Genomic DNA, 54,937 nt, shown 5'->3' with positions numbered 1-54,937 from the left:
GAGAAGAGGGCGAACGCCTCGCCGAGGAGGCCGTCGCTGGCGACGATGGCCGGGCCGTAGCCGAACTCCGCCCAGGCGCTGGGCGTGCCGCGTCTGACCGCCGACCGGTCGATGATGTCGTCGATGACCAGCGACGCGTTGTGGACCAGTTCGACGCCGACGGCGAAGTCGACGGCGTCGCCGGGGCTCCGCCGACGGCTTCGCACGCCAGCACCGTCACGGCCGGCCGAACCCGCTTGCCCCCGCCAGCGTGACGTGGGCGAGTTCCTCGGAGAGGGCCGCCGGCTCGACCGAACGGATGACCTCCTCGAGGCGGTCGTTGACGAGTTCGACCCGTCGGTCCAGATACTCCATCAGTCACCAGGTGGGCGGCGCGTGGCAAGTACGTGACGAAACGAACGACGCGACGGGGGACACGGCGGTTGGATCGACGTTACTCGAACGCCTCGATGAGCGCCGGGACGACGTCGAACAGGTCGTCGACGACGCCATAGTCGGCGATGTCGAAGATGGGGGCGTTCGGGTCCGTGTTGATGGCGACGATGGTCTCTGCGCCCTTCATCCCGGCGACGTGCTGGACCGCGCCGGAGATGCCGATGGCGAGATAGACGTCGGGGGTGACGACCTTGCCGGACTGGCCGACCTGTCGGTTCTTCGGCAGCCAGCCGTTGTCGACGATGGGTCGGGAGGACGACACCGTCGCGTCGAGGGCCTCGGCCAGGTCGAAGACGAGATCGAGGTTCTCCTCCTCGCCGATGCCGCGGCCGACGCTCACGAGCACGTCGGCGTCGGTGATGTCGACGTCGCCGCCGCCGACTTCCTCGAAGCCGGTCACCGTCGATCGCACGGCCGACTCGTCGATGTCGACGTCGAAGGGGACGACGTCGGCTCCGCCGTTCGCCTCCGCGGCGGGCCACTCGCCGCCGCGCACGGTCACCACGACCGGTTCGGCGTCGACTTCGATGGTCGTCTCGACTTTCGACCCGTACATCTCGCGGGTCACGTCGAGGCCGTCGTCGGTGTCGAACGCGATGGCGTCGGTGACGAGGGGAGCGACAACGAGTTGGCGACGGCCGGCGCGTAGTCGAGGCCGTTGACGCTGTTGGGCAGGAGCACCACGCCCGGTTCGAGGTCGGCGTACAGTTGCTCGACCGCCTGCAGGTAGACGTCGTGGTTGAACTCCTCGCCGTAGTCGACGGTGTGGATGGCGTCGACGCCGTCGAGGTCGAGTTTCTCGGCGAAGCGGTCGACGTCGCCGCTGACGACGGCGACGTGGAGTTCGTCGCCGCCGGCGAGTTCGCGCCCCGCCGTGACGAGTTCGTAGCTCACGTCCCGGAGCGACCCGCGTCGGTGGTCGACGACGGCGAGCACGTCGCTCATTCCGCGCCCACCCCTTCTCGCGGAGAACGGTGGCTAACTCGGCGGCCGTCGCCTCCGCGTCGCCCTCGAACAGCGTCACGTCGGACTCGCTTTCGGGTTCGTACATCTCGGTCAGGCGGAGGTCGCTCTCGACGACCGAGGCGTCCAACCCGAGGTCGCCGAGGCCCGTCGCGGCGATCTCCTTGCGTTGGGCCTGGCGAATGCCGCGCAGGCTCGCGTACCGCGGTTCGTTGATCCCCGTCTGGATGGTGAACACCGCCGGCAGTTCGACTTCGGTGAGTTCCTCGACGCCGCCTTCGAGTTCGCGGCGGACGCTCGCGGTGTCCTCGCCGAGTTCGAGGTCGTTGACGACGGCCGCCCACTCGAAGCCGAGTTCGTCGGCCAGCGAGACGCCGGTCGCGCCGAAGGAGTCGTCGGCGGCCTGCACGCCCGTCAACACGAGATCCGGGTCCTCCTCGGCGGCGACGGCCGCGAGGACGTCGGTCTTCGACTCCACGTCGAGCAGGTCGACGTCCTCGAACGCGTCGTCCCAGACGCGGACCGCGCGGTCGACGCCCTTCGCGAGGGCCATGCGGATCGTCTCTTCGCTCCGTTCCGGTCCGATGGTGACGGCGACGACCTCGACGTCGTCGCCCGCCTCGGCTATCTGTACCGCCGCTTCGACGGCGTAGTCGTCCCACTCGTTGAGGTCGTATTCGAGAGACGACTCGGAAATCGAGGTGCCATCGATCTCGAAGTCGTCCTCGACCTCCGCGACCTCCTTGACGGTCACGAGGATTTTCATCGTCCAGACGTTCAGCGGGGCTCGGATAAACCCTTTCGGAACGCCCCTCGAACCGCCAGACCGACGGCCTCACTCCTCGTCCGGGAGCGAGATGAGGTTCTCGCGGCCGAGGCGGAGTTTCTCGACGCGGTCCTCCTCGGCCATCGACGAGAGGAGCTGTGACACCTTGGCGTCCGACCACCCCGTCTCGCGGACGATCTGGGCCTGTTTCATCCGCCCCCCGTTCCGTTCGAGGAGATGTTCGACGCGTTCCTCGTCGGACAGCAGCGACACGTCGGGTTCCGCCGGTTCGGGTTCCGCCTCGGACGGGCCGGCGTCCGCGCTCGCCGTCGCGTCGCCGTCCGTCGACGGTTCGGTCACTGCCGCTCCGCCGTCGCTCGGGCGGGCCCCCGTCCCCGGCCGAGGGATACTCGCCGCCCTCGCCCGTAGCCGTCCCCCCGCCAGTCGGTCGCCGTCGCAGATAGAGAGCCGCCAGGACGACGGCGACGACCAGGACGCCCGCGCCGAGGAGCCACGGCACCGGAACCGGCCACTGGGACTGGGGCGCGGCCGTCTCGCGGTAGGTGACGGTGAGCGGTTCGTCGAGCCGTCCCGGCCCGACGATGACGACGTCGCCGTCGTCGAGGCCGTATTCCGTGTTGACGACGACGTAGCCGGGCGGCGTCTCGACGCGGAGGCGCTGTCGGTCGCCGAGCGACGTCAGCCACGTCCGGTCGTTCGGCATCATCACGGCACCGCGGAGTTCGTAGCCGTCGTCGGTCGGCGTCAGGAAGTTCGACCAGGTGAACGACACCGAGAGGACGCCGGTGCCGTTGGCGACGGTCGCCTCGTATCTCGAGTCGGTGATCCCCATCTCGCGTCCGGTGGCGTTGCTGCTCGCGGCCGCGAGGCGCTCGAAGAAGGCGACGTCGAGTCCGACGGTCGTTTCGCGGTTCTCGAACTCCGTAGCGAACGACCGGAACGCGGCCGTCTCGTTGTCGGACGAGAGGGGGTAGCGAAGCTCGATCGTCCATCGCGCGCTCCCGCCTTCGGACAGCGAGACGTTGATCGCCGTCCGCGTGGGGGCGTCGAACTGGTGGGGCGTCGAGCCACCGGCTACCGGGCCGTCGATTCGGGGGGCCGTGCTCGCAGGCGGGGCGGCACCGGCGGCGGAGGCGGCGAGGATCGGTCCGGAGAGGGCGAGGAGGGCGAAGACGAGAGCGGCACGCCGCATGCAAACGGCTTCCTCGGCGAAGTGGGAAAAGCTTTCCATCGGTTTATCACGGCGTCATACGCCGATACTGTGCGTCTCTCATGCCGACCCTTTTAGTAGTCAGCGGCTGTACCCGACGCCGATGAGAGCCCTCCCCGTTCTCGTTGCCGCCCTCCTCGCCCTCTCGTCGGTCGTCGGTGCGACGGCTGTCGCCACCCCGACGCCACGGACCGACACGCTCGGAGCGCTGGCGTCGCCCGACGAACGGCCCCAGACCGAGCGTCCCCCGACCGACACCGTTCACGTCCTCGACATCCCCGCCGAGTCGGTGACGCGGACGAGCGTCCAGTCACACCACGTCGACCTCGGTCCCTCGCTCGCGTTCGCGGCGAACCGATCGCGCAACCGCCTGCAGACCCACGCCGTCGTCGAACGCACCGAGTCGGCCGACACCGCGGCGGAACGCAGTCGTCGAATCCGCCGGGCGTTCGCCCGGGTCGAATCGAGGGTCGCGGCGCTCAGGGACGCCCAGCGCGCCGCCATCACCGCGTACGGGGCCGGCGACCTGACGCCGCGCGAACTGCTCATCCGCCTGGCGACGATCGATCGCACGGCGCGCGACCTCGACGTCCGTCGCCAGCGGATCGAGCGCCTCGCCTCGTCGTCGGACGTCGCCCTCGACTCCGGGCGACTCCGTTCGCTAGAACTCGCGTTACAGGCGTTCACCGGCCCCGTCCGCGCTCACGCCGCAGACGTCCTCCGGGGGAGCGCTCACCGACTCGGTTCTACGTCGCGTCCGGGACCGAGGACGTCGTGTTGAGCGCCGTCGTCGGAGACACGTACGTCCGTGAGGCTTTTCGGGGCGAGTTTCGGGACGGGACTGCCGGCCCCATCGGCTACGAGCAAGCCGTCCGGATCGCGGCCGACAGCTACCCCGTCATCTGGAACCTCACGCGCTCCAGCACGCAGGTCGTCGGCTCCGGACAGACCTACTACGTCCACGTCTCCCACGAACGGGGTGAACTGGCGGCGTTCATCGACCCGGCGACGCGGTCCGTGTTCCGCGAGTCCCAGTGGCGACCCCTGGAGACCATGGCTCTCCGGCCGGGAGCGACGAACGCGAAAGATGGGTTGCGACTCACCGTGAACGCCACTTATCCCGGCGGTCCCGTCCGGATCCGACTCGTCGACGCCGCCACCGGTGACCCGGCCGACGCCAACGTCACCGTCGCCCCGGCCGAGCAGGACGGCGGTCTCGTGGGGCGAACTGGCGGCGACGGCGACCTCTGGACGCTCACGCCCGGGTCCGAGTTCACCGTCACGGCCACCAGGGGCGACTCGGCCGTGCGGGTCACCGTCTCGCCCGGGGACCGACCGCGCGTCCACCCGGTGAACGCCACGGGGTGACTCGGCGTCGGCGCGCCGGAGACGCCCGAACTCACCCGGAGATTCATATACGAACCGGGAGCCACTCCCGGTCGTGTCCAGTCGCGCAGCGCGCCGGTCGGGGGTCCGCGCTGCTCGTCGTCGCCGTCGTCCTCGCGAGCGCCGTCGCCGGCGTCGCTCTCAGTGCGCTTCCTGCCGACTCCGCCGGGCCGGCACAGGCCGCCCTCTCGCTGTCCGTCGCCGGCGACCGCATCACGCTGACCCACCGCGCGGGCGACGTCCTCGACGTCCGGTCGCTCCGTCTCGTCGTCACCGTCGACGGGACGCCGCTGACCCACCAGCCGCCGGTGCCGTTTTTCGCGGCGTCCGGCTTCCGTTCGGGCCCTACCGGTCCGTTCAACGCGGCTGCCGACGCCGAGTGGTCGGCGGGCGAGGAGGCAGGGGTCCGACTCGCGGGGACGAACGACCCCTCCCGCGGCCGGGAGCGACGGTCACCGTCGAACTCTATCGGGACGCCCGGCTCCTCGTTCGCCTGTCGGCGACGGCTACTCCGAAACCGCCGCCACCGTCGTGATGGCGATGTCCGGGTTGTAGGCCGGCCCCATCGTGACGTGTCGGAACTCCTCGAAGCCGGCGTCCTCGAACATCCGATCGGCCTCGTCCTCGTCGTAAAAGAGCATGATGGCGTCCGCGAGCTTCTGCATCACCGACGACTCGGGGTAGTTCGGGCCGACGACGAGCACCTGCCCGCCCGGGCGGGTGACGCGCCGGCACTCTTCGAGGGCCGTCACGGGGTTCGGCCAGTACTCGATCGACCCCGACGACCAGACCACGTCGAAGGCGTCGTCCCGGAAGGGGAGGCGTTCCGCGTCGCCGCGGTAGAAGTTCACCGCGTCGCGCCTGCCGAACTTCTCGAACGCCTTCTGCATCTGGTGGGCGCTCTGGTCGAGGCCGTGGACGTCGTCGGTGTACTGGAGGAGGCCCTCGGTCCCGAACCCCGTGCCACACCCCACGTCGAGGACGCGGTCCCCCCGTTCGACGTCGAGGAGTTCGAGCGCCTCCGCCCGCATCTCCTCGTTCCAGATGAAGGGGTTGACCCGGTCGTAAATCTTCGAGAGGTACTTGTAGAACAGCCGCGCCCGGGACTTGTTCTCGAGGATGCCCATTTAAACTGGCGTTCGTCCCGGACTCCCATAACGATGCGGATTCCCGCCCGCGAGCGCCGCCGCTCGCCGAGTGGCACTCGCGGAGAACGGGCGGTCCTCAGGCCCCGGCGTCTTTCAGGGCGCTCTCGATGTCTTCTCGCTGAGTGACGCCGACGAACCGGTCGACGACGCCGTCGTCGTTCTCGACGATGAGCGTCGGTAGCGACCGGACCGAGTACTGGTTGGCGACGTCCTGATTCTCGTCGACGTCGATCTTCTCGAACGAGACGTGTTCGTAGTCCGCTTCGAGTTCCTCCAGAATCGGGTCCTGGGTCTTGCACGGCCCGCACCAGTCGGCGTAGAAGTCCATGAGTCGAACGGTCATTGTGCCGTTGGCAGTTGCCCAGCGCGTCGCATAAGGATTTCCCACTGATTCGCCGTGGGGTTCTCACTGACACGGCGTGTCCGACTACGGAGTCGAAACGTTTAGGCGGTCGACGCACGGAGTCGGAGGTATGAGCAGTGGCCAGAACAGCGGCGGCTTGATGTCGAGTGCGGGCCTCGTCCGCTACTTCGACGCCGAGGACCGCAACGCGATTCGCATGGACCCCCGAACCGTCGTCGCCTTCGGCGTCCTCTTCGGCGTCGGCGTGCAGGTGCTGAACGCGGTCGCCATCTGACGGCCGCCGCCAGCCGCGCCCTTTTTACTCGCTCGCGCGGACGTCCCTCTATGTTCAGAGCAGGCGTCATCGCCGTCCAGGGCGACGTCCGCGAACACGCCGCCGCCATCGAACGCGCGGCGGCGGCCCACGACCGCAAGGCGGACGTCGTCGAGATCCGCCAGTCCGGCGTCGTCCCCGACTGCGACGCCCTGATGCTCCCTGGCGGCGAGTCCACGACCATCTCCCGGCTCCTCCACACCGAAGGCATCGCCAAGGAAATCGTCTCCCACGTGGCGGCGGGCAAGCCCGTCCTCGCCACCTGTGCGGGGCTCATCGTCGCCTCCCGCGACGCCGCCGACGAACGGGTCGAGCCGCTCGACGTGCTGGACGTCGCCGTCGACCGCAACGCCTTCGGCCGGCAGAAAGACAGTTTCGAGGCCCCGCTCGACGTGGCCGGCCTCGACGAACCGTTCCACGCCGTCTTCATCCGCGCGCCCGTAGTCAGCGACCTGGGGCCGACCGTCGACATCCTCGCGACGTGGGACGACACGCCCGTCGCCGTCCGCGAGGGCCCCGTCGTCGGCACCTCGTTCCATCCGGAACTCACGCAGGACGTCCGAATCCACCGGCTCGCGTTCTTCGAACACGCGTCGGCGTAAACGAAGCTTCCTTGCCGGGGCGGCCCGTCTCGTCGCCCATGAGTCGACGCGTACTCCGGTCCGTCGCGGACGCCGTCGGGAGGGACGGCGCGTGACCGACGAACGGACGACCGACGACGTTCTCGACGAACTGTTCGACGTCATCGAGGACCGCAAGGCCACCCTGCCCGAGGATTCCTACACTGCGTCGCTGTTCACCCACGAGAAAGGCGAGAACGCCGTCCTCGAGAAACTCGGCGAGGAGGCGACCGAGATCGTGCTGGCCGCGAAAGACGACGACCCGGACGAACTCGCCCACGAGAGCGCCGACTTCGTCTATCACCTCCTCGTGTTGCTCGCGATGAACGGGATGACCGTCGACGACCTGCGCGAGGAACTGGCCGACCGGTTCGCCTGACCGATCCGTTCAGCGGAACCGCACGCCGAGGTCGTGCATCCCCTCGTTGTTGCGGCCGACGTTGACGAGCAACGGCGTGAGCGCCTCGACTTCGGGCGCGTTGGCGACGGATCCCGCGTCGAGCGCGCGCAGGCCGTCGATGTCCTCCGCGAGGAGGCGGACCGTCTCCTTCGCGTCCCGGTCGTCGCCGACGAGGAGGGTGTCGATGCCGAGTTCGGCGTCCAGGTCCGCAGGCGTCCAGCCGCGAGGTTGTGGAACGCGCCGACGACGTCGACGCCAGCGGGGGCGGCGTCGACGGCTAACTGCGTGACGCTCCCGGCGTTCGGCCGGTGGTAGTGAAAGCCCTCGTCGTCGCGTTTCATCCCCGTCGCGGGGCTGACGAGGACGTCGCCCTCGTCGAGCTTGTCCGCCACCGTCTCGATGGTGTCGCTGACGTGGTAGGCGGGGACGGCGACGACGACGACGCGCGCCCGGTCCGCGGCCATCTCGTTGGCGAAGCCGTTCACCTTGGCGTCCACGCCCCGACTCGACAGTTCGGTCTCGTACTCTTCGGCTTTGGTTCGCGCCCGCTCCGGGTCGCGCGACCCGACGACTACCTCGTGGTTAGTGTGGAACGCCCACCGGAGGGCGAGTCCCTCGCCGATGTCGCCGGTGCCACCGAGCAGTGCGATTCGCATGGTCCAACTGTGGCCGGTATCGTGGTAATACTGTCGGAGGTGGCGCTGCCTTCACGGCCGCGGCTACCGGTCGAGTCGTTCGAATCCGCCGCGGTAGACCAGCCAGTAGGCGAGGACGAAGCCGAACCCCGTCGTCGGCGCGAGAAACAGCAACTGCGTGTACGGGTCCGGCGGCAGGAGGAGGGCGTCGACGACCATGGCGATGGCGGCGAACGCGAGCAGCGTCCACGCAAAGCGGGCGCGCCGCGTCATTCGAGCGCTTCAGGCAGGTCGTTCACGCTGTCGAGAACGGCCGCCGCGCCCGCGTTCGCGTACTTTCGTCTCCTCCTCGCCGGTCAGGCCGCCGGTGAGGACGCCGACGCCGTAGTAGGCCCGCGTCTCGTCCGCCTCGTCGGCGTTGACCGCCGTCCGGACGTCGTCCAGCGTGTCGCCGACGAAGACGACCGACTCGGCGTCGAGGCGGTCGGCGAGGGTGATCAGCGCCCGCGGGTGGGGTTTGCCTTCCTCCCAGTCGTCCATCGTGAACCGATGCTCGTCGGGGACGTCGAGGCCGACCCGCGAGAGGGCGATCTCGGCCTCGTCGGCCGGACGGCCGGTCAACACGCCGACGGCGAAGCGGTCGGTGAGCGCCGCAACCGTCTCCGACGAGACGAGCGTCGGCTCGTCGTGGATGTAGCCCCGCGTCGAGAGCGGCGGCTCGCCGCCTTCCAGCTCCCGGTACAGCTCGTCGCCGAGATAGAGCGCCTGGAACACCCGGCGAAGGCGTTCGGGATCCCACCGCTCCCGAACGGCGTCGAATCGCTCGCCGAGGGCGTCTGCCAACACCGACCGGGCGGCGTCGAGGCCGCCCCCGCGTCGGCGACGTCGTCGGTGAACGCCGCGACGCTGGCGTCGTAGCCTTCCTCGCTCGCGAGGACGTACAGCGCCGCGGCGTCGGTCAGCTCCCAGTCGTTGTTGAAGCCGCCGGCGTCTTTGAACTGCTGGACGTCGGCGACGTCGATGGTGTCGCCGTAGACGTAGTCGACGGACTCGACGATGGCCCGCCGGTAGGAGTCGGCCACGTCGACGAGTACACCGTCGATGTCGAGGACGACCGCATCCGCGTTCATGCGTGGTAGATTTCGCCCGGCGTGGAAGTGTGTTCCTGTTTCGGTCACTCCCGGGCGACGAACAGCGTCTCGTCGCCGTGTGTCTCGCGGCCGACCGGTATCGCGGGCTGGTCGTAGCCGAGCGTCGTAAACAGGAAGTCCGCGTCGGCGTCGCGGGCCACCTCGAGGGTGGGCCGGTGGAGCTCCGGCGGGAGGTTCAGCGCGTAGATGGCGTCGACGCGGTAGACGTCCCTGGGGCCGCGCTCGCTTCGCTCGACCACGCCGTCGCGGACGAACCGCACGCCGTCGGGAACGGGGCGCTCGACGACGTCCGTCGCGGTGACCGACTTGCCGGCGTCGGCGAGGGCGGCGGCGACGCCCGGGCGTCGACCGACGCCGACTTCGACGAGGCGCTCGTAGCGGGCGAGTCGCGCCACGAGTGCATCACGGGAGGCCCTCACGTCGGGATATTTATGACTGCCCCGCGCTTAACGGCTTCTATGCTTGTTGACATCGTGCCCATCGGGGACGTTCCGGCACAGGTCAAGCGGGAAGCCTCCGCTGGCCTCCGTTCTGTCTACGAGTGCGATGTGTCGGTCCACGACGCTCGGGGCCTCCCCGAGGGCGCGTTCGACAGGGGTCGAAACCAGTACCGCGCCGAGGAGTTCATCGAACTCGCCAGCCGAACGGGCAACGGCGAGAAGAACATCGGGATCACGACGAAGGATCTCTACTATCGGCGACGGAACTACGTCTTCGGCCTCGCCTATCTGAACGGGAACGGATCGGTCATCTCGACGCACCGCCTCCAGACGTCCTCCGACGGCGGCCTCGCCTCGAAATCCGCGACCGAAGTGTTCGCCGACCGGGTGCGCAAGGAAGTCGTCCACGAGGTGGGCCACACGCTCGGCCTCGAACACTGCGACAACGAACGCTGCGTGATGAGCTTCTCGCCCACCGTCCGCGAGGTGGACGTCAAAGAGGAGAACCTCTGTGGGTCGTGTAGCCGGACGGTCCTCTGATCGATCGGCCGTGGCTCGCTCTCCCGCGAGGGGCGACGATCGGCGTTCGCTGCGACCCCGTGGCCCCCGGAGCGGGCCTCGAGAACCCGATCGGCGGACGAAGCAGTTCGTCGGCGGGGAACTGATATACGGCGACCACGCAGTACCACCCACTGGGGACGATTGATATGCAACTACGAGGCGAGCCGTCGATCGGGATCGGCGACGTGACGGTCGACGAGCGGGACGTCGAGGCGCTTCGGGGCATCGAAGAGTACGGCTCGATGCATCGTGCGGCGGCCGAACTCGGCCGCTCCTACTCCCGAATCCAACAGCGGATCACGGAACTCGAGGAGGCGCTCGGTTCGCTCGTCGCCCGCGAGCGGGGAGGAGAGGGCGGGGGTGGGAGCACGCTCACGGCCAACGCGTACGACCTCCTCGCTCAGTTCGATCGGCTCCGCGCCGAATTCACGGGGCTGGCGCGCGCCGAGGAGTCGGTCTTCCCGGGTGCGGTCGTCGACCGGGACGGCCTGCTCGGAACGATCGAGACGCCGGCGGGGATCGTTCGCGGAATCACGCCGACTGACGCCGACCGGGTTCAGGTCTCGATTCGCTCGGACGTGATCGCCCTGACGGCCCCCGACGAAACCCCACAGCCCGCCGGGACGAGCGTTCGCAACCAGTTCCGGGGAACGGTCGCTCGCGTCGAATCCGAGCGGGGACTCGTCCGCATCACCGTCGACATCGACGCGGACACGCCGTTGCGGGTGCTCGTGACGCAGGCGAGCCTCGACGCGCTCGATCTGACTCCGGGCGACGACGTCGTCGCCTCGTTCAAAGCCACGGCGACGCGTGCCGTCCCCGCCCCCGACGCCGAGTGAGCACCGCTCGGTCGGGACGCACACCCAAATTCAATTCCCGTGGGGTGAAACCCACCGGCGCTTATAGGTGGCTTCCGGGCGTACACTCTCGGCACGATGGATATCCAGAATATTGTTTCGACTGACTACCCACAGGTCGACACGGACACGAAGGTGTCGAAACTCGCAACCATCTTCGAGGATTCTGCGGCCCCGGCCATCGTCGTTCTCGACGACGGCGAGTACGAGGGCGTCGTGACGCGCCGGCAACTCACCGCCTCCCACAACAAGCCGGAGGCGAAAGCCCGGAAGTTCCTCTGGAACGTCCCCAAGATCTCCCGCACCGAGAACGTCCGCGAGGTCGCCCGACTGATGGTCGGGAGCGAGTCCATGCTCCTGCCGGTGATGGAAAACGAGGAGGTCGTCGGCGTCGTCACCGCCAACGACCTGCTGGCGGAGGTCCGTCCCTATCTCGACGTCCTCACCGTCGAAGACGTGGCCTCGACCGACCTCGTCACGGTCGACGCCGACTCGACGGTCGGCGAGGCCCTCCACGAGTTCCGCGAGAACAGCATCACCCACCTCCCCGTCATGGACGAGGGCAGTCTCGTCGGCATCCTCAGCCTGGTCGACGTCGTCGACTTCATCACCCGCGACATCGACGTCGAGCGGGGCGGCACCTCCGGCCGGGAGTCGACCGGCCGCGGTCACGGTGGCTACGGGCCCCGCGAGGGTGAACTCGAACGGATGCTCGACCTGCCGGTCAGCAACATGATGTCCGAACCCGTCGACACCGTCTCGCCCGACGAGGCCGTCGACGACGCCGTCGACCGGATGCTCGACCTCGGCGTCTCCTCGCTGGTCGTCACCGAGAACAGCGACACCCCGTGGGGCATCGTCACGAAACGCGACGTCCTCGAATCGCTGACGTGGTCCGGGCGCGGCCACCGCGCCGTGCAGGTCTACGGCGTCGACCTGCTGGACGACATGACCTACGAGGACGTCGCCGAACTCATCGACGAGGTGTCCCGGAAGTACAGCGCCATGACCGTCCTCGAGGCGAAAGTCCACCTCCACGAACACGAGGAACGCCTCCGCGGGACGCCGCTCATCCTCGCGCGCATCCGCCTGTTCACCGACAAGGGGATGTTCATCGCCAGCGAGGAAGGGTACGGCGCGAAACACGCCCTCAACCTCGCTCGGAACGCCGTCGAACGGCAGATTCTCGAAGGGAAGACCCACGGTCAGACCAAGAAACACCCCGACGAGGAGACCCTCCGCAAACTGTACGGCTGGTGGCTGAGCGGCAGGGGATGCTCGAGATCGACGGCTCGGCGGGCGGCGGGCAACTCCTGCGGACGGCGCTCACCCTCTCCGTCCTCGACGACCGGCCCTTCCGCATCGAGGACGTCCGCGCCGAGCGCCCGAACCCCGGCCTTCGATCCCAGCACCTCGCCTGCGTCCGCGCGGCGGCCCGCCTCGCCGACGCCGACGTCGACGGCGACGAGGTGGGTGCCGACACGCTCGCGTTCCGCCCCGACGGCCTCGCCGCGACCGACGTCGGCGTCGACGTCGGCACCGCAGGGAGCGTCACGCTCGTCTTCGACACCCTCCTCCCGGTCGCGGTCGCCCTCTCGCGACCCGTCTCCGTCACCGTCACCGGCGGGACCGACGTGAAGGGGGCCCCACCGCTCGACTACTACCGGCGGGTCAAACTCCCCTGCTCGCCCGCTTCGGCCTGGACGCCGACGTGACCTGCGCCCGCCGAGGGTTCTATCCGGCGGGCGGCGGCGAGGCGACGCTCTCGCTCGCCCCCGCGTCGCTCTCGCGGTTCGACCTCACGACCCGGGGCGACTTCGACGGCGTCACCGCCCACTCCGTGGCGAGCGAAGCACTCGAAAAACGAGAGGTGGCCGACCGGCAGGCCTCCCGGGCCGTCGCCCTCCTCGACGACGCCGGCATCGAAACCGAATCGACCGTCGACTACGTCTCCAGCGATTCGCCCGGGAGCGTCCTCGTCCTGCGAGCGACCTGTGGTCGGACGCTCGCGGGGTTCGACGCGCTCGGCGAACGCGGCCGGTCGTCGGAAGAAGTCGCGGAGGGAGCCGTCTCGGCGTTGCTCTCGTGGCGAGACGGACCGGGCGCGGTGGATTCGCACCTGGCCGACCAGCTACTCGTCCCCCTCGCCCTCGCTGGCGGCCGCGTTCGCGTCCCGTCGGTGACGCCCCACGTCGAGACCAACGCCGCGGTGATCCGGGCGTTCGGCTACGACGTCGCTATCGAGACGGACGGGGACGGCGCTCTCGTTTCGGCCTAGGGCGCGTACGTCCCTTCGAGCGTCGCCTCGTCGAGGACGTGGTCCTCCATCGCCAGTTCGAGGCGGTCCTTGTCGGCCCCCGCCGGCACGTCGAGTTCCGTATCGAGGGCGTAGAGGCGGAACCGGTAGGTGTGTTCGCCGTCCGGTGGGTTCGGGCCGCCGTACCCCGGTTCGCCGTAGTCGTTCTCCCCTCCGTCGCGCTGGCCGTCCCCGTGTTCCAGCCCTCGGGGATTCTCTTTCGTGTCGGGTCGACGTTCCAGACGAGCCAGTGGTCCCAGATCTTCCCCGCGGGTTCGACGGCGTCGGGGTCGTCCATCACGAGGACGAGCGACTCCGTCCCCGCCGGCACGCCCGAGATATCGAACGGCGGGTTGACGTTCTCCTCCGTGTAGCCGTACTCGCGGGGGATGGGATTGCCGTCGTCGAACGCGGGACTCGATAGCTGTAACGCTGCCATGGATCGTCGTTCGCTCGCCCGTCGCAAAAAGTCAGCGGCGGGCCTGTGGCGGTCGCTCGCGGATTCAGGGCGCGTAGTAGTACTCGCCTTCGCGTTTCTGCTGGCGGTCGAGTTGGCTGTCGGGTTTGTTGATGCGGGGGCGACCCGTGCGCTCGTCGCGGCGGAACGTGATTCCGAGGTCCGAGAGGAAGTCGTTCATGCCCGCGCGCATCTCCTGTGGCGTCGAGGCGTGGCCGTGTTCGGCGGGTTCGCCGTCGAACACCATCAGGCGGTCGGCCAACAGGTCGATCATGTAGATGTCGTGGTCGATGACCAGCACGGTGGCGTCGTGGTTCTCGGCGTAGCGCCGAATCGCCGTCGTCGCCTGCACGCGCTGTTCGACGTCGAGGTGGGCCGAGGGTTCGTCGAGGACGTAGAGGTCGGCCTCCTCGGAGAGCGTCGCGGCGATGGCGACTCGCTGGCGCTCGCCGCCCGAGAGGTCGGTGAGGTTCTGCTCCATGATGCGCTCCAGTTGTAGCGGCCGAGCGATTTCGGTGTTCCAGAAGGAGGTGCCGAAGTCGTCGGTGATCGACGCGAGGAACGCGTCGACGCGCATCGGCTGGTCGATCTGGACGTACTGGGGCTTGTAGGCGATGTCGAGGCGGAAATCCAGATCGCCCTCGTCGGGTTCGAGTCGGCCGGCGAACATCTTCGCGAGCGTGGACTTCCCGATGCCGTTCGGACCGACGACGCCCAGGACCTCGCTCCGGTAGATGGTGCCGCCCTCGACGTCGAGCGAGAACTCGCCCTCGCCGTAGGATTTGTGCAGGTCGGGGTAGTCGACGAGCGCTTTCCCCTTCGTGGACTCCCGCGGTGCGTGTTGCTCGAAGGTGATGGCCTCCGGTCGGATGCGCATGTTCTCGTTTTCGAGAAAGCCCTTCAGATACTCGTTGATGCCGTTTCGGACGGATTTCGGATCGGTGATGACGCCGTACGCCCCGGGTTCGCCGTAGGCGACGTGAAGCGAATCCGCGAGCAAATCGAGGATGGCCAGGTCGTGTTCGACCACCAGCATCGACCGATCGCCGTCCTCCGCGAGTTCGCGGATGAGGCGTGCGGCGGTGACCCGCTGGCCGATGTCGAGGTAGGGCGTGACCTCGTCGAGGAAGTAGAAGTCGGCGTCGCGGGCGAGCGTCGCCGCCAGCGCGACGCGCTGGAGTTCGCCCCCGAGAGCGTGTCGATCGGCTGGTCGACCACGGGGTCGATGGAGAGGCGCTCGACCAGGTCGTCCAACACCCCGCGCTCGTCGGTTCGCGCCAGCAGTTCGCGCGTCTTGCCGTCGAACTGCGCCGGGATCTCGTCGACGTACTGGGGTTTCCGCGCCACCGTCACCTCGTCGTCGACGAGGCGTTCGAGGTAGGTCTGAAGCTCCGTCCCGCGGTAGCGGTCGAGGACGTCCTCCCACTCGATCTCGGCGTCGTAGCGCCCGAGGTTGGGAACCATCTCGCCAGCGAGCGCGCGGACGGCCGTGGTCTTTCCGATGCCGTTCGGGCCGAGGATCCCCGTCACGGTGCCGCGTTCCGGAACCGGGAGACCGTAGAGGAGAAGGCGTTCTCGCCGTAGCGGTGGATCGGGTCGTCCTCCAGCTCCGACGGGAGGTTGATGATCTCGATGGCGTCGAACGGGCACTTCTCGACGCAGATACCACAGCTCTCGCCCAGACAGATCTCCTCGCTGATACGAATCTGGTCCGGGCCGCCGTCGTAGGGTTCGTCCTCGCCGTAGAACTCGCCGCGGGTGACGATGCAGTCCTTGCCGGTGCGGTTCGGGGGACAGAAGTTCGCACACTCGTAGTTACACCGATCCGGCTGACAGCGATCCAGGTCGACGACGGCGATGCTGTCTTCGGCCATGATTACAGGCTCGCGCCGGAGGTCAGCAGGATGGTGAACGTGACGAACCAGAGCGCGAAGGTCATGAACGCGACGTAGAGATAATCCTTCACGCCGAAGTCGCCCACGTCGACGCCGACGAGACGCAACAGCGGGAACTGGGCGACGATCAACGCCGCGAGGACGAACACCGACCGCACGTCGGTGGCGGCGGCGACGTCCGTCCCGACCACCACGCTCGACGCGACGGCGGCCGCGACGCCGCTCAGGCAGGCGAGCGTCGTGACCGTCACGCCACGGACGTGGCCGGTCAGACCGGTCTGCGTTTCCGTAGCCATACGCCACACTCCGGCACCCGGTGGCAAAAGGCGTTCGCTTACGATACAATACCCTGTCTCCGCCGCGAGCGACGGGGCTGGCTCGTCGTCGTCGAGGCTCGTCTCTCCGTGCATCAAGCTTTATGCTGGTGGATACGCTCCCAACTGGTAATGGCTGGACAACAGACGGAGCGTCTCGACGACCTCCCGCCGAGCGCGAAACTGGTTTTCAAAGTGCTCGAGTACAACGGGTCGCTGACCCAGAAGGGGATCGTCGAGGAGTCGATGCTCTCCGCACGCACGGTCCGATACGCCCTCGAACGCCTGGAGGACATCGGCGTCGTCGACGAGGACGTCTACTTCGCGGACGCGCGACAGAACCTCTATCAGCTGACGGAGAAGGCGGAGAACGTGCGCGACGCCGACTCCGACGAGGCGGTCTGCGCCGAGTGCGACTAAGCCGGGACGACCGTTATCCGCTGTTTTCGGTCGATCGCCTGCTCGAGTTCGTCCGCGATGGCGCTCCCCCGCGAGACCTGAATGTCCCCGCCGCGCCCGACGGTGGCCGTAAAGAGGTAGTCGCCGTCGGCCCGGACCTCGACCGTCTCGCCGACGTGGCCGTCCATCCGGATGACGACGTGTCGCGAGGTCACTTCGGGCTGGACGACGGTGCCTTCCTCGCCGGCGCTCGCGCCGCTACTCCCCCGCTCTCGCTCTCACTCCCGCTTGAGGGTTTCTCGGCGTGCGTGCGGACGTCGATGTCGATGCCCAATCGGTCCTCGACGTCCTGAATTCGCCCGCCGCCTTTGCCGATGACGTAGGAGATGTCGTCCTCGTCGACGTAGACGACGGCCTCGTTCTGGCCCTTCAGTTCGACGTCGACGTGGCCTCGGGCGATCGATCGGATTTCCCGTTCGATCTCCTGTTTGGCGATGCGACCGACGCCCGTCTCGGCTTCCTCCCCTTCGGTCAACGGGACGGTGACGACCTGGCGGTTGAAGGTGTAGATCTCGTATTCTGGCTTCCCGGTCTCGAAGTTCTGCACCTGGATGACGGGCCGCGAGAGGTCCTCGGCGGTCATGCCGGCGGGCACCTTCACCTCCGTCGTCACGTCGTAGACGGTGTCGACTTCGCCCGCCTCGATGAAGACGACGGTGTCGACCACCTGCGGAATCATGCCGAGTTCGACCCGCCCGACGAGCCGCTGGAGGGCGTCGATGGCGCGGGTGGCGTGGACGACGCCGACCATTCCGACGCCGGCCAGGCGCATGTCGGCGAACACCTCGAAGTCGTCGGTCTTTCGCACCTCGTCGTAGATGGTGTAGTCCGGGCGGACGAGCAGCAGCGAGTCGGCCGTCTTCGCCATGTCGCCGCCGAGGGCGGTGTACTGGGTGATGTCGGGGCCGACCTGCAGGTCTCGGGGTTTCTCCATCGTCTTGACCGCGTAGTCGTTCGCCGAGAGGAACTCCGCGACGGCCTGGGCGAACGTCGACTTCCCGGCTCCGGGCGCGCCCGAGATGAGGACGCCGCGCTGGCGTTCCAGCAGCCGGGACTTCAGGTCGTCTGCGAACTCGTACTCTTCGAGTTCCGTCTTGACGATGGGCCGGACGGCCGTGATCTCGAAGCCGTCCGAGAACGGCGGGCGGGCGATGGCGATGCGGTACTCGCGGAACTGGACGATGACCATCCCCGGCTCTTCGAGTTCGATGAAGCCGTCGGGGCTGGCGCGGGCGCTCTCCTCGACGTCGTGGGCGAACTCCCGGATCTCCTCCTCGGTGGTGGGTTCGTCGCCGATGACCTCGTAGTGCATGTCGCCGATCGCGCCGCGTTTGGCCTTCGGCTTCGACCCGGCGCGGAGGTGGACGCTCATCGTCTCGTCGTCGAAGAAGTCCTCGATGAGGAGATGTTCCGTGTCGCGCCCGCGCGGTTCGACGTACTCGACGTCGAGTCCCTTCGCGCGAGCCACCTCCGCCTGCACGACGTCGCTCGTCAGCAGGGTCGCGTCGCGCGCGTCGGCGACGTCGCGGATGAGGGCGTCGACGTCGCCCTCGCCGGCACCGCCTTTCTCGCCGCCGCTCGGGCGACGACCGACGTACTCGAGCGTGATCGTGCCGTCGTCCGCGAGGTTGGCGAGGCGCTGGAGCTCCTCCAGTCCCTCCCAGCCCGTGTCGTGGCCGGCGTTCGCCTGCGATTCGAGTTCGCCGACGACGGCCTCCGGAACGGCGATCGTCGCGCCCTCGTACGCGCCGGACTCGACGCGTTCGGACACGCGGCCGTCGATGACCGCGCTCGTGTCCGGGACTACGTTCATACCGGTACTCCGTGGGGAAGACGGATAAGGGTGTTCAACACGGCCGTTAGGGACGTCGATTACGTGGGTGACAGCCGTCCCCGGCAGGCCTTTGTCGCTCCCGTTCGGTGAGGGCGTATGCACGAGGTCATCGGCCTGACGCGGGAACTCGTCTCGATCCCGAGCCACGAGGACGAGACGGCCGCCGGCGACGCCGTTCAGTCGTGGCTCCGGGCGCACACCGACGCCGCCGTCGCCCGCGACGACGCCGGCAACGTCGTCGCCCGGCGCGGCACCGGGCCGTCGCTGGCGCTCGTCGGCCACCACGACGTAGTGCCGCCGGCGGACCGACAGACCGAGGGCGACGAGTACGTCGTCGAGGAGCGCGACGGCCGTCTCTACGGGCGCGGCACGGCCGACATGAAAGGAAGCCTCGCGGCGGCGATGCTCGCCTTCCGCGACGCCGACGTCTCGGGCGTCGAACTCGTCTTCGCCAGCTTCGCCGGCGAGGAGCAGGGCGGCGTCGGCGCACAGGCCGCCGTCGACGACGGCTTCGCGCCCGACTACGCCGTCGTCGGCGAGGGGTCGACCGGCTACTCCGCGCCCGGCGTCACGGACGTCGCCGTCGCGCACAAGGGCCGGCGCGGGAGCACCGTCGTCGCCCGCGGCACGGCCGCCCACGCGAGCGAACCCGACGCCGGCGAGAACGCCATCTACCGCGCCAGCGACGCCGTCGACGTGGTCCGCGGTCTCGACTTCCCCGAGACGACGGTCCTCGGCCGCGCGATGCGCGGGAGCGTCGCCGTCACCGAGATCGACGGCGGGAGCGCGTGGAACGTCGTCCCCGAGCGCTGTGAGGTGACCGTCGACGAGCGAACCGTCCCCGGCGAACGCGCATCCCTCGAACGCGTCGAGAGCGTGGCCGGCGTCGAGTGGGCCGTCGACCAGGATCTGCCGCCGATGGCCTGCGACGACGACGCCTTCGCCGAGACGGTGCTCTCGGCCGCCCGAGCGTCTCAGACGGGCGATCCGGAACTCGTGACGAAACCGCACGCGACGGACGCCGGATGGCTCTCGGCGGCGGGCACGACCTGTGTCGTCTGCGGCGCGGCGGAGCCGGGCGAGGCCCACACCGAGAGCGAGAGCGTGGACCTCGACGTTCTGGAGCGGTGTTACCGCCTCTACCGTGAGACGGCGGCGCAGTTTGCGGGGGTGGAGTGACACCCGCCGCGTTGATTACGCCGGCCCGCGTCGCTTCGCCCATGACACGCGACTCCGACGCCCCCGAGGCGTACGCCGACCTGCTCGCGCGCGTCGAGCGCATCGCCAACGTGGGCAACGCCTCCGGACTGCTCTCGTGGGACCAGCAAGTGATGATGCCCGAAGGCGGGACGCCCGCCCGGTCCCGGCAACTGTCGGCGCTCTCGGCCGTCCAACACGACCTGTTGACCGACGAGGAACTCGGCGAGTCGCTCGCCGACCTGGAGGAGTCGACCTCACGCCCGACCAGTCGGCCGTCGTCCGCGAGATTCGCCGAGAACACGAACGCGCGGTGCGGGTACCGACGGCCCTCGTGGAACGCATCTCGTCGGTCGCCTCGGAGACGCTCCCCGTCTGGCGCGAGGCCCGGAAGGACGACGATTTCGACGCCTTCGCGCCGCGACTGGAGACGCTGGTCGAGTTGAAACGGGAGTACGCCGAGCACATCGACCCGAACCGCGACCCCTACGAGGTGCTGTTCGAGGAGTACGAACCCTGTCTCCCCCTCCACCACGCCGAGGAGATACTCACACAGCTCAAAGAGACCATCTCCCCGTTGGTCGCCGAGATTCGGGCGTCAGACGCCGACCTCACGACCGACGCCTTCACCGGCACCTACGACACCGACCGCCAGGAGGAACTCGTCCGCGAGGCGCTCACGACGCTCGGCTATCCCTGGGAACACGGCCGTCTCGACGTCTCCGACCATCCCTTCTCGATGGGGACCACCTTCGACGCCCGGGTGACCACCCGTTTCGACGAGGAACACCCCGTCGACGCTCTCCTCTCGACCATTCACGAGTTCGGCCACGCGACGTATACGCTCGGCCTCCCCGAGGACGCCTACGGCACACCCCTCGGCGAGGCGCGCGACCTCTCGGTCCACGAGTCCCAGTCCCGCCTCTGGGAGAACCACGTCGGGCGGTCGGCGGCGTTCTGGGACCGGTTCCTGCCGACGGTCGTCGACCACTTCCCCCAGGCCGAGGGCGTGAGCGTCCGCGACGCCTACGAGACGGTCAATCAGGTTCACGAGGACAACCTCATCCGCGTCGAGGCGGACGAACTCACCTACCACCTGCACATCGTCCTCCGGTTCGAAATCGAACGCGACCTGGTACGGGGCGACCTGGACGTCGCGGAGGTGCCGGCCGTCTGGAACGATAAGATGGAGGAGTACCTCGGCGTCCGCCCCGACACGGACGCGGAGGGCTGTCTGCAGGACATCCACTGGTCGCACGGCAACTTCGGCTACTTCCCGACGTACTCGCTCGGGAGCGCGATGGCCGCCCAGCTGTACGCGGCGGCCGACGGGGAGATCGGGGGCCTCGACGCCCACGTCCGCGCCGGCGAGTTCGACCCGCTCCACGACTGGCTGACCGAGAACGTCCACCGCCACGGCAAGCGCTACGAGACGAACGAACTCGTCCGGCAGGCGACCGGCGAGGACTTCACCGCCGACTACTTCGTCGACTACGCGACCGAGAAGTACGGCGACCTCTACGACGCCTAGCCGGGGCGAGCACCGATCCCACGGACCGCAGTGGGGTTTCGAGATGTACACAAATTCGAGTTGTGATCGTTGGTATCCCAACACCTCCTCCTGTCCGACCGCTACTTCTAAATAGTGGTATGCAGTACCATGGCGTGTATGGCATCAGCACCCAGCGACGACGACCTGTTCGATCAGTTCCTCACTGACCGCGGTCACGAGACGGAACCGGTACGCTGGGACCGATCCTATAACAAACTACAGTGTCCGGACTGTGGGGCGCTGCACGACACGTCCGCGTCCGACTGTTCGGTCTGCGGGTGGACGCCGGACGTCTGAGCGCGATTTCCGCGCGTTCGGACGAGCCACGCTGTTTATCACGCCCCGGGCCCAGTAGATGAACCAATGAGCGACGACGTAACGGTGACCCGACTGTTCGGGGGCCGGGGAGCGGGAAGACCACCGCGCTCCTCGACCGCGTCGAGGAACTCCTCGAACGCGACGACGTGAGCATCCGCGACGTGCTGGTCGTGTCCTACACCCGTGCCGCCGCTGCCGAGGTCCGCGAGCGACTGGCCGAACGCCTCGACGTCTCCCCGCGGTCGTTGCAGGGGAGCGTCTGTACGATGCACGCGAAGGCGTACGAACTGCTCGACCTCTCGCGTGGCGACGTGGTCGGCGAGAAACAGAAAGAGGAGTTCTGCGACGACTACGGCATCGAGTTCGAGGACGAGTACGGCGGTGCCGGTCGACGCACCGCCCGGTCGACCACCCTCGGAAACAAGATCATCGCCACCAGCCAGTGGCTCCAGCGCACCCGTCGCGACGTGGCCGACTGGTACGACGTCCCCTTCCAATGGGACGTCGAGACGGTCCGTCTCCCGCCGGACATCGACCCCAACGCCCAGGAGGGCAACAAGTACACGCCGACGTGGCCCTCCGACGACGACAGGGTAGACGTCCCGCAGGTCATTCGGGCGTGGCGCACCTACAAGGGCGAGGAGGGGGTCGTCGGCTTCGCCGACATGCTCGAACGCGTCAAACAGCGGTCGCTCCTCCCGAACGTCGACTACCTCGTCATCGACGAGTTCCAGGACATCACCACCCTCCAGTACGACGTCTACGAGGAGTGGAAACCCCACATGGACGGCGTCATCATCGCCGGCGACGACGACCAGGTGGTCTACGCCTGGCAGGGCGCGGACCCGAACCTCCTCCTCGACGCCGACGTCGACGAGGACGTCGTCCTCCCCAACTCCTATCGGTTGCCGTCGCGCATCCTGCACGTCGTCAACCGGGAGATTCGCCATCTCGACAAGCGCCAGGAGAAAGACCTCAACCCCCGCAAGGAAGGCGGCGAGGTGGAAGCGGTCAGGAGTCCGTCGATGTTCGACGTCGTGCGCAACGTCCAGCACACCGTCGACACCGGCGACGGGAGCCTCATGATCCTCTTTCGGGCCCGCTATCAGATGTTCCAGTTCATCGACGAGTTCCTCCCGAAGGGGATTCCCTTCTCCATCCTGACCGACCAGCGGATGTGGACCGACCGCCTGACCCAGTACGTCCGGGCCGTCGAGAAGATCGAGGCCGGCGACCCGATCGACGGTCTGGAGGCCCGACGCCTCGCCGACATGCTCCAGGAGTCGGCGTTCGGAACGAACGAACGCGACGACTTCTACGACTACCTCGACGACCTGGAGGAGGAGGCCGACGCCGACGACATCACGCAACTCGAACTCCCCGTCGCCGACGTCGAGGAGTACGCGCCGTTCATGCCGAATCCGAGCGCCGCCTCCGACATGGTCCGCAAGGTGACGAGTTTCCAGCGCGAGGCCGTCGACGCCTACTTCGCCGGCGACTACGCGGGGATGGATCCCAACCGGGTCCGCGTCGGCACCATCCACAGCGCGAAGGGCCGCGAGGCCGACCACGTCTTCGTCGCCACCGACCTCACCGAGAAGGTGGTCGAACAGATGGCCGCGAGCGTCCCCGACCCGACCGACGTCCCGGGCGTCGAAGGCGAGTTCACCGCCCGAACCGACCCCGTGCCCGTCCTCACCGACAACGAACGCCGCGTCTTCTACGTCGGGATGAGCCGCGCCCGCGAGCGCCTCGTCCTCCTGGAGAACCTCATCAGCGGCGCGCCGACGCTCCCGCTCGACGTCCTCCTCTGTAACGAACCGCGCGAGGAGTCCGTCGAGGAGTTGCTGGAGGAGGCCACGACCGCCCCCGTCCCCGAAGCGTGAACGGTCGGTCGACCGTCGTCGCGTCGGCGCTCGCCGACGCCGACGCCACGGCGTTCGTCCACGTCGGCGACCGGCACGACGCCGCCCTGCGCTACCTCGTCGGCTTCGACGGCCCCGCCTGCGAGTTCGCGTACGTCCACGTCGACCACCCCGTGGTCTGTGTCCCGCCGGCGTACGAGGCGCGCGCCCGGCAGTCGCTCGACGGCGACGAGGTCCGCACGCTCGACGGGCCGCCCGGCCTCGCGGCGCGGGCCGTCCTCGACGACGCCCTCGACGCTCCGGGAACGGTCCTGGTCCCGCGCCACCTCCCGCACGACGCCGCCGTCCACCTCGAATCGGGGGTACGACCTCGCCTCGACACGCGCCGTCGCAGACGCCCGCGCGGTCAAGACGGACGCCGAACTCGACCGCCACCGGGCCGCCCAGCCGGGGGCCGAACGCGCGATGGCCGCCGTCGCGTCGACGCTCTCGGCGGCGGACCCGGCCGACGGCGAACTCCACGCCGACGACCGGCCGCTCACGCCCGCACGTCTCCGCCGCGTCGCGAACGTCGCCCTGGCGGAGGCGGGCGTCTCCGACGCTGGCAACACTGTCGTCAGGAGCGACGCCGCACCAATCGACGGCGTCGTCAGAAGCGACGCGGCCGACGGCGAACCCCTCGGCGTCTCCGACCTCCTCACCGTCGCCGTCGCGCCGAGGGAACCGGGCGGCTACCACGGCGTCCTCGCACGGACGTTCGTCGTCGAGAGCGACGGCGGGTGGGAACGCCGGGCGGCCGTCGCCGTCGACGCCTCGCGGCGCGTCGGCGTCGACACCGCCGCCCCCGGCGAGGACGCGCTACGTCCGCGCGGAGGCCACCGCCGAACTCGGATCGTTCGGCCTCTCGCCGGTGGCTCTCACCCCCGAACTCCCCGCCGTCGCCCGCGGCGTCGGCCTCGATCTGGACGAAGCCCCCGACTTCGCGTCGGAGACGCCGCTCGAACCCGGGCACGTCTTCGTCCTCGCGCCGGCCGTGCGGGGCGAAAAGGGACTGGTCGGGACGGCCGACCTCGCCGTCGTCACCGAGGACGGGGCGGAACTCGTAGGGTCCGTTCCCACCTCGCTCTCGCCCTAATCCTCCTCGTCGGGCGGCGCGACCGCCTTGCCGACGGTTCTCTCGGCGACGGCCGCCGGGATGTCGTCGGGCGTCGTGAGTCGACGCGGGAGGACGACCATCAACACCGCCACGAGGACGAGGAGACCGCCGAGGAGTCGGTCCCCGGCGAGAATCGTCTCGACGCCGAAGACGCCGACCGGGATGGCGAACACCAGCGTCGCCGCGAGCCCGATGGTTTCGAAGATGCCGAGGCGCATTGGACGCCCATAGCCGGCCACGGGTGAAAAGCGTCCCGTCGCGGCGCTATTCGACGACGCCCTCCGGGAGTTCCTCGACGTCGTCGGTGCTCAGCCCCGTGGTGACGAGCAGCCGGAGACCCTCGCGAACGGGCATGTCGATTTCGTACACGTCCGATTCGGGCGCGAGGACGAGCGACCCCGCCGTCGGGTTCGGACTGTGGGGAACGAAGACGTTGTACAGCGCCTCGCCCGTCGTCTCGCGGGCCGACCCCGGGCTTCGGTTCGTGACGAACGCCAGCGAGTAGAGGCCCTCGCGGGGGTACTCCACGAGGACGACGCTCTCGTAGCCCGCAGTTCGTTCGACCAGCGACTCGCTCACCTGCCGGACGCCGAAGTAGACGGTGCGGACGAACGGCACGAGTCGCACGGCGCGTTCGAACCCGCCGAACAGCCGCTGGCCGACGCTCCGCGATGCGAGGTAGCCGAGACAGACGATGCCGAGGGCGACGACGACGGCGGCGAGTAACTGCGCGACGATCTCGATGTTCGCTGTGTACGCCCTCAGCCCCGCCGCCCGCACCACCGGGTTCAACACGGCCGTCACGCGGGCGAAGACGAACTGGAGGACGAACGCCGTCACCGCGAGCGGGGTGACGAGCAGCAATCCGGTGACGAAACTGGCTCGAACGCGCGTCCTGAGGCCCATACGGGCCGTGGGAGCGGCGGCGGCAAAAGCGTACGCGTCGTCTCGGGCCGTCGCCGGGCGTGTCTCCCTCGAACGCGGCCACAGCGGAACCCCTTTTTGTAGCCGCGACCGACGCCCGGACATGTTCACGGGCATCGTCGAAGGGACCGGGACCGTCGTCGAGGCAGTCGACACCGACGACGGCCGCCGCCTCCGCATCGACCACGGGTTCGAGTCGCTGTCCCGGGGCCAGCCGATCAGCGTCAGCGGCGTCTGTCTCACCGTCGAGGCGTTCTCCGACGCCTGGTTCGAGGTGTTTCTCGCCGCGGAGACGGTCGAGAAGACCTACCTCGGCGACGCCGCGCCGGGCGACCGGGTCAACCTCGAACGCGCACTCCCCGCCGACGGCCGCCTCGACGGCCACATCGTGCAGGGACACGTCGACACGACGACGACCGTCGAGGCCGTCGAACGCGTCGGCGAGGACTGGCGCTTCACGTTCGCGCTCCCCGACGGCTACGAGCGCTACGTCGTGTCCAAGGGCTCGATCGCCCTCGACGGCGTCAGCCTCACCGTCGCCGACCTCGACGACGACGCCGGCACGTTCGCCGTGGCCGTCGTCCCGACCACCTCCGACCTGACGACGCTCTCGGCGAAGGCGGTCGGCGACCCCGTCCACGTCGAAGTGGACGTGGTGGCGAAGTACGTCGAACGGTTGGACGAGTACTAGGATTCGAACTCGGTCCGCTCGGAGGTGAGTTCGGACTCCTCGGTCGCTTCGTCCTCGCGGACCTGTCGGTGAGCCTCGCTGTAACGGCGGATCTTCCGCAGGAGGATGAGGCCGAAGAGGCCGTCGTACGCGAGGACGTAGACGAGATACGAGGGGAGACTCGGGAGGCCGGTGTAGACACCGATAAGTGCCGATCCGATGCCGACGGTGGCGTTGTACGTCGCGTGGATGAACGCCGCGATGAGCAGGCCCTTGACGACGATCGGTCCTCGATTCCGCGGATTGAACTTCGCCAGCCCGAGGTAGTAGCCCGCGAACGCCGAGTAGATGACGTGTCCCGGTCCGGCGAGGGCGCGAACGGCGGTGATGCCGCCACCGGCACCGATGAGGCCGAGACCGACGGTCGAGGTCGCGATGTCGAGGCTCCGCGTGATGTAGAGGGCGTTCTCGATGGTGGCGAACCCGAGCCCGGCCATCGCGCCGTAGACGGCCCCGTCGACGACGGCGTCGAAACTGTCGTGGCCGAAGGCGTAGAGCCGGACTGCGAGCAGTTTGACCGTCTCCTCTATCGGTCCGACGACGAGGTAGAAAAACAGGACGTTGCCCACGAAGGCGAGTGCCTGGAACCACGGCTGCAGCAGCGAGTTGACGACGGCGGCGAAGTTGGCCGTCAACACGCCCAGGAGGAACGTCGCCACCAGCAACGACAGCGGTTCGTTCGTCGTCGCGTCGCTGTACCAGACGTACGCCGCGAGACCGAGCGCCGGAATCGCCGAGAGGAGCGTCAACGCCCCGATCTGCGGGTCGGTGATCGCGCTCAACCCGCCGATGCCGACGAGGATCAACAGCGCCGTCAGCACGATAGCCGTCCGGGTGAATGCCACCAGCGCCCGGTAGATGCCGGACGCGAGACGGTCTATCGACGTGCGCTTCTCCCAAGTCGCCACGTCGTAGAGGTCCATCGACTCGTCCGCCGCTGCCTCGACGGGGTCCCGTCGCTTCGCCATACCAGACGCTATCGTGCCAGCGCCTAATCTCTTGGCCCAAGGGGAATCATCGATCGGGCCGACGAGGTAGGCTAAAACCCCCCGACCGAAGGTGGCGTATGGACAGCGACTCGCGTTCGGGCACCCGCCGTCTCCCGGCGTCGGTCCCCGCGCGTGTGCCGCCCGCCGAACGCACGACGTCGGAGAGGAGAGCATGAGAGCGCGGATCCGAGGCATCTACACGACGGCGCTCACCCGGACGTTCCTCGACGCCGGTCACGAGGTGGTGCAGGCCTCGGAGCCGATCCGCGAGCGGTTCGACGCCGACTTCGAGGTCACGGACCACGACGTCACCGTCGCGACGACCGCCGACCGACAGGGCGTCGGCGTCGAGGGGACGCCCCACGAGGTGGAGACGGCCCGTTCGATCCTCCGCGAGACGGGGCTCGACACGCTCGCCTGGGACGCCATCGCCCCGCGGGACGCCGTCTTCGACGGCCGCGTGACCGAGACGCTCTCGAACGGCGCGATCGTCGCCCTCGACGACGCGGAGGGGTTTCTCCCCTACGGCAACGTCGCCGACCGGGTCTCCACCGGGGATACGCTCCGGGTGCAGGTCTGCGATACGACCGCGCCGTGGGTGGACTCGCTCCCCGTCCTCGACACGACGATTCGCGCCCGGGGCGGCCTCGCGACGCTCGTCCGCGGGAAAGGCGGCGTCAGCGTCGATACCCGCGACGACGCCGCGGGCCGCGAACTCGCGGGCATGACCGACCTCCTCGACGTCACCCTGCCCGAGGACTGGGGCCTCGTGTGGGACCACGCCGCGACGGAGGCCGGACTCGACGCCCTCTCGACGGCGCTCCACCGGGCGAGGGCCCACGCCGACGATCTCGACGACGCGCTGGCCGGCCCCGTCGACGCGCCTCGGCGTCGCGTCGCGCCGACGGCGACGACGTGGTTCTGGTTCGGCCGCGAATCCCGGTTCGCGCTCGACGCACGGCGGCGCGAGGTGACGGAAACGATGCCGGGTCACCACCGGATCAAGGCCGCTACCCCCGCCGCGAGCACGGCCGTCGACTTCGCCGAGGGCCTCGGCACCGCCGCCGAGGACTTCCCGTTCGGCGTGGTGACGGAGACGTTCGGTCCCGTCGAGGGCGACGCCGTCAGCATCGGCCACGGCAAACCCGAAGGCAACCTCATCGTCCTCGGGAGCGGCGACGTGGTCGACCGCGACGCCGACGGCACCATCGCCGTCCGTCGCGAGATGACGCCGGGGGAACCTACGACGCCCTCGACGTCCCACGATCGACCGGCGACGTCGCCGTCACTCGCTTCAAGGAGGGCCGGTGGTGGTATCCCACCGTCTACCGCGACGACGAGGGCGACCGGAAAGGGACCTACGTCAACGTCTGTACGCCGGTGGAGTGTTTCCCCGAGACGGTCCGGTACGTCGATCTGCACGTCGACGTGGTGAAATTTCCCGACGGCACCGTCGAACGCGTCGACGACGACGAACTCGACGCCGCCGTCGACGCCGGCCACGTCCCCGAAGCGCTCGCCGACCGGGCGCGAAAAGTCGCCACGAGCATCGAGCGCGCGCTATAGACACAGGCGTTCGAGACGGCCAGCCCGCCGTCCGGAGCGACGACGCTCACGACGGAGAGCGACGGCGCGCCACAGGTGGCCTGCCCCGCGAACGCCCTCGCTCGCCACGACGTAGATCAGCGTCGGCCGCTGTGGCACCCGGTGCGAGTCCCCGACGGCGTGTTCGAGTTCCGGCGGCGGGGGCTCACGTCTCGGACGCCGAACGTCCGGATCGTCCCGTTCTCGTACACGATGCGCGCCGTCCAGCAATCCCTGCGTGACCGACGGATCCACGGCATCCACCCGGTCATCGCCGTTGTTCAGGCGGTCCTCGACGGTTCGTTCGTCGGGGTCGTCGTCCGTCGGCACCGTCGCGCCACGTCCCGCGAGAGGACGGCGACGAGAACGGGGAGCCGGGACACGTCCTCAGAAGTGACCCGCGGAATCCGTCGCGTACTGCAGGTCGCCGCCGCGCCCCCTTCGACGGTGTCGCTCCCCACGTCGCCGGTGCTCGGGACCCGGACGGTTACGTCCTCGATCTCGGGGAACGCCTTGATGAGGCCGGATTCGATGTTGTTCGCGGTGACGTTGCTGACGCCACACCCGGAACACGCGCCGCCGAGTTCGACGACCACCTCACCCGTCTCCGGGTCGCACTCGCGGACCGCGCCCGTCCCGCCGTGCATCTGGATGATGGGCATCTGTTTGACCAGCCACGTGTCGACCCGTTCTTCGAGGCTCTCGTCGCTCATCGTCCTCCCTTCGGCCCGGAGATACGGGTAGCTTGTGGTTGTCTCCCCGCTCGCTCGCGTGAGATAATCTGTATCAGGATCGACCACGACGGTTCCGGTCGCCGGTGCCGCGGATCACGGCGCTCGCCAGCGCGCCTTTCACCACCGCGTCGTCGCCGAGGGTCGTCAACTCCACCTCGGGGACGTTCGTGATGACGAGATCGGGGAGTCGCTCCCGGATCGGGTCGAGGACGAGGTCGGGGTTGTTGAGCGCGACCGCGCCGCCGACGTAGACGACCAGCGGCGCGTAGGCGTGGACCACGTTGGCGACGCCGACGGCGTTCCAGTGGCCGAGTCGCTCTACGACGTGGTCGGCGAAGGCGTCGTCGCCGGCCGCCTCGAAGACGTCGGCGGCCGAGAGGCCCGGGGCGTCTATCGGGAGGTCCGTCTCCCACTCGGCGTCGTGGAGATGACGGGCGTAGCGCGGGACGTTGGTGCCGGAGCAGTAGCCCTCCCAGTGGCCCTCGCGGCCACAGCCGCAGGTGAGTTCCCCCTCGGGATCGACGACCATGTGGCCGACTTCGCCGGCGTTACCGTCCCACCCCGAGAGGACGTGGCCGTCGACGGCGACGCCGGCACCGATGCCCGATGAGATGGTCAGATAGACCATGTCGTCGGGGGTCCGCTCCGCGAAGAATCGCTCGCCGACGACGCCCGCGGCGGTGTCGTTGTGGAGGGTGACGCGCTCGGTCCCCAGCAGTTTCGAGAGGGGACCGGTGAGCGGGACGCGGTCGATGGTGTCGGGGAGGTTCGCGGGGCGTTCGACCGCGCCCGCAGCGAGGTCCAGCGGGCCGATGGAGCCGACGCCGGCCGCGACGACGGCCTCGGGGTCCACGCCGGCGTCGGCGCAGGCCTCGCGGACGACGCGCAGAACCGCCTCGGTGACGGCGATGCCGGTCGGACCCTGCGGCGTCGCGTCGTGCGCCCGCCCGAGGACGACCCCGTCGTCGTCGCCGACGACGGCCCGGACGTTCGTCGCCCCGAGGTCCACGCCCACGTAGTAGGCCATCGCCGGAGTAGGGGCGCGCGGCACTTAATTGAGGCGCTTCGGTACTCGCTTGCGAGTTGTTCGATCCGACGCCCGCGAGACGGCCACGTCAGGGCGTCGAGACGGCGGTGATTCGCCGGAGAACGGCGGTGGTCCTCACTCCAGACCCTGTCGGACGTAGAGGACGGGACAGGGAGCGTTGAGCATGACCTCCTGTGCGACGCTGCCGAAGACGGCCTTCCCGGTCGGCGAGCGTTTCCGCCCGCCGACGATGACCTGGTCGGCGTTCGTGCGCCCGGCCAGTTCGACGATGGCCTCGCCGGGGTCGCCGACGATGCCGCGAATCTCGTAGTCGACGCCGTCCTCGGCGAGGTCGTCGGCGACGTCGCGAATCGTCGCGTTGTGGCGTGCGACGTCGTCGGGGGTGGTGGCCTCGCGTTCGAGCTGGACGTCGAGTTTGTCCAGCGTGTCGTGGTACTCCTCCTCCGTGAACACGTGGGCGAGAACGACCGTCGCGCCCGACGGCCCCGCGACGTCTTTCGCCTCCTCGGCCAGACGCGGCGCGCGTTCGACGTCTCTCGGTCCGATGGCGACGAGTACGGTTTCGATGGCCATGTGCGGTGTCTCTCCGCCGCGAGTAAAAATCCTGCAGTGGATCTCGCGGTGCGACCCGACCCCCGGCGGACGGGTCGTCGCGACGCCGGATCGGGTCCGCGCTGTCGCCGTCCACCGGACCGCCAGTGTCTACTGTGTCGGGGCCGTCCGGTCGGTATGCTCTCTCCCGACCTCTCGAATCGAGTCGCGCTCGTCACCGGGAGCGCCCGCGGCATCGGCCGTGACCTCGTGCTGGCGGCGGCGGACGCGGGCGCGGACGTGGCCGTGCACTACAACACAAGCGAGGCGGCGGCCGACGAGACGGCGGACGTCGCCCGCGAACTCGGCGCGTCGGCGACGGCGGTGGGTGCCGACGTGACCGACCCCGACGAGGTGGACGCCCTCTTTTCCGCCGTCGAAGCCGAACTCGGATCGGTGGACGTCCTCGTCAACAACGTCGGCGACTTCGCCCCGCGCCACTGGGAGGACCTGGAGTTCGAGACGTGGAACCGGGTCGTCGACACCAACTTCACGGCGACGTATCTCTGCTCGAAGCGCGCGCTCCCGGGGATGCGCGAGTCCGAGTGGGGCCGCATCGTCAACGTCGGCTACGCGGGGACGGAGAAGGCGTTGGTCTATCCGAAGAACTTCCCCTACTTCGTCGCCAAGACGGGCGTCGTCATGTTCACGCGGATGCTCGCCAACGACACGCAGGACGACGGCATCACCGTCAACTGCGTCTCGCCGTACGTCGTCGAGACCTCGGACGAGTTCCCCGACCACGCGCCGCGCGGCCGGTGGGCCACGTTCGAGGACGTCCGACAGGTCGTCTTTTTCTTCTTGGACGAGGGAAGCGACTACGTGAGCGGTGAGAACGTCGAAATCGACGGCGGATGGATCCCCGAGGCGCTCTGATACGGCGGTCGTCGGGACGTCCTAGTTCGGCAGGTCGTCGGCCTTGTCCTCGACCTGGCGCTTCATCGAATCGCGACGCGACTTCGCGTCCCGACCCGTCACTTCGAGTAGGAAGTCGTTTTTCGAGTCGACGGCGTCCTGGGCGCGGTCGGCGTGGCCCTCCGCGATGACCTGTTCGGCGTCTTTCTCTTCGAAGTGGACGGCGAGTCGGTCTTTCTTGCCGCTGTACTCCGCCGCCCCGGCGAGGATGCGGTCGAAGACGGGGTTGTCGGGGTCGCCGACGACGTACAGTTCGTGGCCGCCCAGCTCTTCGGTGCCGGTCACGTCTCCGAAGTACGATTCGATGGTCGCTTTCAGGTCTGGTGCGTTCTCGTCCAGTGTTTCCCCGCGACGCATCTTGTACTCCTTCATGGCGTGTGCTTCGCGTACCGACGGTTTACCAGTTTCGTCATCAGCCCCGCTCGACGGCGCGTCTCAAGCGTCGCGTTCGGCGATGTACCCCTTCTGACAGTCGGGGCAGATGTCGCCGGCGCGCATCGAAGAGTCGCCGGCGAGACGAGAGAGACCGCAGTTCGGACAGTAGAACTCGGTCCGCGTGCCGGGGGCGCTCCGTTCGACGTCGACGTCGGCGGCGCGGACGAACTCCTTGTCCGGGTCCGTGGGCGCGTCGTCAGCGTCGGCGTCGTCGACGAACGTCGCTTCGCCGTTCGCCGCCGTCGACGACTCCGGCGTGAGGCCCTCGAAGGAGACGTCGGTCCCGCCGCTACTCCCGCGTTCGGCGTCGAATCCCCCGTCGTCGCCCTCGTGGTCGGGCCAGTCGTCGCCGCCGAGCACGACCGCGTCGTCCGAGGCGGACTGACCGTCTACGGATCCGCGCTCCGCGGCGTCGTCCGGGGCGGACTGACCGTCCGCGGATCCGCGCTCCGTGGCGTCGTCCGGGGCGGACTGACCGTCCGCGGATCCGCGCTCGACGACCGCGTCGTCCGTCGTCGGCGGGGCCGCCGTGGACGCCTCGACGGCCGACTCGCTTCGCTCGTTCACGTTCGCATCGGGCCACTGACCGCGTTCGCGGCCGGCGTCGTCGCCGTCGTCGGTGAGGATGACGCCGTCGTCCTCCGCGGCGGTCGGTCCGCCGTCGCCGGCCTCGGCCGCGTCCGCTTCCGCGACCTCGATGGCGTCGGCGGGGTCGGCCGCCGTCTCGTCGGCCGCCGGTTCGCCCGTCGCCTCGTCGGCCGTCGCTTCGTCTGCCGTGTCGGCCGTGACGTCGACACCGCCACCCAGCCCGGTCTGTATCTCCTCGCCACCCCGGATGGGTCTGACCTCCTTGTTCTCGCTGACGACGCGTCGGTCGCCACATCGCTGGCACGTCTCGACCGTCCGGTACGTGACGACGACTTCGTTGCCGTCTTCCTGCCGCTCACGCTCCACCTCCCGGTTGCCGAAATCGTGTCCGAGCAGGCACCTGAGTCCCATTACCGTTCGTTCCGGGCTACAGGATTAAAAGCGTCCGTCAGACGCCCGGCAGACGCCCGCGGTCGACGCCCGACAGTATAAACGGGATGCGAACGATACCCCGGATATGAGAGCCAAGCGGGAGTTCCGGGACCGGAGCGACGTCGAGGTGGCGGTCCTCGACGCCCTCGTCGACCGCGGCGAGGAGGGGATGACCGTCTTCGAGGTGCGCGCCGCCGTCGACGTCGACATCGACTCCTCGAGGACGCCCTCGCGGAACTGAAGTCGGACTCTCTCATCCGCGTCGAATCCGAGGGCGGCGAGGTCACCCTGTACGCCGCCGATCGGGTCGTCCCCGACCCGGAGGCGAACGCCGAGAACGACCGGAGCCTCCTCGACGCGGTGCGCGATCGCCTCGGCTTCTGATGCCTTTTTACCTCCGCCGCGCCTACGCCGTCCGATGACAGCGCTGCGCGAGTTCCACGCCGACCACGGTGCCGAGTTCGAGACGCGAGGCGGGCGCGAGCTGGTCGCTCACTACGGCCGCCCCGCTCGCACTCACGAGGCCGTCCGTAACGGCGTGGGCGTCGTCGAGATGCACTACGGCGTCGTCGTCGTCGAGGGCGACGACCGGCGCGAATACGTCGACAACGCCGTCTCGAACGCCGTCCCCGCTTCCGACGGCGAGGGTCGGTACGCACTCCTGCTCGACCCGCAGGGGAAAGTCCGCACCGACATGTACGTCTACGACGCCGGCGAACGCCTCCTCGTTTTCGTGCCGCCGTCGCAGGCCGAACCGCTCGTCGCGGAGTGGCGCGAGAAGGTGTTCATCCAGGACGTCGAGATCCGCGACGCCTCCGACGAGTTCGCCGTCTTCGGCGTCCACGGCCCGCAGTCGACGGAGAAAGTAGCGAGCGTCCTCACGGGCGCTGGTTCGCCCGAACCGCAGCTCTCGTTCGTCCGCGGGTCCATCGGCGACGCCGGCGTCACCGCCATCGCCGCCGACGCCCCCACCGGCGAGGAGGGGTACGAAATCGTCTGTGCCGCCGCCGACGCCCGCGACGTCTTCGACGCGTTGCTCTTCTACGGCAACCCCTCCGTCCCCTTCGGCCACCGGACGTGGGAGACGCTCACGACCGAGGCCGGGACCCCGCTGTTCGAGACGGAACTCGAAGGCCGTATCCCGAACGTCCTCGGGATTCGCAACGCGATCGACTTCGAGAAGGGCTGTTTCGTCGGCCAGGAAGTCGTCTCACGGGTGGAGAACCGCGGCCGGCCGAGTCGCCGCCTCGTCGGCCTGCGCCCCGATCGTCTCCCCGCGGCGGGCGCGGCGGTGTTCGACGGCGACGAGAGCGTCGGCGACGTCACTCGCGCCGTCGACAGCCCGTCGCTCGGCGCGCCGATCGCCCTCGCTCTCGTCGACTTCGACGCGCCCTCCGAACTCACGGTGCGCGTCGACGGCGAGGCGGTGCCCGCGCCGGTGACGGACCTGCCGTTCGTCGAGGGGAGCGACCGGTCGGCGCGCCTGCCGCAGTACGGCGCGGCCGAGTGACGGCCAGCGCCGCGAGAGCAGCGCCCGTACCTGATCGGTCGAGAACAGCGACGACGGTCGGTCCATGTGGACGCCGATTTCCCCCGAGAGGGCGCGCAGACCGAGCCGCTGTACCGGTTCGGGGAGCGAGTAGGCGCGGCGCACCCACCGACCGAGACGGATCTCGCGCGCCAGGTCCCGCGCCACGCGCGTTCGTAGTCGGCGAGGGTGGTCGGCCGCTGTGGCTCTATCGCCCGGGCGGCGTGGTCGGCGGCGGTCATGCCGTAGAGGATGCCCCCGCCGGTGAAGGGTTTGGTCTGTCCGGCGGCGTCGCCCAGCAGGAACACTCGGTCCGTGGTCACCGTCGCCGGCGGGCCAACGGGAATCGCACCGGAACAGAAGCGGTCCGTCTCGACGCCGTAAGCGCCGGTGAGGCGGTCGAACATGTCGTTCACCTCGGCCCCCGGCGGGGCCGCGAGGCCGTACTCGACGCCCGCCTCGCCGCGGGGGATGCGCCACGCGAAAAACCGCGGAACGGTGAGGTGGACGTCCACGAAGTCGCCGTCGTCGGGCGACTCGTCGAACGCGAGGACGCCGTGGAGCGTCTCGTCGGGGTCGGGGAGACCCACCTCTCGTCGCACCCGCGAGACGGGGCCGTCGCATCCGGCGACCATCCGCGCCTCGACCGTCCGTTCGTCGCCGTCGACGCTCGCCGTCACGGCGACCGAGTTCTCCCCTCGTCGACGGCGGTGACGGTGTGTCCCTCGCGAACGTCGGCCCCGGCGTCGCGCGCGGCGTCCGCCAGCGTCCGGTCGAGTTCGACCCGGTCGATCACGTTCGACACCGCCTCGGTCTTGTAGAACGGGTAGGCCCGCGACTCCGGACCGCCGACGTGGAAGTTCGCGCCGTACACCCGGTTCTGGCGGAGGCGATCGCGGTCGCCCTCGGGGACGTACGACCAGATGTCGGTGCTGACGTGGCCGGAACAGGCCAGCGGCGTCCCCACGTCGCCTTTCTCCAGGGCGAGGACATCGTATCCGGCCTCGGCGGCCCGTCGGGCGAAGCGCGCGCCGGCCGGGCCGACGCCGACCACGACGAAGTCGTACATGCGTGTGCCTCCGTGCTTCGGCGAGCAAATACTTTCGTTTCGCCGACGCGCCCTCAGTCGTCGGCGGTGATGGGTCCGCTCCGGCCCTGCGACCCGGTGTCACCGGTCGCCGTCTGCCACGTCATGAGGAGCATGGCGACCACGAGCGCGCCGCCCCAGACGAACATCGTCGGCATCAGCATCAGCATCCCCGCGCCTTCGCCGAGCCAGATGGTCGCCGGCAGGAGCCACTGGCCGACGAGAAAGAGGCCGGTGACCGCCGTGCGCACGTTGCCCGTCACGCCCAGCGCCTCGACGGCGAAGCCGGTGACGATGCCGATGATGGAGAGCACGCCCAGGTGAGCGTGGGCACCGATCATCCACCCCGGCGGGCCGCCGCCGCCCGCCAGCAGGGCCGTCTGGTGGAGACCGACGCTCATCATCACTGCCAGTCCAAGAAAGCCGGATGTCTTGAGTATCCGCGTCATCAGGGATTTCCATCGCCGTCGATTCACATAAGCGATGTGTTCGTGGGTGTGGATAACACACTTCACTCCCCGTCTCCAATCGCTTCGTCATGTCTCCGTTCGACGCCGACGGCCCGGAACGCGTTCGACAGGTGTTCGAGTCGCATCTCGACGCGGGGTTGCACCACGGCGCGCAACTCGCCGTCTACGACGGGGCGGAACTCGTTCTCGACCTCGCGGGCGGCGTCACCGGCCCCGAGGGCGACCCGACGACGCCCGACCGGCGACACGTCCTCTTTTCGTGTACGAAACCCTACGCGGGCGTCTGTCTCCACCAGCTGGTCGAGCGCGGGAAACTCGGCTACGACGACCCGGTGCGCGACCACTGGCCGGCGTTCGCCGCCGAGGGAACGGAAAAAGGCGAGATCACGGTCCGACACGTGCTGAGCCACCAGGCAGGCCTCCCGTCCGGCCCGTTCGACGAGCGCCCGGACCAGTGGCCGAACTGGGGGCGGCCGTCGAGGCGATGGAGACGCTCGACACGTCGTTCACGCCGGGGGCGACGGCCGCCTACCACGCCCTGAACTACGGCTTTCTCGTCGGCGAACTCGTCCGCCGGACGAGCGGGACGCCCGTCGACGCCTACGCCCGCGAGAACGTCTTCGACCCGCTCGGCATGGACGACACGAGCATCGGCCTGCCCGAGGGCGACGCGGACGACGTGGCGGCGCTGGTCGGGTTCGAGGAGTTCGACCGGTGTCGTCGGCTCGGTGCGGGACTCGGCGGAACGACGGCCGACGCGGCGTCGCTGTTCAATCAGGAGTGGATGCACCGCGCGGTGGTGCCCGCGGCCACCGGCATCGGCACCGCCCGCGACGCGGCGCGCTTTTACGCCTGTCTCGTCGCCGGCGGCGAACTCGACGGGACGCGCCTGCTCGACCCCGGGACCGTCGCGGAGGCGACGAGCGTGCAGATCGAGGTGGAGCGCGACGGCACCCTCGACGTGCCGCGCCGGTACGCCCTCGGCTTCGAGCGCGCGGGGACGGCGTGGGACAAGTACGGCACCCTCGCGCCGCGGTCGACGTTCGGCCACGGCGGCCTCGGGAGCGTCGTCGGATGGGGCGACCCCGAGTCGGGGCTGGCGATGGCCTACGTCACGAACGGTATCCGCGACGAGTTCGAACACGCCCAGCGCGCGAACGCGATGGCCGACGCCGTGCGGACGGCGTTCGGCTGATCACAACACCGTCGCGGCGAGGAAGGCGACGGCGACGACGCCCACCAGTCCGGCCGCGTAGAGGACGCCCGTGGCGACGCGTCCGTCGAGCAACTCCCCGACGAGGAGGCCGTTCCCCGCGGCCTGCACGAGGGCGGCGTGGTAGAACAGCCGCCGGTAGCGCGACGGCGCGGCCGCCTGGAACTGGAGTCGCGTCGCGCCCACGGACGCCGCCCCGTTCGACGCCTGCGCGATCGCGGGCAGGAACTGCCACTCGAACAGCAACACGATGCCCGTGAACACGAGGACGCTCAGACCCACGACCACGAAATACGGCTGCATCCCGTATCGCTGCTCCCGTCGGATCTCGTTTCGCTCCTCGACGTCGTCGGCGAGGACGCCGTCGAGGCAGTCGTCGAACCGGTCGCGCCCCGCCGCCGAGCGCTCGAACGACACGCCACGGAGTTCGCTCCGCAGGGCCTCGCGGACGTCCTCGCGGACGTAGCGTTCGAACTCATCGACCGCCGGTTCGCGGACGTGGTAGCGGTGGGCGCTCGCCTCGGCGTCGAACTGGAGTTCTCCCCACGCGAACGGCGGCGAGAGCCAGTAGCGCTCAACGACTTCACCCGCCGCCGCGGGCGTCTCGAAGAACTCCCGCTCGACCGAGACGTCGGCCGCGTCGACGAACGACCAGTCCGCCGCGGCCGTCTCCAGCGTTTCCTCGACCCGTCCGGTCAGTTCGTCGGCCTCGCGTGGGGCGTCAGCGCCGCGTTCGGCCGCCGCCCCGTCGACGCCCGCGAACGTCCCCACTCGGGGTGCCATCGATTACCGTTACGTCAGCAGTCCGTTAAACGGGAGGCCAAACCGACGCCGCTCCGATTCGATCGACGACTCAGTCGTCGCCCGCGGCCCGCGGCGACGGCGTCCGGTCGGCGCGCGGTCCCTCGATGTCGACCTTCGGCAGGAGGTCGCGGAGGTAGCGCCCGGTGTGGGAGTCGTCGTCGCGGGCGACGGTTTCGGGCGTGCCCGTGGCGACGACCCGGCCGCCCGCCTCGCCGCCCTCGGGGCCGAGGTCGACGACGTGGTCCGCGTTCTTCACCAGATCGAGTTCGTGTTCGATGACGACGACGGTGTTGCCGTTGTCGGTGAGGCGATGCAGGACGTCGACGAGTTTGCGCTCGTCCTCGCTGTGGAGGCCCGTCGTGGGTTCGTCCAGCAGGTAGAGCGTGTTGCCGGTGTCTTTCTTACCCAACTCCTCGGCGAGTTTGACGCGCTGGGCCTCGCCGCCCGAGAGCGTCGTCGAGGGCTGGCCGAGGCGCATGTACCCCAACCCCACGTCCCGGAGAAGGCCGAGTCGGCGGCGGATCTGCGAGTTGGCCTCGAAGAACTCGTAGGCCTCGTCGACCTCCATCTCCAGGACGTCGGCGATGGTCTTGTCCTTGTAGGTCACGTCGAGGGTCTCGTCGTTGTAACGCGCGCCGTCGCACTCCTCGCAGGGGACGTAGACGTCCGAGAGGAAGTTCATCTCGATTTTGACCGTCCCCTGACCGCCACACTCCTCGCACCGGCCGCCCTTGACGTTGAACGAGAAGCGACCCTTCGCGTAGCCGCGCTGTTTCGACAGTTTCGTCTCGGCGAACAGTTCGCGGACGTAGTCGAAGACGCCGGTGTAGGTGGCGGGGTTCGACCGCGGCGTGCGCCCGATGGGCGACTGGTCGATGAGGCGGACCGTCTCGACGTTTTCTATCCCTTCGATGGCGTCGTGGTCGCCGGGGTCGACGCTCGTGTTGTCGTTCATCTCGCGGGCGAGGCCCTTGTAGAGGACGTCGTGCATCAGCGTCGACTTCCCGGATCCCGAGACGCCCGTGATGGCCGTGAACGCCTCCATCGGCAGGTCGACGTCGACGTCGTCGAGGTTGTGCTGGCGCGCGTCGCGGATGGTGAGCGTCTCGTCCCAGCCGCGTCGCTCGTCGGGGACGGGAATGCGCCTGCGACCCGCGAGGTAGTCGCCCGTCAGCGACTCCTCCGAGGCGGTCACGTCGTCGAAGTCGCCCTGCACGACGACGTCGCCGCCGCGCCTGCCCGGGCCGGGCCCCATGTCGATGATGTTGTCCGCGCGGCGCATCGTCTCCTCGTCGTGTTCGACGACGACGAGGGTGTTACCCAGGTCGCGCAGGCCTTCGAGCGTGTCCAGCAGTCGGTCGTTGTCCCGCTGGTGCAGGCCGATGGAGGGTTCGTCGAGGACGTAGAGGACGCCCACGAGCCCCGAACCGACCTGCGTCGCCAGTCGGATGCGCTGGGACTCGCCGCCCGAGAGGGTCGACGCCTCGCGGTCCAGCGTCAGATATTCGAGGCCGACCTCCTGCATGAAGCCGAGGCGGGCGCGGATCTCCTTGCAGATCTCCTCGGCGATCGTTCGCTCGCGTTCCGTGAGTTTCGTCTCCAGGCCCTCGAAGTGGTCGAGGGCGTCCGCGATGCTCATCCGGTTCACGTCCGTTATCGCGGTGTCGGCGACCAGCACCGACCGGGACTGGGGGTTGAGGCGCGTGCCGTCACACGCCGGACAGGTGGTGACGGCCATGTAGTCCTCGATGTGTTCGCGCGTCGAGTCGGAGTCCGTCTCGACGTGCCGGCGCTCCAGGTTCGGGACGACCCCCTCGAAGCGCTTCTCCTTGCGCCGGGTGCCGTTTTTCGTCGTCCGCTCGAACACCACCTGTCGGTCGGTGCCGTAGAGGAACTGCCGCCGGACGTCCGGTTCGAGTTCCTCGAACGGCGTCTCGACGCTCACGCCGAAGTGCTCGGCGACGGCGTCGATGCGCGTCCGGTAGTACGACCGGTTGTAGCTCCACGCCTCGAAGACGTCCTTCAGGGGTTTGGACGGCTCCTGAACGACCAAGTCTTCGTCCACCTCTTTGGTGTTGCCGATGCCTTCGCATTCGGGGCAGGCCCCGTGGGGACTGTTGAACGAAAAGGAACGGGTTTCGATCTCGGAGAAGTCGATGCCGCAGTGGGTGCAGGCGAGCGCCTCCGAGAACTCGACGACGAGACGCTCGTCGCCATCGCCGGCCAGGTCGCCGGTCGAACGCGTCTCCGTCCCCAGATCGACGCCCTCGGGCGGGTCGGGGGCGATGACCTTCAGGACGCCGTCGGCTTCCTTCAGTGCCGTCTCCACCGAGTCCGTGATCCGTGACCGGGCGTCGTCGCTCACTTTCACCCGGTCGACGATCACGTCTACCGTGTGGTCGTAGTTCTCGTCCAGTTCCGGGCGGTCCATCGTGAGGTCGTAGGCGTCGCCGTCGACTTCGACCCGGCTGTACCCCTCGCTCACGAGCTCGTCGAAGCGGTCCTCGAACGCGCCCTTCTGGTCGCGGACCACGGGTGCCGCGAGCTTGAGGCGCGTCCCTTCCGGGAGTTCGAGGATGCGCCGGACCATCTGCTGGGCGCTCTGCTCGCCGACTTCGCGCCCGCAGTCGGGGCAGTGTGGCGTGCCGACGCGGGCGTAGAGCAGTCGGAGGTAGTCGTGGAGTTCCGTGACGGTTCCGACCGTCGAACGCGGGTTGTTGGCGGCGTTTTTCTGGTCGATGGAGATCGCGGGCGAGAGCCCCTCGACCGCCTCCACCTGCGGTTTGTCCATCTGTCCGAGGAAGTTACGCGCGTAGGCCGACAGCGACTCGATGTAGCGACGCTGCCCCTCGGCGTACACCGTCTCGAACGCGAGCGACGACTTGCCCGATCCGGAGAGCCCCGTGACGACGTTGAACTGTTCGCGGGGGATGCGGACGTCGAGGTCCTTGAGGTTGTGTTCCTCGGCCCCGCGAACCTCGATGTAGTCCTTGCTCATCTGGCACGGGGTATGGCTCGGGCGTATGTGTACCCGTCGGTTGCGGACGACGTTTCGCTTTTTACGGGCGTCTCGGTGTTCGATTCTTCGGTATGCTGTTTCTCCCCGACCTCTCGACTGCTGACTCTCCTCTTTTCGAAACCCCGCTTCGTCCACGACGTACCGGCTGCTGACTCTCCGAAAGCCCGCGACCGCTCGCCCCCTTTCAGTCCCGCCCACAGGCCTCGTCCTCCCCAGCCAGGGGTACTCGCCCGAAGGCGAGCACAGGACCCTCGCACGTTGCTGGCGCGGTACGGAGGCCGCGACAGCGCGCGCCGCTTGGCTCGTCCGGCCGAACGTCGCGCCACGTGGAGACTCCGCCGGTCCCTCGGCGGACTGAAAGCGAGAGGACGTTCGAGGCCACTGTCGCCCTACTGAGGAACGCGGAGAGTCGTCCAACCCCGAATCCAGCCTAGCCGGAACTCCCGGCACCGAGAGACGTACCCAGCCGAGCGTCTATCGACTTAGCTCAGTTTCTCGCGGCTGATGTTGACGCCCGTGGGCGTGATGATGATCTGGTCGTCGCCCTTGACGACGATGTCGCCGTCCACTTCGCGCGCGACGCGGCGCAGGTCCTCGATGATGTGCTCGACGGTGCTGTCGCTCGGGCTCAGTCGGGTGATGTCGGCGACGACGAAGTCGCCGTCGTAGACGGCGTCTTTGATCGGCATCGCGTCCCGTTTCTGCTGGATTTCGGCGATGTGAACCGTCATGCCCGCCTCCCCGCGTGCGGTGTCGATGTCGTCGAGACTCAGTTCAACGTAATCCTCAGTGCTCCGGGAACCCCCGCTGCCGAGGATCTTGCTCATGATGCCCATGCACAGTACACGAACCACCGTGTCATTAGTTCTTACGTCAGACGACGCGCCCACGAAGGGCCTTTTAGCCGGGCCGTCGTCTCCTCGCCTATGACCTACAGCATCTGCGTCCACGAGGCCGACGGGAGCGAGCGCGCGGGTCGCCACCGGTTCGGCGTCGCCGTCACGACGCGCTACCCCTCCGTCGGGAGTCTCTGCCCGCACGTGGGCGACCACGCCGCGGTCGCGACCCAGAGTGTCACCGACGCGTCTCTCGGTCGCCGCGGCGTCGACTACGTGGCCGACGGACTCGCCGTCGACGACGCGCTGGAGGCTCTGCTGAACGCGGACGACGACGCCGAACTCCGGCAGGTCCACGGCGTCGATCGAGACGGGGATTTCGCCTTCACCGGGACGGAGTGTCCCGACTGGAGCGGGCACGAGCGCGGGACGCATCCCTCGCGGGACGCCCGGTACACCGTCGCCGGCAACTCGATCACCGGCGCGGACGTGCTGGCGGCCGTCGCCGCCGCCTACGAGGCGGCCGACTGGGACGACCCGCTGTCGAAGCGACTGGTGGACGCGCTCGGCGCGGGCGCGGCGGCGGGGGTGACCGACGGACGGATCTCCCCGTCGGGAGCGCCGCGGTGCGGGTGACGTCGACGGAGTCCCGGTCGCGCCCGTACGACGACCTGCGGGTGGACGCCGCGGAGTCGCCCATCGCGGACCTGCGGGAGACCTACCGGCTGGCCAAGCGCGGCTACGAAGCGGCGATCGAGAAGTACGCCTAAACGGTGAACTCGAAGAGGTCGTCGCCGACGTGGTGGATGGACTCGACGACCTTCCCGGCGTCGCCGGTGAGGTCCGCCCCGTCCTCGAGGGCGCGGCCGACCGCCAGCGCCTTCCCGTGGGTCTCCTCGACGACGACGACGAGATCGCCCGCGTCGATGTCGGCGGTGGCGTCGACGATGCCCGGTCGCATCACGTCCGCGCCGTCGCTGACGAAGCTAACCGCCCCGGCGTCGACGGTGACGACGTGGCGTTCCGGCGGGTGGGCGTTCGCGCCGCGAACGGTCAGGAAAGGCTCGTCGTCGAGATAGAGGACATCCGGGTCGCCGTCGACGAGGACGAGATCGAACTTCGTGCCTTCGAGTTCGACGAACTCGTAGGTGTCGCCGTCGAGGTCGACCCCGAGCTGTTCCGCGAGCGTCGATTCGAGGTCGCGTATCTCGTCGCTTCGAAGGTGGTGGCGGGACTTGACCTCCATACCGGAGCCACTCGCGCCCCGCGGATAAATCGACCGTTCGGCCGCGGGGCTAAACCCCGTCACACGGGCGTCCGACGGCGCAACAAACGCTAAGTGACCGGGGTCCATGGTGGCCAGTATGTGGAGTTCCCGGTCGAACCGGGACCGGAAAACGGTCGTCTGTATCGCCTGTGGGACGTCCCTGCTCCGGTCCGAGGCCCGCGAATACGACAAGGAGGGGAACCGCTGGGACCGACACGGCAAGGAGTTCGAGTTCCTCTGCAAGGAGTGTTATCGGGGCCTCTGTCACCAGCCGCGCGACGAACTCGAATCCCTGCTCGTCGACATCGAACGCGACGGCCCGGACCGCGACGCCTTCCTCCAGCGCTACTTCGGGGCCGTCGAAGAGCGCTACGGATCGCCCGAAGAACCCGAATCCTGAGGCGGAGACGGCGGCCCGCCCCACCCCGACACGCCTAACTACCTCTCCGCTCTAGTTGGTGTTATGTCGAACGATGCGCAGGCGCAGGCCGGAACGGCCGAGGGACAGGGTCCGGTCGAGATCGACGCCGAGCTGGCCCGGCACCTCCAGAACAAACGCGAGGAGTTATTCGAGGAATTCGACATCCGCGACGAGTTCCCCCCGAGGTGGTTCGCGAAGCCGAGCGCCGCATCGAGGACGTACAGGACGAGATCCGGCAGGAGGTCGACGACCGCCGCGACCTGCGAGAGCTGACGGCGTGGACGACCGACCCCATCGACGCCCAGGACTTCGACGACGCCATCAGCGTCGAGGAGGGCGACGAGACGTACACGCTCTGGGTCCACATCGCGGACGTCTCCCACTACGTCCACCCCGACTCGTCCATGTGGGAGGAGGCGGTCAAGCGCGGCAACACGGTGTATCTCCCCGCCTACACCATCCACATGCTTCCGCCGAGTCTCGCCGAGACGGTCTGTTCGCTCGTCCCCGACGAGGACCGCCTCGCCCACACCGTCGAGATGGAACTCGACAAGGAGACGCTCTCGTTCGAGAACATCGACATCTACAAATCCGTCATCCGGAGCGACGAGCGCCTCACCTACAGCGACTGCGAGAAGCGCTTGGACGACCCCGACGCCCCTCTCCACGAGGAGAACGCGCTGGCGTTCGAACTCGCCGACCGGATGCACGAACAACGCAAGGAGGACGGATCGCTCGTTCTCAACCCCCGGCGCGATCGGGCCCACACAATCATCGAGGAGTGCATGCTGAAGGCCAACAAGGCCGTCACGCACGAACTCATGTGGAATCGCGGCGTCGAGGCGATGTACCGCGTCCACCCGCAACCGACGCCGGACCAGTGGAACGACGCCCTCCGCGAGATTCAGGAACTCGACGGCGTCTCCATCCCCTCGGACAAGTGGGACGACCCCCGGAAGGCAGTCAACGCGGCCCTGGAGGAGTCGCCCGACCGAATGTTGAACAAGATCCAGCGCGCGGTCCTGAAAGTGATGCCCCGCGCGAAGTATATGAACGACCCCTTCGGCGGCCACCACGCCCTCAACTTCGACATCTACGGCCACTTCACCTCACCCATCCGCCGCCTCTCGGACCTCATCAACCACTGGATCGTCCACGAGAACGACGTTCCCGAGGACCTCATCCAGCTCTGTGACCGCGCCTCCGACCGGCAGAAGGACGGCGAGACGGTCGAGCGCCTCTACAAGCAGTTCCTCGAAGAGGTGGGGCTGGACCCCTACGCGGTCAACAACCGCGGCGTCGTCACGGTCGACGAAGACGGCGACGTCATCGACGAGAAGGGCCTGCCGCCGGCGGATCGCTGACTCGCGGCCGCCGACCGGAGCTATTTCCTCCTGCGGGTCGTCGTACGGTCGATGTCGCTCAGAGCGTGGGCCGAACTGGCTCGTCCACGGACCCTCCGGACGGCCGCGAACGCGGTCGGCTTCGACCCGAGGAGGGGTTCGTCCCGCCCGAACCGGGCGTCGACGTCGATGACCTGATCGCCGAACCGTACGCTTCCGTCGCCGATGCGCGGGACCGCCTCGCCGCGCTCGAAGCGCGGTTTCGGAACCACGACGACCGCCGAGCCGTCTTCCTGACGGTGTACGTCGCCGTCACCGAGCGCGTTCAGGAGCGCATCGAGGCGGGCGAGTTCCGCGATCCGGCGTGGGTCGCCGACTACCTCGTCACGTTCGCGGACTACTACCGGCGAGCGCTCCTCGCGTACGAACGCGGGAACGCCGAGGCAGTCCCCGATCCGTGGGTACTGGCGTTCGACACGGCACGGCGGGGTCGCGCCCTCGTCGTCCAGGACGCCCTCCTCGGCATCAACGCCCACGTCGTCCACGACCTCGCACTCGCCGTCCACGACGTGGGCGTCGACCCGAACCGCCCCGCGAAACACGCCGATCACGTCGCCGTCAACGACGTCCTCCGACGGCTGATCGACGCCGAACAGCGACTACTCGCCGACCACTACGCACCCGGACTGACCGAACTCGACGCCTCCGCCGGGCGAATCGACGAAGCGCTCGCCTCGCTGTCCCTCGAAGAGGGCCGGGAGTTCGCGTGGCACGGCGCGGTCGCCCGCACGGACCTGCGGACGTCCGTGGCGGACCGCGCCGTGAGATGGCTGCTGGAGGCGGTGGCGACGGGGAACGGCCGGGCGATTCTCGCGCCAAACGACTCGCCGCTTCTCGCGCGACTCCGCGAACTCGAATCCGGAGCGTAGCGCGTCCGGTGCAACTCCCGAGCGGTTTCCTCCGACCCGGTGTATTTGTGGATGGCAGCCCAACATCAGACGTATGTCCGACAACGAGCGTCGATCGCGGCGTCGGTTCCTCCGGCTGACCGGTGCGTCCGCCGCCGTTGGACTGGCCGGGTGTGGCGGTGGCGACGGCGGCGGGGACGGAGATGGCAGCGGCGGCAATGGCGACGGCGATAGCAACGGCGGTGACGATAGCGGCGACGGAGCGGATCTCGGCCCCGTCCCGTCGGCGTACGAGACCGCGACGTCGCTGGACGGGACGGAGCGAAACCCCGACGCGCTGGCGACCAAATCCGGGGTGGAGTACCAGTCGTCGCCGCGGAACGGCCAGCGGTGTTCGGGCTGTCGTTACTACGTCCCCGATCAGAACGGCGACGGACTCGGCGCGTGTGCCATCGTCGAGGGGAAGATCGAACCCGACGGCTACTGCGTGAGTTACGCCGCCTACGACGGATAGGCCGCCGCGCGAACCCCGGGTTTCGCGCGTCGCGGCCGTGCTCTCGCCCCCGGCGTTGTGCAGGTTTCGCCCCCACTGCTATGTGCCTTGACGTCGTACGTCCGACATGAAACCGACCCGGTTTTCCCTGCTCGTGTTCTTCCTGACCCGTCGGTATCTCGATACGGCGTACGACTGGGACCGATTCGACATCGAGGAGTGGAGCCGGAACCGATACGAGTGGACCCAGGACCCGTGGAACGGGCTGAACGACTTCGTCCAGGAACCCGCGACGACGATCGAGACCGGTACCGGCGATTGCGACGACTACGCCCTCGTCGCGGCGTCGTGGGCGACGGCGGTCGGTCGCGACGGCGTCGGCCTCGGGTTGTGCGGTCGCGGCCCGCGCATCCGACACATGATCGCGTTCGACGCCGACCGGAGCTACTCCAGCGGTGACATCTACTCGACCGGCCCCGGAGCCTACCTCGACAGGAGCGAGTACACGTGGATTTACACCCGGCGGATCGACGGGTAGGGGGAGAACGGCCGTATTTTGCGAGCCACGTCACCGACGAGTTCCGTCGTCGCGGCCGACGACTTCGAGTCGACGCGAGGACGGCCCGGTCGCTTCAGTCGAGTGCGGTCGCCATCCCGTCGGCCCACGCCAGGAGGCGTTCGTCGTCGCCGAAGCGGGCGGTGCACTGGAGTCCGAGTGGCAGTCCCTCGGTCGATTCGCTCGCCGGGAGGGTGACCGCCGGAACGCCGGCGTGCGTCCACGGGAGGTTCATCGCCGGATCGCCCGTGGAGTCGATCCCTTCGGGTGCCGGCCCCGGTGCCGCCGGACTCACCCACGCGTCGATGGCGCGGTCGTCCATGACCGTCTCCAGTTCGGCGCGGAGGTCGGTCCGACTGTGTCGTCCCGCGGCGAGTTCCTCCGCCGTCACGCTCCGTCCGTCGCAGAGCATCTCGAGGGTGCTCTCGGCGTATCGGTCTTCGAGCGTCTCCAGCCACTCGTGGTGGACGAGCGCCGCCTCGGCGGCCATGAGATCCACGTGCCGTTCGTTGAGGGCCTCGATGTCCCCGAAGACGTCGACGCGGCGCACCTCGTAGCCGGCGGCTTCGAGCGCCTCGACGTGATCCGCGAAGTGCGCGCGCCCCGTCTCGGACGCCTGATCGAGATACGGTCCCTCGGGCACGCCGAGCGTCGGCCGCGAGACATCACCCGCGGCGTCCCACTCGTCACAGCACAGCGACGCCGCGAGTTCCATCCCCGCCAGGTCCTGGGTGAAGATGCCGACATGATCCAGCGATTCCGAGAGCGGCAGGACGCCGCCGGTGGGAATCCGACCGAAACTCGGCTTGTAGCCGACGACGCCGCAAAACGCCGCCGGACGGACGACGGAGCCGATCGTCTGCGTGCCGAGGGCTATCGGGCACATCCCGGCGGCGACGGCGGCGGCCGAGCCGCTGCTCGATCCGCCCGGCGTGTGGTCCGTGTCGTGTGGATTTCGCGTCGGTCCGGGTTCGAAGTACGCGAACTCCGTCGTCACCGTCTTGCCCATCACGAGCGCGCCCGCCTCGCGGAGCGCCGTCACCGCCTCCGACTGCGGCCCGGCCAACTTCCCCCGTGGCAGATCAGACCCGCCCCGCGTCGGTAGTCCGTCGACGTGGAAGATGTCTTTCACCCCCACCGGAACGCCGTACAGCGGGGGTCGGTCCACCGGATCGGGATACCGATCGGCCATCGCCGCCGCCTCGGCGTCGAGGCGTTCCCGCCGTTTCGGTTCCGGAACGAACGCTCGGACGTCCGGTTCGTGGGCGTCCATCCGCTCGTAACACTCGTCGAGGTACGCCGGTATTTCCCGGTCGCCGTCGCGAAGCGACGCTGCCACGTCCGCGAGCGACGTCTGTTCTACGGTCACTGGCCCGCCCTCTCTCGTCCCGTTCTCGGTTCGCGCATCGTTGCGACGGAATGCTCTCCCGTTCTCCACTAAAGTACTTCGCCCGCCGAACTTCTGAACGTATGTAACGGAAAAGCTTTATTTGGTTCTGTCTCGTGACCCTAATTACCATGGTGGAATATGAATGTCCATCCTGTGGAAACAGGCTGGAGGCGAGTCCGTTCCGGATGACCTGTCCCGAGTGTAGCGGTCGGCTCCGGCACGTCTGCCGATCCGGAACCTGATTCGCACCGTCGCCACCGGTCCTCGACGGTCGCGCCGCTACGTCCGCCGTCGCCCGAGGATTCGTCCGTCTCCGCTCTCGTTCACGCCCGTGCCGACGCGGCTGTCACCCGTCGACGGCCGTGCGCCTCGACGAACATCTGGAAAGTGAGGAGTCGTCGGACGCAGCGTACGAACGACAGCTCGACGTGCTCGAACAGGCCGGTCTCGTCGACTACGACGAGTCCCGACGAACCGTCTCGCGCGGCCCGAACTTCGAACAGGTCGCTCCGCTGGTCAGAGCGCTGTCCGAGGCCTCCGAGTGCGAGCGGGAGCGAGACAAACTCGAACTCATCAATCGGAGTCTCCGTCACGACCTCCTGAATAGCCTCAACACGGTTCGCGGACGGGTGGCGGCGCTCGAAGAGGACGGGACGGGTGACCCGTCTCACGATCACCACGACGTCATCGAACGGCGAGTCGAAGAGCTGATCACCCGGGTCAAGACGATAGGCGCGTTCACCGACGCCATCGTCAGCGACGGGACACACGAACTCGGTGATCGCCCGCTTCGCGAGACGCTCGACGAGGAGGTGTCGAGACTGGAGCGCTTACACGAACACGTCGACGTCCAGCAGAACGACGTCCCCGACGTGGACGTCCGTGCAGACGACCGCTTACCCCTCGTCTTCGAGAATCTCCTGCGAAACGCGGTCGAGCACAGCGATCGCGAATCGCCGTCCGTACGAGTGACCGGCCGGTGTGACGGGGAGGATGTGGAAGTCGTCGTCGCGGACGACGGGCCGGGCATATCGGACAGCAAGAAGGCGGAAATCTTCGAGGACGGAGTGATGGGGACAGAGAGCGACGGCAGGGGGTTCGGCCTGCATTTCGTAAAGTGGACCGTCGACGACTACGGTGGGGACGTCGCCATCGACGACCGAGAGTCCCGAGGGACTGCGGTGACGATCCGTCTCCGGCGAAGCCCGGGGTAGACGGCATCGTTCGCCCCTGAACGTCGGTGAGGTTCACGCGAACCGTTCGCGCGACTGGTGATCGAGGAAAAATCCCGCTACGGCGGCGCTCGGCGCGTTCGGGCGCTACGAGAACAACGTGTCGTAGGACGCAGGCAGTTGCGTCCGTACGCGGTCGAGTTCGGGTTCCGTGACGTCGACGCGAAGCGCCTCGAATACGGCCTGTGAGTAGGTCAACGCTCGATTCTTCGAGTCGAGGTCGGCACGCTCTGCCACCTTCGACAGGAAGTCGTCGAAGGAGAACGCGCCTTCGGACCACGACTCGGAGTCGACCGGCCACGTCTGGAGCTCGGCCGGGAGGAACTCCGCAACGTCCAGTCCCTCCTCGTGCGAGAGTCGTTCGGCGAGCGTCCGCAGCGTCGCCTCGATCACCTCCAGTGCGCGCTCTTCGGTCTCGATGTCGGTTCGATCTCTGACTCCGTCGACGATGGCGGCGGTCGTCACATCAGATCACCACACGGACCATCGAGCCGAGTACACGTCAAAGTGCGTGCAATTCCGCACCGGGGGTGGCTGTTCAGCGCATCGCCGCTGTGTCGTGAGCGCCGAACGCGCTCCGCGTTCTCGCACGGGTGTCGCGCATCCCCTCCTCGAGTTCGCCGTCGTCGAAGTCACTGAGGAGGCCACCGCGTCGGCGTTTTTCTCGCTCCGGCTGAGTCGCGGAGTTCGCTGAACGTCTCGTCGCCCCGTTTCAGCGCGTCGAGGCGCTTTTTCACATCCTCCTGAACTCGTATCGCGGGCATATGTGTACACTGTATGCGAGAATGGGTCGGGGTTTCGTCGCTACAGCCACTCAACTTCGTCGTGCGCCCGGTTCTTCACCTTCGTCGAGGCCCCGGATACGTACGAACTCACGACGTGGGGCGAGCTGTACCTCGCGGGCGACGTTGACGCGGAGTTGCGACGGCCGTTGCCGGCGGTAGGCCCGCCCGACGAGGTTCGGCCGGGTTGGTGGGCGGGGTTTGGTTAGTTGCGGTACTCTTCGACGTCGACGATCTTCTTCGTCTCTTCGTGGGTGAGGTCACCGTCGGTGGACACGACTGGCGCGTCCAACTCTCGCCCGACCGCGGCGACGAGCGCGTCGAGGCCGTCGAGATACGGGCCGCCCGGCCCGATCTCGTCCGCGATCTCCCCGGCCGTCACGGCCGTCCGCTCGTCTACTTCGTACTTCTCGCCCCACGAGAGGTCACCACGAGCGCCGGCGACGTCGCCGTTCGAGAGGTTCCCCTCTCCGACGAGCGCCTCGGTGTAGGCCGGGACTGGCATCACCCAGCGTTCGTTCTCGGCCCCGTTCGACTCGTAGAACTCCTTCGTCGCGTCGACGCCGTCCAGGTAGTCGATGAGAAACGTCGCGTCGAGGACCTTCATGTGGCGTCCTCGGCCCGCTTTCGCATCCGCTTCTTCCGCTCGTCCTTCGACTTGCGGCGCTGTTCGCGAACGCGCTCGGCTTCCTCGTCGGACCACCGGCCGAACCCGTCGTAGAAGTCGCCGGTGCGGTCCTCCTCGAGGACACGCTCCAAGACGTCGTTGTAGCTTTCACCCTCTCGACGGAGGCGGTTGAGTTCCCGTTTCACCCGTTCGCTCACTCGAATCTGTTCGTCAGCGGTTGCCATCTTGCGTTGACGTTGGCGTTGACGCGGCTTAGTCGTTGGGCACAGAGCCAGTCGACTTTCCCCCGCGTTCGGATCTTCGCTCCGTCGGATAGGTGCCGAGATACGCCTCTCGAAACGTCTCTCAGCCGCCCGGGTCCACGACGAATCCGGGCTCTAAATTCGAATCCTCGCGTTCGAACAGGCTGATTACAGTCGACGAACGCGACTCGCTGGCTCACGGCTCCGCCGTTCGCCGTCCGAGACGTTCACTTCGCTCACGTCTCGCGACGCTCGTCGGTTCGGTCGACAGAAAATCGTGGACTCGCGGGGGTCCCGTGAGCGGAGCGAACGGGACCAAGCGAGGGAACGAAGTGAGTGGACTCGCGGGGATTTGAGCCAGAGGAAGACGGTCGCCTCGCTACGCTCGGCGCTGCGACTTCCAGGGTTCGAATCCCGGCTCGACCATTCTCGCTCCCTCGAAAAACTCGGTCGCTCCGATGGACTCGCGGGGATTTGAACCCCGGGCCTCTTCCTTGCGAAGGAAGCGATCTGCCACTGATCTACGAGCCCGCACTGGAATACAGCCGGTCACGTTACTTGTAGCTTCTGTTTCGACCGAACTCCGTCACGAGATTCCGGGCGTTCGACGCCGAAAATGGAGTCGATGTACGCCTTAGCGCCGTGCAGAGGCGGCCGCCCTCGATCAGTCTTCGAGGACGATCTCGATGCTCACGTCGTTGGGGACCTGGATGCGCATGAGCTGGCGCAGCGCGCGTTCGTCGGCGTCGATGTCGATGAGACGCTTGTGAACGCGCATTTCCCAGTGTTCCCACGTCGCCGTCCCCTCTCCGTCGGGGGATTTCCGGGACGGAACTTCGAGGGTCTTCGTCGGGAGCGGGATGGGTCCGCTCAGGCTGACGCCGGTCTTGCTCGCGATGTCCCGGACATCGTCGCAGATGTCGTCGAGGTCCTCGGGACTCGTTCCGGCGAGCCGAACGCGTGCCTGCTGCATCTATCGCTCGTTGACCTCGAGCACCTTGCCGGCCGCGATGGTCTGACCCATGTCGCGGATGGCGAAGCTACCGAGTTCCGGAATTTCGGAGGACGGCTCGATGCTGAGCGGCTTCTGCGGACGGACTGTCACGACGGCGGCGTCGCCGGACTTGATGAAGTCCGGGTTCTCCTCGGCGACCTCGCCCGAGGCGGGGTCGAGCTTCTGGTCGATGGATTCGACCGTACAGGCGACCTGCGCCGTGTGGGCGTGGAAGACCGGGGTGTAGCCGGCGGTGATGACCGACGGGTGCTGCATCACGACGACCTGGGCAGTGAACGTCTCGGCGACCGTCGGCGGGTCCTCGGCCGGACCACAGACGTCACCGCGACGGATGTCGTCCTTGCCGATGCCGCGGACGTTGAACCCGACGTTGTCGCCGGGGCCGGCCTCCGGCACTTCCTCGTGGTGCATCTCGATGGTCTTGACCTCACCGGCGACGTCCGACGGCTGGAACGAGACGTTGTCGCCGATGTTCATGATCCCCGTCTCGACGCGGCCGACCGGGACCGTCCCGATGCCGGAGATGGTGTAGACGTCCTGGATGGGGAGCCGGAGCGGCGCATCCGTCGGCGGCTCGGCCTCCGGCAGGTCGTTGAGCGCCTCCAGCAGGGTCGGGCCGTCGAACCAGTCCATGTTGCCGGACTTCTCGGCGACGTTGTCGCCCTCGAACGCCGAGATCGGGATGAACGCGGCGTCGTCCGTGCTGAAGCGGACCTGCTTGAGCAGCTGTTGGACCTCGTCGACGACTTCCTTGTAGGTGTCCTCGCTGTAGTCGACGACGTCCATCTTGTTGATGCCGATGATGAGCTCGTTGATACCCAGCGTGCGGGCCAGGAAGACGTGCTCTCGGGTCTGGGGTGCGACGCCGTCGTCCGCGGCGACGACGAGCACCGCGTTGTCGGCCTGCGAGGCCCCCGTGATCATGTTCTTGACGAAGTCACGGTGGCCCGGACAGTCGACGATGGTGAAGTAGTACTCGTCGGTGTCGAACTCCTGGTGGGCGATGTCGATGGTGACCCCGCGTTCGCGCTCCTCGGCGAGGTTGTCCATCACGTAGGCGAACTCGAAGCCGCCCTTGCCCTTCTCTTCGGCTTCCTCTCGGTACTGTTCGATGACGTGCTCCGGTACGGACCCTGTCTCGAACAGGAGTCGCCCGACGAGCGTGCTCTTTCCGTGGTCGACGTGGCCGATAATGGCCAAATTCTGGTGCGGTTTGTCCTCACTCATTGTATAATCACGCGCTAAGGCGCTTCGTGGGAGGTATTTCGCTCGAACGACCTAAAACGATTTCGATACGCGGTACAGCGCATCTCCACGACGTCTTGCGGTTTATGACACCACGTATCACGGTCGCTACGCCGTCGACGGCGCGGCGTCGTCGGGGGCGACGGCGGCGCGTCGACCGGCGTTCGGGCCTATTCGAGGCGGCTGACGTCCGAGAGCACGGCCGTCGCCGTCTCCGGGCCGCCCGCGCCCCGGCCGCTGACGTTCAACTGGCCGGCGTGTTCCGTCTCCAACTGGACGATGTTTCGCGTCCCCGTCATCGCGAGCGCCCCGTGCTGGGGGACGAGTCGCGGGCCGACCCGGACCCTCTCCGGGGTCGCCTCGCCGATGAGCCGAACCGTTCGTCCGTCCTCGGCCGCGAGGTCGAGGGCGCTCCCGGGGATGTCCTTGATACCTTCGACGTCGGCGTCGTCGAGGCGGTACTCGTCGTCGCCCTGACTCAGGACGTTGGCGAGGATGACGAACTTCAGCGCCGCGTCGGTCCCTTCGACGTCGAAGGCGGGGTCCGCCTCGGCGACGCCGAGGTCCTGTGCCTCCGAGAGGACGTGTTCGTAGCCCAAGCCCTCGGCGGCCATCCGCGAGAGGATGAAGTTGGCCGTCCCGTTGAGGACGCCGCGCGCGGCGGTGATGTGGTCCGCGCCGAAGTCGGCGATGGTCGAGAGGACGGGGATCGCCCCCCGACCGTCGCCTCGAACAGGACCGACCCCTCGCTCTCGCGTTCGAGTGCCATCAGGTCGCCGTAGCGTTCCGCGACGGGCCCCTTGTTGGCGAGGACGGCGTGGCGGTCCGATTCGAGCGCCGCCCGGGCGTGCGAGAAGCCGGGCTCTGCGTCGCCG

At 68.3% G+C, this 54,937-nt stretch carries 48 protein-coding genes, 1 tRNA gene and 20 pseudogenes (2 of these 69 cut by a window edge); 31 read left to right on the top strand and 38 right to left on the bottom strand.

The window, feature by feature from the left end; all coding sequences use genetic code 11:
• The 4 genes and pseudogenes from ACFQJD_RS18125 to ACFQJD_RS18110 all read right to left on the bottom strand — a co-directional run.
• Nucleotides 1–354 (bottom strand): annotated as a pseudogene (locus ACFQJD_RS18125) (polyprenyl synthetase family protein) (it extends 486 nt beyond the left edge of the window).
• 79 nt (nt 355–433) lie between these two features.
• Nucleotides 434–1,380, bottom strand: a pseudogene (locus tag ACFQJD_RS18120) (electron transfer flavoprotein subunit alpha/FixB family protein).
• 10 nt (nt 1,381–1,390) lie between these two features.
• Nucleotides 1,391–2,164: pseudogene (locus ACFQJD_RS18115) on the bottom strand (electron transfer flavoprotein subunit beta/FixA family protein); the annotation flags it as partial.
• A 69-nt stretch (nt 2,165–2,233) separates the two neighbouring features.
• Complete coding sequence (locus ACFQJD_RS18110; RefSeq protein ID WP_379800105.1) at nt 2,234–2,524, bottom strand: helix-turn-helix transcriptional regulator; 291 nt, start codon at nt 2,522–2,524, stop codon at nt 2,234–2,236.
• 422 nt (nt 2,525–2,946) lie between these two features.
• Between ACFQJD_RS18110 and ACFQJD_RS18105 the strand changes: the two genes are divergently transcribed.
• The 3 genes from ACFQJD_RS18105 (at nt 2,947) to ACFQJD_RS18095 (ending at nt 4,763) form a co-directional block, all read left to right on the top strand.
• On the top strand, nt 2,947–3,159 hold the full coding sequence (locus ACFQJD_RS18105; RefSeq protein ID WP_379800103.1) for a hypothetical protein: 213 nt from the start codon (nt 2,947–2,949) through the stop codon (nt 3,157–3,159).
• A 339-nt stretch (nt 3,160–3,498) separates the two neighbouring features.
• Nucleotides 3,499–4,176, top strand: a complete 678-nt coding sequence (locus tag ACFQJD_RS18100) for a DUF7096 domain-containing protein (RefSeq protein ID WP_379800101.1) — start codon at nt 3,499–3,501, stop codon at nt 4,174–4,176.
• Entirely contained in the window at nt 4,173–4,763 is a 591-nt protein-coding gene (locus ACFQJD_RS18095) for a DUF7094 domain-containing protein (protein ID WP_379800099.1), read from the top strand. Before ACFQJD_RS18100 ends, ACFQJD_RS18095 begins: the two co-directional genes overlap by 4 nt.
• A gap of 43 nt (nt 4,764–4,806) precedes the next feature.
• Here the strand turns inward: ACFQJD_RS18095 and ACFQJD_RS18090 are convergent, their stop codons facing one another.
• From ACFQJD_RS18090 to trxA, 3 genes are all read right to left on the bottom strand, one after another.
• Complete coding sequence (locus tag ACFQJD_RS18090) at nt 4,807–5,142, bottom strand: hypothetical protein (RefSeq protein ID WP_379800098.1); 336 nt, start codon at nt 5,140–5,142, stop codon at nt 4,807–4,809.
• Nucleotides 5,143–5,287: 145 nt separating this feature from the next.
• Nucleotides 5,288–5,908: a methyltransferase domain-containing protein gene (locus ACFQJD_RS18085; protein WP_379800096.1), complete on the bottom strand. Its 621-nt coding sequence runs from the start codon at nt 5,906–5,908 to the stop codon at nt 5,288–5,290.
• Between the two features lie 97 nt (nt 5,909–6,005).
• The gene (gene trxA / locus ACFQJD_RS18080; RefSeq protein ID WP_379800094.1) at nt 6,006–6,272 is read right to left on the bottom strand and encodes a thioredoxin; all 267 of its coding nucleotides are present in this window, start codon (nt 6,270–6,272) and stop codon (nt 6,006–6,008) included.
• A 130-nt stretch (nt 6,273–6,402) separates the two neighbouring features.
• Here trxA and ACFQJD_RS18075 point away from each other — a divergent pair, with 130 nt between their 5' ends.
• The 3 genes from ACFQJD_RS18075 (at nt 6,403) to hisE (ending at nt 7,605) form a co-directional block, all read left to right on the top strand.
• Nucleotides 6,403–6,567 (top strand): preprotein translocase subunit Sec61beta, encoded by a 165-nt coding sequence (locus ACFQJD_RS18075; RefSeq protein ID WP_379800092.1) that lies wholly within the window; start codon nt 6,403–6,405, stop codon nt 6,565–6,567.
• A 50-nt stretch (nt 6,568–6,617) separates the two neighbouring features.
• Entirely contained in the window at nt 6,618–7,208 is a 591-nt protein-coding gene (gene pdxT / locus ACFQJD_RS18070; RefSeq protein WP_379800090.1) for a pyridoxal 5'-phosphate synthase glutaminase subunit PdxT, read from the top strand.
• 91 nt (nt 7,209–7,299) lie between these two features.
• Nucleotides 7,300–7,605 (top strand): phosphoribosyl-ATP diphosphatase, encoded by a 306-nt coding sequence (hisE, locus tag ACFQJD_RS18065; RefSeq protein WP_379800088.1) that lies wholly within the window; start codon nt 7,300–7,302, stop codon nt 7,603–7,605.
• 9 nt (nt 7,606–7,614) lie between these two features.
• Here hisE and npdG read toward each other — a convergent pair.
• The 4 genes and pseudogenes from npdG to ACFQJD_RS18045 all read right to left on the bottom strand — a co-directional run bounded on the left by npdG (nt 7,615) and on the right by ACFQJD_RS18045 (nt 9,807).
• A pseudogene (gene npdG / locus ACFQJD_RS18060) lies at nt 7,615–8,282 on the bottom strand (NADPH-dependent F420 reductase).
• A 63-nt stretch (nt 8,283–8,345) separates the two neighbouring features.
• Nucleotides 8,346–8,534: a DUF7534 family protein gene (locus tag ACFQJD_RS18055; protein ID WP_379800086.1), complete on the bottom strand. Its 189-nt coding sequence runs from the start codon at nt 8,532–8,534 to the stop codon at nt 8,346–8,348.
• Nucleotides 8,531–9,391: pseudogene (locus tag ACFQJD_RS18050) on the bottom strand (TIGR01548 family HAD-type hydrolase). Before ACFQJD_RS18050 ends, ACFQJD_RS18055 begins: the two are co-directional and overlap by 4 nt.
• 44 nt (nt 9,392–9,435) lie before the next feature.
• A complete protein-coding gene (locus ACFQJD_RS18045; RefSeq protein ID WP_379800083.1) occupies nt 9,436–9,807 on the bottom strand; it encodes a UPF0146 family protein in 372 nt (123 codons plus the stop codon).
• Between the two features lie 63 nt (nt 9,808–9,870).
• On the opposite strand from ACFQJD_RS18045, the gene ACFQJD_RS18040 reads away from it, so the two are divergent.
• The 4 genes and pseudogenes from ACFQJD_RS18040 to rtcA all read left to right on the top strand — a co-directional run bounded on the left by ACFQJD_RS18040 (nt 9,871) and on the right by rtcA (nt 13,548).
• Entirely contained in the window at nt 9,871–10,392 is a 522-nt protein-coding gene (locus tag ACFQJD_RS18040) for an archaemetzincin family Zn-dependent metalloprotease (protein WP_379800082.1), read from the top strand.
• Between the two features lie 167 nt (nt 10,393–10,559).
• Nucleotides 10,560–11,252, top strand: coding sequence for a TOBE domain-containing protein (locus tag ACFQJD_RS18035; protein ID WP_379800080.1), 693 nt, complete (start codon nt 10,560–10,562; stop codon nt 11,250–11,252).
• A 96-nt stretch (nt 11,253–11,348) separates the two neighbouring features.
• Nucleotides 11,349–12,146 (top strand): annotated as a pseudogene (locus ACFQJD_RS18030) (CBS domain-containing protein); the annotation flags it as partial.
• Between the two features lie 398 nt (nt 12,147–12,544).
• A pseudogene (gene rtcA / locus ACFQJD_RS18025) lies at nt 12,545–13,548 on the top strand (RNA 3'-terminal phosphate cyclase).
• Here rtcA and ACFQJD_RS18020 read toward each other — a convergent pair.
• From ACFQJD_RS18020 to ACFQJD_RS18010, 3 genes and pseudogenes are all read right to left on the bottom strand, one after another.
• Nucleotides 13,545–14,005 (bottom strand): annotated as a pseudogene (locus ACFQJD_RS18020) (YbhB/YbcL family Raf kinase inhibitor-like protein). The pseudogenes rtcA and ACFQJD_RS18020 sit on opposite strands and share 4 nt — an antisense overlap.
• 64 nt (nt 14,006–14,069) lie before the next feature.
• Nucleotides 14,070–15,897: pseudogene (locus ACFQJD_RS18015) on the bottom strand (ribosome biogenesis/translation initiation ATPase RLI).
• 2 nt (nt 15,898–15,899) lie between these two features.
• The gene (locus tag ACFQJD_RS18010) at nt 15,900–16,214 is read right to left on the bottom strand and encodes a hypothetical protein (protein WP_379800078.1); all 315 of its coding nucleotides are present in this window, start codon (nt 16,212–16,214) and stop codon (nt 15,900–15,902) included.
• 150 nt (nt 16,215–16,364) lie between these two features.
• On the opposite strand from ACFQJD_RS18010, the gene ACFQJD_RS18005 reads away from it, so the two are divergent.
• Nucleotides 16,365–16,652, top strand: a complete 288-nt coding sequence (locus ACFQJD_RS18005; RefSeq protein ID WP_379800076.1) for a winged helix-turn-helix transcriptional regulator — start codon at nt 16,365–16,367, stop codon at nt 16,650–16,652.
• Here the strand turns inward: ACFQJD_RS18005 and ACFQJD_RS18000 are convergent.
• Nucleotides 16,649–18,504, bottom strand: a pseudogene (locus ACFQJD_RS18000) (PINc/VapC family ATPase). The gene ACFQJD_RS18005 and the pseudogene ACFQJD_RS18000 sit on opposite strands and share 4 nt — an antisense overlap.
• Nucleotides 18,505–18,621: 117 nt before the next feature.
• Here ACFQJD_RS18000 and ACFQJD_RS17995 point away from each other — a divergent pair.
• From ACFQJD_RS17995 to ACFQJD_RS17975, 5 genes and pseudogenes are all read left to right on the top strand, one after another.
• Complete coding sequence (locus ACFQJD_RS17995) at nt 18,622–19,704, top strand: M20 family metallopeptidase (protein ID WP_379800074.1); 1,083 nt, start codon at nt 18,622–18,624, stop codon at nt 19,702–19,704.
• 41 nt (nt 19,705–19,745) lie between these two features.
• A pseudogene (locus tag ACFQJD_RS17990) lies at nt 19,746–21,253 on the top strand (carboxypeptidase M32).
• A 138-nt stretch (nt 21,254–21,391) separates the two neighbouring features.
• Nucleotides 21,392–21,571, top strand: a complete 180-nt coding sequence (locus tag ACFQJD_RS17985; protein WP_379800072.1) for an HVO_0416 family zinc finger protein — start codon at nt 21,392–21,394, stop codon at nt 21,569–21,571.
• 66 nt (nt 21,572–21,637) lie between these two features.
• A pseudogene (locus ACFQJD_RS17980) lies at nt 21,638–23,478 on the top strand (UvrD-helicase domain-containing protein).
• A gap of 889 nt (nt 23,479–24,367) precedes the next feature.
• The gene (locus tag ACFQJD_RS17975; RefSeq protein WP_379800070.1) at nt 24,368–24,592 is read left to right on the top strand and encodes a hypothetical protein; all 225 of its coding nucleotides are present in this window, start codon (nt 24,368–24,370) and stop codon (nt 24,590–24,592) included.
• Here the strand turns inward: ACFQJD_RS17975 and ACFQJD_RS17970 are convergent.
• Nucleotides 24,589–24,831: a DUF7533 family protein gene (locus ACFQJD_RS17970; RefSeq protein WP_379800068.1), complete on the bottom strand. Its 243-nt coding sequence runs from the start codon at nt 24,829–24,831 to the stop codon at nt 24,589–24,591. The two genes, ACFQJD_RS17975 and ACFQJD_RS17970, sit on opposite strands and share 4 nt — an antisense overlap.
• A 46-nt stretch (nt 24,832–24,877) precedes the next feature.
• Nucleotides 24,878–25,519 carry a DUF502 domain-containing protein gene (locus tag ACFQJD_RS17965; RefSeq protein WP_379800066.1) on the bottom strand — a complete coding sequence of 214 codons (642 nt, stop codon included), beginning with the start codon at nt 25,517–25,519 and terminating at the stop codon, nt 24,878–24,880.
• 121 nt (nt 25,520–25,640) lie between these two features.
• On the opposite strand from ACFQJD_RS17965, the gene ACFQJD_RS17960 reads away from it, so the two are divergent.
• Nucleotides 25,641–26,228: a riboflavin synthase gene (locus tag ACFQJD_RS17960; protein WP_379800063.1), complete on the top strand. Its 588-nt coding sequence runs from the start codon at nt 25,641–25,643 to the stop codon at nt 26,226–26,228.
• On the opposite strand, the gene ACFQJD_RS17955 is transcribed toward ACFQJD_RS17960, so the two are convergent.
• Nucleotides 26,225–27,235 (bottom strand): PrsW family intramembrane metalloprotease, encoded by a 1,011-nt coding sequence (locus ACFQJD_RS17955; protein ID WP_379800061.1) that lies wholly within the window; start codon nt 27,233–27,235, stop codon nt 26,225–26,227. The genes ACFQJD_RS17960 and ACFQJD_RS17955 overlap by 4 nt on opposite strands.
• A gap of 193 nt (nt 27,236–27,428) precedes the next feature.
• Between ACFQJD_RS17955 and ACFQJD_RS17950 the strand changes: the two are divergent.
• Nucleotides 27,429–28,822 (top strand): annotated as a pseudogene (locus tag ACFQJD_RS17950) (DUF402 domain-containing protein).
• Here the strand turns inward: ACFQJD_RS17950 and ACFQJD_RS17945 are convergent.
• The 4 genes and pseudogenes from ACFQJD_RS17945 to ACFQJD_RS17930 form a co-directional block, all read right to left on the bottom strand.
• The gene (locus ACFQJD_RS17945) at nt 28,817–29,170 is read right to left on the bottom strand and encodes a hypothetical protein (protein ID WP_379800059.1); all 354 of its coding nucleotides are present in this window, start codon (nt 29,168–29,170) and stop codon (nt 28,817–28,819) included. The pseudogene ACFQJD_RS17950 and the gene ACFQJD_RS17945 sit on opposite strands and share 6 nt — an antisense overlap.
• 57 nt (nt 29,171–29,227) lie before the next feature.
• Nucleotides 29,228–29,553 (bottom strand): annotated as a pseudogene (locus ACFQJD_RS17940) (NifU family protein).
• Between the two features lie 73 nt (nt 29,554–29,626).
• The gene (locus tag ACFQJD_RS17935) at nt 29,627–30,601 is read right to left on the bottom strand and encodes an ROK family protein (RefSeq protein WP_379800057.1); all 975 of its coding nucleotides are present in this window, start codon (nt 30,599–30,601) and stop codon (nt 29,627–29,629) included.
• A 135-nt stretch (nt 30,602–30,736) separates the two neighbouring features.
• Complete coding sequence (locus tag ACFQJD_RS17930) at nt 30,737–31,195, bottom strand: universal stress protein (RefSeq protein WP_379800055.1); 459 nt, start codon at nt 31,193–31,195, stop codon at nt 30,737–30,739.
• A gap of 156 nt (nt 31,196–31,351) precedes the next feature.
• Here ACFQJD_RS17930 and ACFQJD_RS17925 point away from each other — a divergent pair, with 156 nt between their 5' ends.
• Nucleotides 31,352–32,089 (top strand): SDR family NAD(P)-dependent oxidoreductase, encoded by a 738-nt coding sequence (locus tag ACFQJD_RS17925; RefSeq protein WP_379800053.1) that lies wholly within the window; start codon nt 31,352–31,354, stop codon nt 32,087–32,089.
• A 21-nt stretch (nt 32,090–32,110) separates the two neighbouring features.
• Here the strand turns inward: ACFQJD_RS17925 and ACFQJD_RS17920 are convergent, their stop codons facing one another.
• Together ACFQJD_RS17920 and ACFQJD_RS17915 are read right to left on the bottom strand one after the other, a co-directional pair.
• Nucleotides 32,111–32,500, bottom strand: coding sequence for a DUF5611 family protein (locus tag ACFQJD_RS17920; RefSeq protein ID WP_379800050.1), 390 nt, complete (start codon nt 32,498–32,500; stop codon nt 32,111–32,113).
• 63 nt (nt 32,501–32,563) lie between these two features.
• Nucleotides 32,564–33,562, bottom strand: a complete 999-nt coding sequence (locus ACFQJD_RS17915) for a DUF7093 family protein (RefSeq protein WP_379800048.1) — start codon at nt 33,560–33,562, stop codon at nt 32,564–32,566.
• A gap of 106 nt (nt 33,563–33,668) precedes the next feature.
• Here ACFQJD_RS17915 and ACFQJD_RS17910 point away from each other — a divergent pair.
• Nucleotides 33,669–33,967, top strand: a pseudogene (locus ACFQJD_RS17910) (DUF6432 family protein).
• A 34-nt stretch (nt 33,968–34,001) separates the two neighbouring features.
• Entirely contained in the window at nt 34,002–35,093 is a 1,092-nt protein-coding gene (locus ACFQJD_RS17905; protein ID WP_379800046.1) for an aminomethyltransferase family protein, read from the top strand.
• Between the two features lie 9 nt (nt 35,094–35,102).
• On the opposite strand, the pseudogene ACFQJD_RS17900 reads toward ACFQJD_RS17905, so the two are convergent.
• Together ACFQJD_RS17900 and ACFQJD_RS17895 are read right to left on the bottom strand one after the other, a co-directional pair.
• Nucleotides 35,103–36,180, bottom strand: a pseudogene (locus ACFQJD_RS17900) (geranylgeranyl reductase family protein); the annotation flags it as partial.
• Nucleotides 36,181–36,233: 53 nt separating this feature from the next.
• Entirely contained in the window at nt 36,234–36,647 is a 414-nt protein-coding gene (locus ACFQJD_RS17895) for a hypothetical protein (RefSeq protein ID WP_379800044.1), read from the bottom strand.
• A gap of 89 nt (nt 36,648–36,736) precedes the next feature.
• On the opposite strand from ACFQJD_RS17895, the pseudogene ACFQJD_RS17890 reads away from it, so the two are divergent.
• A pseudogene (locus tag ACFQJD_RS17890) lies at nt 36,737–37,863 on the top strand (serine hydrolase domain-containing protein).
• Here ACFQJD_RS17890 and ACFQJD_RS17885 read toward each other — a convergent pair.
• The 3 genes from ACFQJD_RS17885 to sepF form a co-directional block, all read right to left on the bottom strand.
• The gene (locus ACFQJD_RS17885) at nt 37,864–38,664 is read right to left on the bottom strand and encodes a hypothetical protein (protein ID WP_379800042.1); all 801 of its coding nucleotides are present in this window, start codon (nt 38,662–38,664) and stop codon (nt 37,864–37,866) included. It lies immediately after the preceding pseudogene.
• A 70-nt stretch (nt 38,665–38,734) separates the two neighbouring features.
• A complete protein-coding gene (uvrA, locus tag ACFQJD_RS17880; protein WP_379800040.1) occupies nt 38,735–41,683 on the bottom strand; it encodes an excinuclease ABC subunit UvrA in 2,949 nt (982 codons plus the stop codon).
• Between the two features lie 503 nt (nt 41,684–42,186).
• Nucleotides 42,187–42,540 (bottom strand): cell division protein SepF, encoded by a 354-nt coding sequence (gene sepF / locus ACFQJD_RS17875; RefSeq protein WP_379800038.1) that lies wholly within the window; start codon nt 42,538–42,540, stop codon nt 42,187–42,189.
• A gap of 90 nt (nt 42,541–42,630) precedes the next feature.
• Between sepF and ACFQJD_RS17870 the strand changes: the two are divergent.
• A pseudogene (locus ACFQJD_RS17870) lies at nt 42,631–43,310 on the top strand (DUF1028 domain-containing protein).
• On the opposite strand, the gene ACFQJD_RS17865 reads toward ACFQJD_RS17870, so the two are convergent.
• Nucleotides 43,307–43,786, bottom strand: a complete 480-nt coding sequence (locus ACFQJD_RS17865; RefSeq protein ID WP_379800036.1) for an RNA-binding protein — start codon at nt 43,784–43,786, stop codon at nt 43,307–43,309. The pseudogene ACFQJD_RS17870 and the gene ACFQJD_RS17865 sit on opposite strands and share 4 nt — an antisense overlap.
• 118 nt (nt 43,787–43,904) lie before the next feature.
• On the opposite strand from ACFQJD_RS17865, the gene ACFQJD_RS17860 reads away from it, so the two are divergent.
• The 5 genes and pseudogenes from ACFQJD_RS17860 to ACFQJD_RS17840 all read left to right on the top strand — a co-directional run bounded on the left by ACFQJD_RS17860 (nt 43,905) and on the right by ACFQJD_RS17840 (nt 47,510).
• The gene (locus ACFQJD_RS17860) at nt 43,905–44,207 is read left to right on the top strand and encodes a DUF7562 family protein (protein ID WP_379800034.1); all 303 of its coding nucleotides are present in this window, start codon (nt 43,905–43,907) and stop codon (nt 44,205–44,207) included.
• 63 nt (nt 44,208–44,270) lie between these two features.
• Nucleotides 44,271–45,592, top strand: a pseudogene (locus ACFQJD_RS17855) (ribonuclease catalytic domain-containing protein).
• A 65-nt stretch (nt 45,593–45,657) separates the two neighbouring features.
• Nucleotides 45,658–46,500 (top strand): DUF5995 family protein, encoded by an 843-nt coding sequence (locus tag ACFQJD_RS17850; protein ID WP_379800032.1) that lies wholly within the window; start codon nt 45,658–45,660, stop codon nt 46,498–46,500.
• Nucleotides 46,501–46,573: 73 nt separating this feature from the next.
• Nucleotides 46,574–46,993, top strand: coding sequence for a high-potential iron-sulfur protein (locus tag ACFQJD_RS17845; RefSeq protein WP_379800030.1), 420 nt, complete (start codon nt 46,574–46,576; stop codon nt 46,991–46,993).
• A 106-nt stretch (nt 46,994–47,099) separates the two neighbouring features.
• Nucleotides 47,100–47,510 carry a hypothetical protein gene (locus ACFQJD_RS17840; protein WP_379800028.1) on the top strand — a complete coding sequence of 137 codons (411 nt, stop codon included), beginning with the start codon at nt 47,100–47,102 and terminating at the stop codon, nt 47,508–47,510.
• A 94-nt stretch (nt 47,511–47,604) separates the two neighbouring features.
• Here ACFQJD_RS17840 and ACFQJD_RS17835 read toward each other — a convergent pair whose 3' ends face one another.
• On the bottom strand, nt 47,605–48,897 hold the full coding sequence (locus ACFQJD_RS17835; protein ID WP_379800026.1) for an amidase: 1,293 nt from the start codon (nt 48,895–48,897) through the stop codon (nt 47,605–47,607).
• Nucleotides 48,898–49,046: 149 nt separating this feature from the next.
• On the opposite strand from ACFQJD_RS17835, the gene ACFQJD_RS17830 reads away from it, so the two are divergent.
• Nucleotides 49,047–49,160 (top strand): rubrerythrin-like domain-containing protein, encoded by a 114-nt coding sequence (locus tag ACFQJD_RS17830; RefSeq protein WP_379800024.1) that lies wholly within the window; start codon nt 49,047–49,049, stop codon nt 49,158–49,160.
• A 120-nt stretch (nt 49,161–49,280) separates the two neighbouring features.
• Nucleotides 49,281–50,132: a sensor histidine kinase gene (locus tag ACFQJD_RS17825; protein WP_379800022.1), complete on the top strand. Its 852-nt coding sequence runs from the start codon at nt 49,281–49,283 to the stop codon at nt 50,130–50,132.
• 105 nt (nt 50,133–50,237) lie between these two features.
• Here the strand turns inward: ACFQJD_RS17825 and ACFQJD_RS17820 are convergent, their stop codons facing one another.
• Nucleotides 50,238–50,615 (bottom strand): DUF2267 domain-containing protein, encoded by a 378-nt coding sequence (locus ACFQJD_RS17820; RefSeq protein WP_379800020.1) that lies wholly within the window; start codon nt 50,613–50,615, stop codon nt 50,238–50,240.
• 46 nt (nt 50,616–50,661) lie between these two features.
• Here ACFQJD_RS17820 and ACFQJD_RS17815 point away from each other — a divergent pair, with 46 nt between their 5' ends.
• Nucleotides 50,662–50,844 (top strand): hypothetical protein, encoded by a 183-nt coding sequence (locus tag ACFQJD_RS17815; RefSeq protein ID WP_379800018.1) that lies wholly within the window; start codon nt 50,662–50,664, stop codon nt 50,842–50,844.
• A 293-nt stretch (nt 50,845–51,137) separates the two neighbouring features.
• On the opposite strand, the gene ACFQJD_RS17810 is transcribed toward ACFQJD_RS17815, so the two are convergent.
• The 6 genes and pseudogenes from ACFQJD_RS17810 to ACFQJD_RS17785 all read right to left on the bottom strand — a co-directional run.
• Entirely contained in the window at nt 51,138–51,539 is a 402-nt protein-coding gene (locus tag ACFQJD_RS17810) for a PIN domain-containing protein (protein ID WP_379800016.1), read from the bottom strand.
• Nucleotides 51,536–51,784: an antitoxin VapB family protein gene (locus ACFQJD_RS17805; protein ID WP_379800014.1), complete on the bottom strand. Its 249-nt coding sequence runs from the start codon at nt 51,782–51,784 to the stop codon at nt 51,536–51,538. Before ACFQJD_RS17805 ends, ACFQJD_RS17810 begins: the two co-directional genes overlap by 4 nt.
• Before the next feature lie 477 nt (nt 51,785–52,261).
• Nucleotides 52,262–52,333: transfer RNA gene (locus ACFQJD_RS17800), tRNA-Ala, on the bottom strand.
• 133 nt (nt 52,334–52,466) lie between these two features.
• Nucleotides 52,467–52,775, bottom strand: coding sequence for a 30S ribosomal protein S10 (gene rpsJ / locus ACFQJD_RS17795; protein ID WP_379800012.1), 309 nt, complete (start codon nt 52,773–52,775; stop codon nt 52,467–52,469).
• Nucleotides 52,776–54,044, bottom strand: coding sequence for a translation elongation factor EF-1 subunit alpha (tuf, locus tag ACFQJD_RS17790; protein ID WP_379800010.1), 1,269 nt, complete (start codon nt 54,042–54,044; stop codon nt 52,776–52,778). It lies immediately after the preceding gene.
• Nucleotides 54,045–54,232: 188 nt separating this feature from the next.
• Nucleotides 54,233–54,937 (bottom strand): annotated as a pseudogene (locus tag ACFQJD_RS17785) (homoserine dehydrogenase); it runs 242 nt beyond the window's last position.

Origin of the sequence: Haloplanus sp. GCM10025708 (assembly GCF_042663985.1) — an archaeon.
GTDB lineage: Archaea > Halobacteriota > Halobacteria > Halobacteriales > Haloferacaceae > Salinirarus > Salinirarus marinus.
Note: the sequence above shows the minus strand (reverse complement) of the source record. Positions and strands in the feature narration are given on the sequence as shown.

Bases quoted from the DNA above. Each gene is read 5' to 3' on its own strand.
- ACFQJD_RS17915 (WP_379800048.1), bottom strand. From the start codon at position 33,562: ATGGGACTCAGGTGCCTGCTCGGACACGATTTCGGCAACCGGGAGGTG.
- ACFQJD_RS18010 (WP_379800078.1), bottom strand. From the start codon at position 16,214: ATGGCTACGGAAACGCAGACCGGTCTGACCGGCCACGTCCGTGGCGTG.
- ACFQJD_RS17960 (WP_379800063.1), top strand. From the start codon at position 25,641: ATGTTCACGGGCATCGTCGAAGGGACCGGGACCGTCGTCGAGGCAGTC.
- ACFQJD_RS17930 (WP_379800055.1), bottom strand. From the start codon at position 31,195: ATGGCCATCGAAACCGTACTCGTCGCCATCGGACCGAGAGACGTCGAA.
- ACFQJD_RS17970 (WP_379800068.1), bottom strand. From the start codon at position 24,831: ATGCGCCTCGGCATCTTCGAAACCATCGGGCTCGCGGCGACGCTGGTG.
- ACFQJD_RS17895 (WP_379800044.1), bottom strand. From the start codon at position 36,647: ATGACGCGGATACTCAAGACATCCGGCTTTCTTGGACTGGCAGTGATG.
- ACFQJD_RS17995 (WP_379800074.1), top strand. From the start codon at position 18,622: ATGCACGAGGTCATCGGCCTGACGCGGGAACTCGTCTCGATCCCGAGC.
- ACFQJD_RS17810 (WP_379800016.1), bottom strand. From the start codon at position 51,539: ATGAAGGTCCTCGACGCGACGTTTCTCATCGACTACCTGGACGGCGTC.
- tuf (WP_379800010.1), bottom strand. From the start codon at position 54,044: ATGAGTGAGGACAAACCGCACCAGAATTTGGCCATTATCGGCCACGTC.
- ACFQJD_RS17905 (WP_379800046.1), top strand. From the start codon at position 34,002: ATGACAGCGCTGCGCGAGTTCCACGCCGACCACGGTGCCGAGTTCGAG.
- ACFQJD_RS17955 (WP_379800061.1), bottom strand. From the start codon at position 27,235: ATGGCGAAGCGACGGGACCCCGTCGAGGCAGCGGCGGACGAGTCGATG.
- ACFQJD_RS18085 (WP_379800096.1), bottom strand. From the start codon at position 5,908: ATGGGCATCCTCGAGAACAAGTCCCGGGCGCGGCTGTTCTACAAGTAC.
- ACFQJD_RS17885 (WP_379800042.1), bottom strand. From the start codon at position 38,664: ATGGCACCCCGAGTGGGGACGTTCGCGGGCGTCGACGGGGCGGCGGCC.
- ACFQJD_RS17805 (WP_379800014.1), bottom strand. From the start codon at position 51,784: ATGGCAACCGCTGACGAACAGATTCGAGTGAGCGAACGGGTGAAACGG.
- ACFQJD_RS17860 (WP_379800034.1), top strand. From the start codon at position 43,905: ATGTGGAGTTCCCGGTCGAACCGGGACCGGAAAACGGTCGTCTGTATC.
- ACFQJD_RS18040 (WP_379800082.1), top strand. From the start codon at position 9,871: ATGCTTGTTGACATCGTGCCCATCGGGGACGTTCCGGCACAGGTCAAG.
- trxA (WP_379800094.1), bottom strand. From the start codon at position 6,272: ATGACCGTTCGACTCATGGACTTCTACGCCGACTGGTGCGGGCCGTGC.
- ACFQJD_RS17845 (WP_379800030.1), top strand. From the start codon at position 46,574: ATGTCCGACAACGAGCGTCGATCGCGGCGTCGGTTCCTCCGGCTGACC.
- ACFQJD_RS17965 (WP_379800066.1), bottom strand. From the start codon at position 25,519: ATGGGCCTCAGGACGCGCGTTCGAGCCAGTTTCGTCACCGGATTGCTG.
- ACFQJD_RS17920 (WP_379800050.1), bottom strand. From the start codon at position 32,500: ATGAAGGAGTACAAGATGCGTCGCGGGGAAACACTGGACGAGAACGCA.
- ACFQJD_RS17925 (WP_379800053.1), top strand. From the start codon at position 31,352: ATGCTCTCTCCCGACCTCTCGAATCGAGTCGCGCTCGTCACCGGGAGC.
- ACFQJD_RS18055 (WP_379800086.1), bottom strand. From the start codon at position 8,534: ATGACGCGGCGCGCCCGCTTTGCGTGGACGCTGCTCGCGTTCGCCGCC.
- ACFQJD_RS18035 (WP_379800080.1), top strand. From the start codon at position 10,560: ATGCAACTACGAGGCGAGCCGTCGATCGGGATCGGCGACGTGACGGTC.
- ACFQJD_RS17840 (WP_379800028.1), top strand. From the start codon at position 47,100: ATGAAACCGACCCGGTTTTCCCTGCTCGTGTTCTTCCTGACCCGTCGG.
- ACFQJD_RS17935 (WP_379800057.1), bottom strand. From the start codon at position 30,601: ATGGCCTACTACGTGGGCGTGGACCTCGGGGCGACGAACGTCCGGGCC.
- ACFQJD_RS18100 (WP_379800101.1), top strand. From the start codon at position 3,499: ATGAGAGCCCTCCCCGTTCTCGTTGCCGCCCTCCTCGCCCTCTCGTCG.
- sepF (WP_379800038.1), bottom strand. From the start codon at position 42,540: ATGGGCATCATGAGCAAGATCCTCGGCAGCGGGGGTTCCCGGAGCACT.
- ACFQJD_RS17865 (WP_379800036.1), bottom strand. From the start codon at position 43,786: ATGGAGGTCAAGTCCCGCCACCACCTTCGAAGCGACGAGATACGCGAC.
- rpsJ (WP_379800012.1), bottom strand. From the start codon at position 52,775: ATGCAGCAGGCACGCGTTCGGCTCGCCGGAACGAGTCCCGAGGACCTC.
- uvrA (WP_379800040.1), bottom strand. From the start codon at position 41,683: ATGAGCAAGGACTACATCGAGGTTCGCGGGGCCGAGGAACACAACCTC.
- ACFQJD_RS18005 (WP_379800076.1), top strand. From the start codon at position 16,365: ATGGCTGGACAACAGACGGAGCGTCTCGACGACCTCCCGCCGAGCGCG.
- ACFQJD_RS18075 (WP_379800092.1), top strand. From the start codon at position 6,403: ATGAGCAGTGGCCAGAACAGCGGCGGCTTGATGTCGAGTGCGGGCCTC.
- pdxT (WP_379800090.1), top strand. From the start codon at position 6,618: ATGTTCAGAGCAGGCGTCATCGCCGTCCAGGGCGACGTCCGCGAACAC.
- ACFQJD_RS17830 (WP_379800024.1), top strand. From the start codon at position 49,047: ATGGTGGAATATGAATGTCCATCCTGTGGAAACAGGCTGGAGGCGAGT.
- ACFQJD_RS17985 (WP_379800072.1), top strand. From the start codon at position 21,392: ATGGCATCAGCACCCAGCGACGACGACCTGTTCGATCAGTTCCTCACT.